We start from the raw sequence: 57671 nt of genomic DNA, 5'->3' as shown, positions 1-57671 counted from the left end.
ACATGCCCGATGCATTGGCAGGACTTGCCGCTTCAGCAGCACTTGCTGTATCAGATATTCCATTCAACGGACCGATTTCAGAAGTACGTGTAGCACGTATTGATGGTAAGTTCGTTATCAATCCTACTTTCGACCAGCTTGAACAAGCAGATATGGACCTCATGGTTGCCGCTACTTATGAAAACATCATGATGGTAGAAGGCGAAATGCACGAAGTATCAGAAGCTGAACTGCTGGAAGCAATGAAAGTAGCTCACGAAGCTATTAAGATTCATTGTAAAGCACAGATGGAACTAACTCAGGAAGTTGGTAAAACTGTAAAACGTGAATACTCACACGAAGAAAACGATGAAGAACTTCGTAAGGCTGTTCGCGAGGCTTGCTATGACAAATCATATGCTATTGCAGCTTCCGGAAACAGAAACAAGCACGAACGTCAGGAAGCTTTCGATGCTATCCGTGACGAATTCAAAGCTCAGTTTACTGAAGAAGAACTGGCTGAGAAAAGCGCATTGATCGACCGTTACTACCATGATGTAGAAAAAGAAGCTATGCGTCGTTGCATTCTGGACGAAGGTAAACGTCTGGACGGACGTAAGACAAACGAGATTCGCCCTATCTGGAGCGAAGTCAATCCATTGCCGGGACCTCACGGATCAGCTATCTTTACTCGTGGAGAAACTCAGTCACTGACATCTGTTACACTTGGAACCAAACTCGATGAAAAAACTATAGACGATGTACTGGTTCACGGAAAAGAGCGTTTCTTATTGCATTATAATTTCCCTCCTTTCTCTACAGGAGAAGCAAAAGCACAGCGTGGTGTAGGACGTCGTGAAATTGGTCACGGACACTTGGCATGGCGTGCATTAAAAGGTATGATCCCTACAGATTATCCTTACGTAGTTCGTGTCGTTTCTGATATCCTCGAATCCAACGGTTCTTCTTCCATGGCTACTGTTTGTGCCGGAACATTGGCACTGATGGACGCAGGTGTAAAGATCAAAAAACCGGTATCTGGTATCGCTATGGGATTAATCAAGAATGCAGGTGAAGACAAATATGCAGTACTTTCGGATATCCTTGGTGATGAAGACCACTTGGGAGATATGGACTTCAAAGTAACCGGAACTGAAAACGGTATCACTGCTACGCAGATGGATATTAAAGTAGACGGTTTGTCATTTGATATCCTTGAACGTGCATTGAATCAGGCAAAAGAAGGACGTATGCATATCCTCGGCAAAATGCTTGAGACTATTAACGAACCTCGCACTGAGCTGAAAGACCATGCTCCACGTATTGAAACAATGACTATTCCGAAAGAATTCATCGGAGCTATCATTGGCCCGGGCGGAAAGATCATTCAGGGTATGCAGGAAGATACAGGTGCTACTATCACCATCGAAGAAACAGACGGAGTAGGCCGTATCGAAATAGCCGGAACAAACAAGAAAAGCATTGACGACGCTATGCGTATCATCAAAGGCATCGTTGCTGTACCCGAAGTTGGTGAAGTATACAAAGGTAAAGTTCGTTCTATTATGCCTTATGGTGCATTCGTTGAATTCCTACCGGGTAAAGACGGATTGCTCCACATCTCTGAAATCGACTGGAAACGTCTGGAAACAGTAGAAGAAGCCGGAATCAAAGAAGGTGACGAGATTGAAGTGAAACTAATGGATGTTGATCCTAAAACTGGCAAATTTAAGCTGTCCAGAAAAGTATTACTTCCAAAACCGGAAAAGAAATAACAAAGCATTGCTTTTTATAAGATAAAAAATGGCTGAACTTATTGTAGTTCAGCCATTTTTTTATTAATAAGTTTGTTTTTCTCTAAAAACACTTCCCAAAGAATAATAACCGAAAATTCCGGCATTTCCATTAATAAATCATTCAGAAAAACTACTGGCTTACTTATCAAATCAACAATCAGAGCGTACATGAAATATTATAGAAAGTCCGATTCTCTCTGAAAAAGAGAATCGGAAAGTACCCCCATACTTTCCGATTCGAAACAGTCAAAAATCGACCTTAATCAATTTATTAACTTAACACATTACAAAGATATGAGAAAAATTTCTTTGAAAGGATATTTATGCCTAAAAAGTTTAGCATTCAAGCAAATATTACCTACTATAAAGATTACTCTTTTCCTTCTTTTGTTCATTATATTTCAAGTTTACAGCGAAAATAACTAATCACAACGTACAATGTTAGTATTCCTTGTTATAATCTGATAATGAGCCTATTATTCTCAGAAGTAGAATCACAGGCCGAATTCCTGTTTATTTATAATAAGAATACGTAAGTCTCAGACACACCATAACGGTTGATGCTAATAATAAAACAATATCGAAGCCTCCCAAAGCTATACTAATTAGCTTAAATTGAAAAAAGAAGATTACAGAGAGTAAAGCTGGGAATACTTTGCTCCTTATTCTATAATAAGTTAGAGTACTTCTCATAGGCTTAGCCTACAAGTTATACTACGGATCAATAGAACAAACCACGGTAATGCTTCTAATCATTACCGTACTTTCTTATTGTAGATAAAAGTACACTTTTACAACAAAAACATCCCCATGTTCTTATATAAAACATCCGGATGTTGTGATACACAACATCCGGATGTTTTCATAGCAAACTTCATATCTTAAGCAAAGTATTCTATACTATTATTACAATAAAATATCGCTGTTCTCTATACGCCCAACCTGTATCATTTATATTCAGCAATAGGCAATTCTCCTCGCAAAGCTCCTAATGCATTCTGCGCCAGAGCTTCCAGCTCATCTTCACCCGGATAGACATACACTGGAGCAAGAAAAGAGATACGTTCTTTCAAACGGGAAACGACATAATCGGAATGGGCAATCCCTCCCGTCAATAGTATTGCATCTACTTTACCATAAAGAGCTACGGCAGCCGCACCAATACTCTTGGCCACCTGATAAATCATTGCATTCAATATCAACTCCGCCTTCTTATCTCCATTCTCTATAGAAGCTACAATAGCAGGAACATCCGTCGTACCCAAATGTGCTGTCAGACCGGCACGACCAGAGATACGTTTTTTTAATTCATCTTTCGTAAAACGTCCACTATAACATAAGTCTATCAATTGCCCGGCCGGAAGAGTTCCTGCACGCTCAGGCGAAAACGGTCCTTCACCATCAAGCGCATTATTTACGTCTATAGCACGCCCATGATCGTGGGCACCAATAGAAATACCTCCGCCCAGATGACAAATAACAAGATTCAGATTTTCGTATCTCGTATCGTGTTCGCGGGCATAGCGACGGGCAATAGCACGCTGGTTCAATGCATGCCAGATCGTAACACGAGGCATAAGAGGCGATCCTGTGATATGAGGTATTTCATCCATTTCGTCCACCACACCGGGATCAGCAATGAAAGCACGACAACCGGGAAGCATAGAAGCCAACTCTGCCGCAATAAGACATCCCAGGTTGCAGGCATGCGTACGCATAGCATGAAGAGTATCAAGCCGCATAGCCTCATTAACTTCGTATACACCTCCGGGAATTGGTTTTACCAGTCCTCCACGGCCGATAATGGCATCAAACTGGAAAGGAATTCCTTCCTTCTCCAGTTCCGTAAGTACAAGAGATTTACGAAAATCAAACTGATCGGTCACCTGTGGAAAGGTAGCCAACTCGTCTACCGTATGACGAATGTTACGAACCAACAACGGAGTTTCATCCTCAAAAACGGCAATTTTCGTCGAAGTAGAACCGGGATTAATGGCGAGTATCTTCATAATACATCTTATTTACAAGTAAGGCATGCCATAGCCATGCTATAATATTTTGACAAACCGGAATCACTGCGTGAAGGCAATACCACCGGACAAACAGGACCTTGCAGCAAACCTGCCATATCTGCATTGGCAAAAAGAGACACTGACTTATAAAAAGTATTACCAGACTCGATGTTAGGGAATATCAAAACATCTGCCTGCCCGTTGATAGGTGAAACAATCCCCTTTATATTACCACTTGCCTGTTCACAGGAAGTACGGACATCCAACGGACCATCAATAATAACATTACCGAACTCACCGGCCTCTGCCAACTCCACAATATTCACATAATCTAACGAATGGGGAAACTTGGCACTGACTTTCTCCGTACAATGGATAAGAGAGATACGTGGCTGTTCAATCCCAAAAGAATGACAAGTATGAATGGCATACCAGATCATTTCAATACGTTGTTGCAAAGTAGGACGGGGAATAACGGCCGCATCAGAAAAAAACAGTAATTTATTATAGGTCGGAATCTGCATCACAGCAAGATGAGTCAATACTTTCCCTTTAGGCAACAGTCCTTTTTCCTTGTCGAGAATGGCATGAAGTAGGTTATCCGTATTAATAATCCCTTTCATCAGAATATCTGCTCCACCTTCACGAACAATACGTACAGCCTCACGGGCAGCCTCATCCGAATTTTCAACATGGATGGTTTTTACCAATTCGGGATATTTCTTTAAAGTAGGATACTTCTCAAGTATCGCCGAATCTCCGATCATCAGAAATTCAGCAATTCCTTCTTCAAGAGCACGGGCTATAGCATATTCTGTATTGGCATCATTGGCACAAACTACTGCAATCCTCTTCCGTCTATTCAACGTTTTCAAATGAGATGTCAGCTGATCGAAATTTCTAATAGGTTCCATAACGTTAGATTTTTAGCAAATATCAGAAAAATGATTGAAAAATACAGCATAGTAAAGTATAAAAATAACGTATACGCGTAACATTTTGTCACGCAGGGAATAAAATTCGTTAAACTTTATGCTACAATGTGTTGAATATGTACATTTGCAAAAAACAACAAATGCGTATGAATAGCCTGATTCTACCTCCTTATTTAAGTGAAGGTGACAAAGTCGCCATCGTATCTCCATCAAGTAAAATAGATAAGTCGTTCCTTAAAGGAGCCAAAAAACGGTTGGAATCCTGGGGATTAAAAGTTGTAACAGGTAAATATGCAGGGGCTTCGTCGGGTAGATACGCAGGAACCATCAAACAACGATTAAAAGATTTTCAGGAATCGATAGACAATCCGGAAATAAAAGCTATTTTTTGCAGTCGGGGTGGATACGGGGCTATACATCTCATTGAGAAACTCGACTTTACTCTTTTTCGTGAACATCCCAAATGGGTAATAGGGTTCAGTGACATTACTGCACTCCACAATCTTATACAATTCAATGGTTTTGCTTCTTTGCACGCGCCGATGGCACGTCATCTTACTGTAGAACCGGAGGATGATCCCTGCACATTACATCTGAAAAATATTCTTAGCGGCAAACTACCTGAATATTGCAACAGAAGGCATGTACTGAATAAGTTAGGAACAGCACGCGGTGTTCTCCGTGGGGGCAATATGGCTGTTTTTCATGGTTTACGGGGTACACCTTATGATATACCGGCAGAAGGAACAATTCTTTTTATTGAAGATGTCAGCGAACGTCCTCATGCCATAGAGCGTATGATGTACAATCTGAAGTTGGGCGGAGTGCTCGAAAAACTTTCCGGACTTATTATCGGACAATTCACCGAATATGAAGAAGACCGTTCACTGGGAAAAGTACTATATGCCGCGCTGGCCGATCTCGTACAGGAATATGACTACCCGGTCTGTTTCAATTTCCCGGTGGGGCATGTTACCAATAACCTGCCACTGATCAATGGGGCAGAAGTAGAGTTTACAGTAGGTAAAAAATCAGTTGAATTGAAGTTCATTTGTTAATAAACCATGGCTTCCGGAGCAAGCTATAGTGAAAATCATTACTTTTGCCTGTACAATAAAAACAGTTATCTAAAATGAAAAGGAATTATACCATGTTACTGGCCGGTCTATTACTCTTTTCCACTCTTTCTCTTTCTTCTTGCGGAAACAAGAATAAGGCAAGTGAAACGGTTGAGGAAGTTGCAGCAGTCCAGACGCCTCAGTTTGATGCAGACAGCGCCTATCAATACGTAAAATCACAGGTTGACTTCGGACCACGTGTGCCCAACAGTAAAGAACACGTTGCCTGCGGTAACTACCTTGCATCACAACTGGAAAAATTCGGAGCCAAAGTAACCAGCCAATATGCCGATCTTATCGCCTATGACGGTACATTGCTAAAAGCCCGTAATATCATTGGGGCCTACAAACCGGAAAGTAAAAAACGTATAGCTCTCTTTGCACATTGGGACAGCCGTCCCTGGGCTGACAATGACCCGGACCCCAAGAATCATCACACCCCCATTCTGGGAGCAAACGATGGTGCCAGCGGTGTAGGAGTATTACTCGAAATAGCCCGTCAGATGCAGAAACAACAGCCGGAACTGGGAGTCGACATTATCTTCCTTGATGCTGAAGACTACGGTACACATCAATCTTATACGGGCGCCCACAAAGAAGATGCCTGGTGCCTGGGTGCACAATATTGGGCACACAATCCTCACGTACAGGGTTACAACGCCCGTTTCGGAATTCTACTCGACATGGTAGGCGGACAACAACCCACTTTCTACCGCGAAGCTTATTCTGAAAAATACGCCAAAGACATTAATCAGAAAGTATGGAAAAAAGCCAATGCACTGGGATATGGAAAGTTTTTTATCAATGAAGTTAACGGTGGAGCAACGGACGATCATCTGTTTATCAATAAAATAGCAGGAATCAAAACAATTGACATCGTTCCCTGTGACCCGGAAGGAGAATACTCTTTTGACCCGACGTGGCACACATTGAAAGATGACATGGACAACATCAACCGTAACACTCTCAAAGCCGTAGGGCAAACAGTGATGGAAGTAATTTATAACGAAAAATAATATGTGCACAACGTGCCATGTAAATAGATATACTCATGTCAATTAATGAATTACAAGACGAAGTGATAGCTGAATTCAGCGACTTCGATGACTGGATGGATCGTTACCAGTTGCTTATCGATTTAGGAAATGAACAAGAACCGCTTGAAGAGAAATACAAAACGGAACAGAATCTGATTGAAGGTTGCCAAAGCCGCGTATGGCTACAAGCTGATGAAGTAAATGGTAAAATGATATTCAAAGCGGAAAGTGACGCGCTGATTGTAAAAGGTATCATTGCTCTGCTTATAAAAGTTCTTTCGGGACATACACCGGATGAAATTTTAAATGCAGACCTTTATTTTATCGATAAAATAGGCTTAAAAGAACATCTATCGCCCACTCGTAGCAACGGTTTACTCTCAATGGTAAAGCAAATGCGGCTTTATGCATTGGCATTTAAAGCCAAAGACGAGAGTAAAAAATAAGAATCAAAATGAAAATCTGCGGATTTAAATGCTTTCTACTTGCAAGCAGCTTGTGCCTTATGGCACAAACTTTGCTTGCAGGAAATCTTGATATCAAGAACGGAAAGTGGAGAATTACATTCAATAAACACACACAAACAGTAGATTATCTCTACCAGGAAACAACACTGCTAAAGGAGGCCTTCGTACAGGCAATCAATGCCAGTGGAGAGGTCTTGAAAAGTTCCGATTATCCCATTGCTACTTTGAAACGGGAGAATATCTCGGACACATTCGGTAAAGGCAAAAAATATACATATGTCTATTCCGGCCGGCCTGGTAAAGAAAACCTGGAACAAGTGTTCTACTTTTATCCCACACGCAATTATCTGTTGACAGAAGCCTATCTCACATCAGATCAACGAACAAGCTGTAACTGGATAGCTCCGATTATGAGTAATACCAGTAGCACATTCCTGCCTGCCGATGGTGACAATCGGCTGTTGGATGTCCCCTTCGACAATGATAGTTTCCGTGGTTACTCCGCCAATCCCTGGAACACCAGTTCTGTTTCTTGTGAAGTAACAGCCTTCTATGATGCCACCAGCCGCCAGGGACTCTGCCTGGGTTCGATAGAGCATGACAACTGGAAAACCGGCATAACCTACAGTAGTTCGGACAATAACCGCCTGCAAAGTCTCTCCGTATTTGGCGGACTGGCAGATGCCCGCACTAATGACATTCGCCCGGAAAAAGGACCTGCTATCCATAAACATGGAAAATTGTATGGTACACGCATCAAATCACCCAAAATCCTCGTTGGCTTTTTCAAAGACTGGCGTACCGGTATGGAGAGCATCGGTGAAGCTACAGCTCTTATCACTCCACCACTACCCTGGCAGGAAGGGACAATTTTTGCCTGGCAAAGTTGGGGAGGTATGGCCGATAAAGTGAATTATACCGGTGCTATTGATATCTCAGATTATTTCAGAAATAAATTGCAACCTGCCGGATTTCATAATGAAAACGGAGAGGTATATATGATACTCGATTCCTTTTGGGATAACTTTAATGAACAACAGCTCAAAGACTTCGTATCTCATTGCAAAGCCAACGGGCAGATTCCGGGTATTTACTGGACACCCTTCTCCTTTTGGGGAGGTGAGAAAGACAACTGGGATGTGGAAGGCACAAACGGTAAATACAAATATGGCGATATCATCATTACTGCCAGCGGCAAACGTCGCAAAATAGAATCTTATGCACTTGACCCCACGCATCCCGGTACGCTGGCCCGTATAGACTGGCAAATAAAACGTTTCAAAGACTGGGGTTACAAGTACGTAAAAATAGACTTTATCAACAACGCAGCATTGGAAGCCGATAAGTTTTATAATCCGGACATTACCACCGGCATACAAGCCTACAACTATGGTATGAATTACTTCGCCAAAGCTTGTGGTAATGATCTCTTTATTGATCTCTCTATTGCTCCCGTATTTCCGTCGCAATATGGTCACGCCCGCCGCATTTCATGCGATGCCTGGGGAAGTATAGACAACAGCCAGTATATGCTCAATAGCCTTTCGTTTGGTTGGTGGCTGGATCGTGTATATCCATACAATGACCCCGATCATTTGGTACTGAATGGTAATTCTGAAGGAGCCAGCCGTATTCGCGTCACTACAGGAGCTATGACAGGAACCATGTTATTAGGTGACAATTTTAGTTTGAAAGGCTCCTATCCAGGCAATCAGACGGTTCGTGACCAGGCGGAAAAGGTAGTGCTTAATGCCGGCATCAATGCATTAGCACAATTAGGACGTTCATTTCGTCCGGTAGAAGGTAATATGCCTGTTAACTTTAGTACGGGAAGCGGCACTTATGGTGTAGAGAAGTTCTTTATGCTTGACACAGAAAATGCGCTTTACCTTGCTGTATTCAATTATAATGCATCGAAAGAAGCCACAGAGACAATCAGCCTAACCAGACTGGGAGTCAATGTGGCCAACGTAAAACGCATCAAGGAATTATGGACCGACACTTCTGTAAGCCCCACAGGAAATGAATTGAAATGTGAGATTCCCGCCGGTGACGTAAGGGTATATTGCCTTGAGAAAAAGAAGAAATAAAAGATATTTCTATTTTTCACAGATAGCTACAACTTGTGTTTCCGGTTTTACCTCTAACGTAACGTATGAGTATACATTTCCTAATACATCTGTTTCCATAGTTGCCGGCCGCCTTTTTCCATTACAGGAAATGCTGGTATAAGATCCTGGGAAAACCGCCTTCCAAGTGACAGGTTGAGCAATATGGCTCTTAAATGTCGTTTTATTCGTATGATCATGCCGTACCGAGATGCTTCCTCCCAAAACAGGTAAATATTGCAGATGCATCCATTCTGTTTCAGTTGTCAACCGGGGCAATGTACGTATCTGCTGTTTACTTGCATCAGCCTGTATTCCTGCCATACCGGAAACGATACCCTCCATTACACCATAAGATACTTCCGGATAATCACTTCGTTCCATAGTCGGTAACGCGGTAATCTGGCTGTATGCTTCCTTGTTATAAGCATAAGAATAGAGTATTTTAGAAAAATAAGATAAATTCTCAACATTCCACTCTTTCGACAATAAATGTGTCAATGTAGCCCGAATACGTGCTGCATCTTTAGCAATATCAAACCATAAAATAAACGTCTCACCTTCACCTTTATGAAATTCTTTCAGCCCGGTAAAGAAGGTATTGTATAAATTGCAGGAATCGTCCCACCACTTATTTTCAAGCAATGTAACATAATCCTCAGCCATTATAGCATATCGTTTACTGGCTTTCACATCGCCTTTCAGTTTTAATAACTTCGAATACGAAACACATCCGCGATAAATTGCAGCCAGTAAATCAGCACTCACAGTCAACCCCTCAAAATTCTCCACATAAGATGCCAATCCTCTACATTTATGATAGTTATCTTCGGCATTAAACGGCACCGGAGAATTCATGAACCGGGGACGGTCCATAATTTTATCTGCCTGTAACTGCCATCTTTCCATGTAAGCAGTCATAGTTTTCTCATAAAATGTCAGGAATGCCTTATCATTAATATAACGCGAATCACCCGTCCATAAATAGGTACGATAACAAGCGTCCAGTACATCAAAATTAGCATTCAGGTTATACCAGAATTCTTCATCATTACGATAATCTATCGGGGCCGGTTTGTCATAACGATTAATTTCCCAATAGGTACACCAATCTTTTGATTCTGATATGTTTTGCGCAAATTTGGCCAGCATATTGAAGTTTTCTTTGGTTAATCCTAACACCTCAGCTCCACCACACTGATGTGATACATCACGCATACAAAATGCCTCACGCTGAGGTAATGATGCTTCATACCAGGGGCCCACAGGGTCGGTCGACGCTCCCACATAACCAAGAGCCATCTTTTTTGCCCAGTCAAATGTCTGTTGTAAACGGGAGTCAGAAGTCATAAAAGAGAGTTCTTGTTTCTGAGGCTGCCGGAAAGCACTAGCCGACAGAAGGATTATCGCCAGCATACCATACTTTGTCATTAATCGAATCATAATAAAAACATTTTAAGTTATCAAAGTTTCCGGCAAATATAGCATACCTCTAAGAAAAGACCGGTCGTAAATAAACCATTTACTAGTTCTAATGTCCATAGTTCCTAAAAAGTAGATAATATAACGCTTACACTCTTTTAATAAATCAGTTTTAAAAAGAATCTTTTATTCGGATTCATATAATCTCTGCCCATTTGAAATGAAAATCAGATCAAAAATAATTCAACAATTAAAGTAGTTATACATTACCTCATTCCAAAGCGACTCCCTACCACGCCTATTTTCTGAGTAATTTTATTGAGAGTCATGGTTTTATTAACAGGTATAGTTTATGAAAAATAAATATTCAAATGCATGATACCAAACAAATTTGTTGTATATTTGCAGTGACTCAACTGAAAAAGAATGATTCCAGAGTTTAATGAAGACGGTTATTTGCCACCAGGTATATATGAGGCCTCTTTTGAGGAGGTAAAGAACAGGTTTGGATTTAGTAGGAAGCGACAGAAATTGTTGCAGGGAATGTCTTTCTTACTGGAGCAATGTAGAATACTACATTGTGATATTCTGTATTTAGATGGAAGTTTTGTTACTAAAAAGTTAAATCCAAGCGATTACGATGCCTGCTGGGATACAACAGCAGAGAACCGGGAACAGGTTCTGAACAATGTCTTGGAGTCTTTGTTAGAAAGTAATTCGGAGGTACAGAAAGAGTATTTCGGCGGAGAAATATATTCAGCTTTCTCAAAAGCTATTTTATTGCCCGAATTAACTATTCTAGAATACTTCCAGAAAACAAAGCAATATGAAGATAAGGGTATTGTAATGATTAAATTGTAAGCATTATGATTAAAAACAAGAAGCAATACACAATGATGAAGAAGCAACTGGAAGAGTTGCTCACAAACATATGGGACATAAAAGAGATATTGCAAAAAGAGAATAACATACCACTTCGTCTGCAATTAGGCACTTTTGAAAGAGGATTAGTTAAATTACAAAAAGAACTGGAGGAGTATGAAAAGCTAACTTCTAAATCTTTGTCATGGCTGGAATTTGACTCTTTTAAGGATGACATGAACAAAGCTATCATAAGTTTTCGTATCGCCTCAGATATCAGTCAGAAAAAGTTAGCGTCAGAAATGTTTATCCAGGAGCAGCAAATACAGCGTTATGAACAATCAGACTACTTAAGCGCCAGTTTTGAGCGTATTCTACAGCTGCTGGAAGCACTGGAGATACGTATGATACTGCGAAAAGATTTTAAAAAGGACGCTTTTAAGACAACTCCTGCGAATGTGTGGGAACTAAGTGATGAGATACGGAAAAGAGGAAGTATATTGCAAATAGCAGGAGAAGAATAATTATGAAAACAATCGCGTTTTACTCGTATAAAGGAGGGGTTGGCAGAACATTAGCTCTTTCGAATATAGCAAGGAGGCTCGCCGATTTTGGAAAAAAAGTGATCATGCTTGACCTCGATCTTGAAGCTCCGGGGCTACATACCAAGTTCTCTAATTTTCAATGGGACAGAAAGGTTGAGAGTGGCATTGTAGATTATATCTACGAATATGCAGTTAATCACAAAATTCCGGCAAAAATAACACCGTATGCATATCACTTGGAAGATTTGTCTTCCTCGTTAGATTTAATTCCGGCTGGCAATCCCAAATCTTCGGAGTACTGGCGAAAACTATCTGCCATTAACTGGTATGAATTGCTTTATGGCGAGCATGCAACAGGTATCGCTTTCTTCCTGGATCTAAAGGTAAAAATAGAGAAAAAATATAGGCCAGACTACTTTTTGATTGATACACGTACAGGAATAACTGATATATCCAGCCTCACGATCTCTTTACTTGCTGACCGGTTAGTTATTCTATCTGCCAATAATCAAGAAAATCTCGAAGGTTGCCAACGAATTGTACGCAGCGTATTGAATCAAAAAAATAATATGTTGAAAAAGGAAAAAGAGATTATTTTGACTCTTACGAGAATACCTTATCCTTCTACTCCTACAGAATGCCTGCGGGAAGAGAGTTTAATCGCCAACTTTAAAAAACACTTTGAGGGATTGACTTACGCTTCCGGCAAGGAACTGAACAGTACTCCGGTAGTGATTCATTCAGACAGAGATCTGGAGTGTAGCGAAACTTTTAAAATTGGTTTTGAAAAAGAGACAAAAGGCCCATCAGAAATCATTGCAAACGAATATCTGGATTTATTTGCCCGAATTACAGCAGGTGATTTAACAAAAGAGGAAATAGAGAAGTTTGATAATGAGAAAGAAATAGCCCGACTTTATAATAAAATAAGTCAGACAGAAAATGCCATAGAAGGCGTACAACTGACAGAAGAAGCAATAAAAAAATATCCGAAAGCAGATCAGTTTTATTATTTACTTGCTCTTAAATGCTTGAAAGCCGAGATGGAAGAGAAAGGGATTAGAGCTATAAATCAAGCTATCAAACTACTTCCTTTACCCTATTATCTGATACTAAAAGCAGGGTTACTCTACAATAAAGGAGAGCAAGAAGAGGCTTATAAAGTAATATTGCCAATAAGACATATTTCACCTCAAGCTTTTTATCAATATTGTTTAGCGAAAGTTACTATAGGCGGTTTTTCAGAAAATGAAGTTTTACAGGATTTGAATGAATTGAAAGAGATGAACTATTTATCTCCGGAAGTGGATAACCTGATTGCTTGTTATCAAAACGAAATTGGAAATTATAAAGAAGCTGAAAAAGCAATATACAGTGCCATCGAACAAGACAAAAACAGGCCTGTGTTTTATACTACTTTAGCCGAAATAAAAGCAAATCAGAACGATATTCCTCTATTTTATATGAATATAGATATGGCATTAAGTAAAGGGGCTGATATAAAGAATGCAATATCGACTGTACCTCGTGTTTATTCAAAATTCAAGAATGACGAGAAGTTTATCTCTCTTTTGAAACGCTATGGAAAAGAGGAAGAAATTGAATTATTGAAAACATTGTAGAAACAGGAACATCTGTTTTTTCCCTTAAATATTTCGGTAAAAAGAGATAGAACAAACATCCGGATAATCCCCAAAGGCCTCTAAAACTATCACAAATGAAGCCAAAAACAGTAGAAATGTATACGAAACCACTCAAAAAGTACTCTATGCCGTAAATGTTTCATTTTTTGGTTTGTTTGTCTACTATTAATAGTCTGCCTTTGCCTACTTTTGAGCAAACGATTAAAACTCAAAGTAGAGATGAACAAATATAAACTGATTTTATTGGCCTTGAGCATGACTGTTTTTGCACAAGCAAAAGTTACATTACCAGCATTCTTCACCGACAATATGGTGGTACAGCAAAACAGCACATTAACGCTTCCAGGTAAAGCCAAAGCGGGCAAGAATGTTACAGTAAAAGCCAGCTGGAATGACAATAAGTTCACGACAAAAGCAACTACTGACGGTTCTTTCAGAATAGAAATACCCACTCCTGCTGCAGGAGGACCTTATACCATAACAATCTCTGACGGAGAAACCCTGACATTAAAAAATGTACTGGCGGGAGAAGTGTGGTTCTGTTCAGGACAATCTAACATGGAAATGCCTGTAGCCGGATGGGGAAAGGTGATGAACTATGAACAGGAAGTAGCAGAAGCAAAATACCCTTCTATCCGTTTACTGCAAGTTAAAAAAACAACTTCAGTGACTCCTGCAGAAAATGTAGAGATGAACATGGGAGGTTGGCAGGAATGCAATTCTTCTACCGTTCCGGAATTCTCGGCCATAGCATATTTCTATGCACGCGAACTATGGAAAGAACTGAATGTACCCATTGGTGTGATTGATTGTACCTGGGGGGGAACTCCCGCCGAAGCATGGACAAGTATCGGTTCCCTAAAACAAGTGCCAGGTTTCGAGATACAAGCAAGTAAAATAGAAAAGTCAGAGGCCATCGCAGCTTATCAGCAAGAGATAAAAGAGTGGCAGGAGCTATTAGTAACCAAGGATGCCGGCCTCAATAAAGGAATTCCAATGTGGATCTCCTCTCTTCAGACCGATCCGGCATGGAAGACTATGGAACTTCCGGGATATTGGGAACAGAAAGGACTAGACGGAGTAGACGGCATAGTATGGTTCCAACGGGAAATAGAGATTCCTTCAAGCTGGGAAGGCAAGGAAATAACATTAAATCTCGGCATGATAGACGACGAAGACGTCACTTATTATAATGGAAAAGAAATAGCCAAAGGATATGGATACTCAACTCCTCGCCACTATACCGTCCCGGCAGAACTGGTTAAAGCAGGAAAAGGAGTCATCACTATACGAGTGTCCGACTCTGGCGGAGAAGGCGGTATACACGGAGAAGGAAAAGATATGTTTGCAGAAGCCAACGGGCAGAAAATCAAGCTGGAAGGAATATGGAATTACCGGATAGGTATAGCTCTGGGAGATCTCCCTCCGGCACCGATGTCATTAGAAAGTTCAAGTTATCCTTCTGTCTTGTACAATGCTATGGTACACCCGTTTACTATATTCCCAATCAAAGGAGTTATCTGGTATCAGGGAGAAGCTAATGTAGGAAGAGATAAACAATATACTCCCCTATTCCAGTCACTGATTGCCGATTGGAGAAAACAATGGAATACGGACTTTCCATTCTACTTTGTTCAACTGGCAAACTTTCTGAAACCACAAGAAGTTCAGCCAGACTCTCAATGGGCCGCTCTCCGGGAAGCACAGGCAGAAGCCCTGCATGTAGATAATACGGGAATGGTAGTAGCCATAGATCTGGGGGTGTCCTACGACATTCACCCTAAAAACAAACAAGAAGTGGCTAAACGCTTTGCTACTTTAGCACTGGCAAATACTTACCATCAAGGAGAATACAAAATGCCAGCCTGCCAGTCTTATAACATCTCCGGAAAGAAATTAACACTAACATTCAACACAGAAATACAAGCACAAGAAAAAATAATAAAAGGATTTATCCTGGCCGGACCGGATGGAGTGTTCCATCCGGCAACGGCAACCTTAACAGGAAAAACAAACATCGTACTTGAATCTCCGGATGTGGCAATCCCTATAGCTGCCCGCTATAACTGGGCCGATTGTCCGGATGGTAATCTTTACAGTGCCAACTCCAACCTCCCGGTTCCACCCTTCCGAACGGACAAAGGAACATGCGAAAAAGCACAAAAGTAAGATTATCCATATTCTAAGTAATTTTATCTATTCCTTAACAGGATAAATCCGGGTTACTTTGCAGACGAGACTAATTCGTAATTCATTCATAAATTTAAAGACTACTTAGTACCATGAATTTAAAAACGACCCTATTGGCAGGTTTATTATGTCTTGCAGGCATAGCCCACGCCATCGAAAAACCGGTAATAAAAATTGAGACCGGAAACACCAGCCTCATCTACCGTGTAGGTGACAATGGACGTCTTTACCAGTCATATTTGGGCAAACGGCTCAACCATGAAGCAGACATTAACCATCTGCCGCAAGGAACCGAAGCCTATCTCACCCACGGTATGGAAGACTACTTTGAACCAGCACTACACATTGTACACAATGACGGCAATCCTTCTACCTTATTAAAATATGTATCACACGACAGTCGGAACCTCTCAGATAGTGTAAACGAAACTGTCATTACATTAGCTGACGACCAATATCCGGTAACTGTGAAGTTACACTACGTAGCTTATGCTAATGAAGACATTATCAAAACATTTACCGAAATCAGTCACCGTGAAAAGAAGCCGGTAATGCTTCATAAGTATGCTTCTTCACTGTTGCACCTCAATCATGACAAATACTTCCTCACAGAGTTTGCCGGAGATTGGTCACACGAAGCTAACGTCATGGAACGAGAACTGGCTTTCGGAAAAAAAGTCATTGATACCAAATTGGGAGCACGTGCCAATATGTTTGTTTCTCCTTTCTTCCAGTTGGCCATAGACCAACCCTCCGAAGAGAATGCAGGCGAAGTATTAGTAGGTACATTGGGATGGACAGGCAATTTCAACTTCACCTTTGAAGTAGACAACAAGAACCAGTTGCGCATCATCAGCGGTATCAATCCTTACGCGTCAGAGTATAGCCTTCCTTCCGGCGAGATATTCCGTACACCGGATTTCTACTTCACATATAGTATGAACGGAAAAGGACAAGCCAGCCGCAATTTCCATGATTGGGCACGTCGCTATCAGGTAAAAGACGGTGACCAAACCCGCATGACCCTACTAAACAACTGGGAAGCTACTTATTTTGATTTCGACGAAGAGAAACTGATCGGTTTGATGGACGAAGCCAAGAAATTAGGTGTGGACATGTTCCTGCTGGACGACGGCTGGTTTGCTAACAAGTACCCCCGCAGCAGTGACCATCAAGGACTGGGTGACTGGATAGAAACAGCTGATAAATTGCCTAATGGCATAGGACGTCTGACAGCAGAAGCAAAAAAACACGGTATTAAGTTTGGTATCTGGATCGAACCTGAAATGGTAAATCCCAAAAGTGAACTTTACGAGAAACACAAAGATTGGGTAATTCATCTGCCTAACCGTGAAGAATATTATTTCCGTAACCAAATGGTATTAGATCTTAGTAATCCGGCCGTACAGGATCATGTATTCGGTGTTGTGGATCAGTTAATGACTAAATACCCGGATCTTGCTTTCTTCAAATGGGATTGTAACAGCCCTATCACTAATATCTATTCGCCATACTTGAAAGGAAAACAAACACATCTATATATTGACTACGTAAAAGGCTTATACAAAGTGCTCGACCGCATAAAAGCCAAATACCCGAATCTGCCTATGATGTTATGCGCCGGTGGCAGCGGACGCTCTGATTATGAAGCATTGAAATACTTCACTGAATTCTGGCCCAGCGATAACACAGATCCTATCGAACGTCTGTTTATCCAATGGGGATTCTCACAAGTATTCCCCAGTAAGACTTTGTGTGCCCACGTTACTACCTGGAACAAAGATGCCAGCATCAAGTTCCGTACGGATGTAGCAATGATGTGCAAACTGGGATTTGATATCAAGATGAGTGATCTTACCCCAAACGAACAAGTGTATTGTCGTCAGGCTGTAACAGAATACAACCGCTTGAAACCGGTTATACTGGAAGGTGATCTCTATCGTCTTGTTTCGCCTTACGGAAGTAACCATACTTCAAGTATGTATGTGAACAAGGATAAGAATCAAGCCATCGTATTCGCATTTGATGTTTACCCACGCTACGGCGAACATATCCTGCCTGTACGTTTACAAGGATTGGAAGCCAACAAAATGTATCAGGTGAAAGAAATTAATCTGATGCCAGGTGCTTCTTCTTCAGTAAACGGAAACGGACAGACTTTCTCGGGTGAATATCTGATGAATGTAGGCCTTGACCTCTTCACTGGTTATAAATTAAACAGCCGCATTATTGAAATCATAGCACAGTAAGAACAGAATCACGAGGAGATGGAAAGAGATTCCATCTCCTCTTTATACCATAACACAATGAATCGAATACTATTAAGCAGCATCTTTACATTTATGCTGATTACCGGTACTATAAAAGCCGGTGAACACACACAATACGTAAACCCTTTTATCGGAACAGGAGCCGTGCACGGCAGCTTATCCGGTAACAACTACCCGGGTGCCACTGTTCCTTTCGGAATGATACAGTTAAGTCCCGATACCCGCGAAGCTCCCGACTGGGCACAAGCATCGGGATATGATTACAATGACCAGACCATCTATGGATTCAGTCACACCCGCCTCAGCGGAACAGGAGCGTCAGACTTGATAGACCTCTTACTTTTACCGACAAGCGAGGGGCGTACTTCTTCGAATTTCTCCCACACAGCAGAAAAGGCTCAGCCCGGATACTACCAAGTGATGTTGGCAGACGAAGGAATCAATGCTGAATTGACGGCAACCACACGAACAGGAATCCACCGGTATAGCTACCCTAACGGAAAAGAAGCACAACTCATCATTGACTTAGATCATTCAGCCAATAAAGGAAGCTGGAACCGCCGTATTATAAATTCTCAGATCCGTATCGTTAATGATCATGCTATCGAAGGATACCGCATCATTACAGGTTGGGCCAAACTACGAAAAGTATATTTCTACATAGAGTTTTCCAACCCTATTCTCTCCTCGTCGTTGAGAGACGGTGACCGCCGATATGAAAACACACCCGTCATCAATGGCAGTAATCTGCATGCCATGTTGCGTTTTGGAAAACTTAATGAAAAACCGTTGATTTGCAAAGTAGCTTTATCTCCGGTATCTACGGATAATGCCCGGTTAAATCTAAAGCAGGAAGCCTCACACTGGGACTTTAACCAGTACACCACTGATGCCGACCGATTATGGGAGAAAGAACTGGAAAAAATCAATATCCAAGGTACCGATTTGCAAAAAACAATATTCTATACGGCCTTATACCACACCCTGATACAACCCAATACAATAAGTGATGTAAACGGAGAATATATGGCAGCCGATTACACCACCCGGCAGCTGTCTGCAAACGAAACACACTACACTACGTTCTCTCTTTGGGATACATTCAGAGGTGCTCATCCGCTTTATACATTACTCAACGCGGATCGTGTCACAGATTTCGTAAAAAGCATGATACGGCAATATGAGTATTATGGCTATCTGCCTGTCTGGCAATTATGGGGACAAGACAATTACTGTATGATAGGTAACCACTCTATTCCCGTCATTGTAGATGCTATCCTAAAAGGAATACCCGGAATCGATATAGAAAAAGCTTATGAAGCCGTATACAACAGTTCGGTAGTTTCTCATCCCAACTCACCTTTTGAGGTATGGGAAAAATATGGATATATGCCCGAAAATATACAGACTCAATCAGTCTCCATTACTCTGGAGCAAGCTTTTGATGACTGGTGTGTAGCACAGTTAGCAAAAAAATTAGGAAAGAACGATGACTACGAACGTTTTATGAAACGCTCGGCTTTCTATCGTAATTTATTCAATCCGGAGACCGGATTCTTTCAATCGAAAAATGATAAGGGCGAATGGATAGAACCATTTGATCCTTATAAATACGGAGCCAATGGTGGTTATCCTTTCACAGAAGGAAATGCCTGGCAATACTTTTGGTATGTACCGCAAAACATACCCGACCTCATTACATTGACAGGAGGAAATAAAGCTTTCACAGCAAAACTGGATACTTTCTTCACCGTCAATCATCAAAGCGGTGAACTAAACGATAATGCCTCCGGCTTTGTTGGCCAATATGCCCATGGAAATGAACCCAGCCATCACGTAGCTTACCTGTATACCTGTGCAGGAGAACCCTGGAAAACACAGAAGTATGTAGCGCACATCATGAATAACCTGTACAATGATACTTCTTCGGGATATGCCGGAAACGATGATTGTGGTGAGATGTCTGCCTGGTACATTTTCGGAGCACTTGGTTTCTACCCGGTCAACCCGGCGAGTGGTGAATATATAATCGGTACTCCGATGCTGGAAGAAGCTACTATACATCTGCCCGACGGAAAGACTTTTGCAATAAAAGCTCCCCGCAAAAAAGGAAATGAGATTTATATCCGCTCCATAAAGCTAAATAGTAAGAAGCATACAAAAAATTATATCACACATCAGGATATATTAAATGGCGGTACCCTGGAATTTGTTATGAGTGCTACACCACAAAAGAAATAATCCGGATGTTCATGAAAAGACTGTTATTCATATTTCTGCTATTTCTGAGTCCAAATGTTATAAACACTTGGGCTCAGAAAGCAGTAACAATTGATAAGGCCGGTAAATCCGAGCATAAACAGGGAAAGGTTATCCTTGTAACCCCACCGGAGAAAGGATATTGTAATTCTGTAATTCTCAGGGCATTTGAAGAGGCAGCCAAAGCGAAAGGACGCCCTACTACGATTCAACTACAGTTGGGGCGCTATGTTTTCGGACGTGACGAGTCCATCCATCAAAGGTACTTAATCTCCAATACCGCTTCTGAAAGCGAAGATCCGGATCAGATAAAGCATATCGCCCTGCTACTAAAAGGATTGAAAAATATTACCATAGATGGCGGTGGATCAACTCTACTGATGGATGGAGAAATGACCTCCTTCATTATAGACTCCTGTCGTAATATTACGTTAAAAAATTTCCATCTTGATTTTGTAGCTCCCACCCAGACTGAAATTGAAATAATAGAACAAGGAAAGAATCATCTTCTGGCAAAAGTACATCCGACCTCTCATTATAAAATAGAAAATGAAAAGCTGATATGGCAAGGTAATGGATGGTCCTTTTCTGAGGGAATAGCACAGACTTATGACCGTAAAGAGGATGTCACCTGGAGAAGCTGGTGTCCACTGGACGGATTAAAGAGTACTGTAGAGTTACAACCCGGTTTGCTTTGGATGAATTATCAGGAAAAGCCGGATACACCTCCGGGAATGGTATTTCAAATGAGGGATGCCATTCGTGATGAGGTATGCGGACTAATACAATATAGCCGCGATATTCGTTTGGAGAATATTCGTATTTATTATGCCGGTAACTTTGGTATTGTCAGCCAATATAGTGAAAACCTGGCATTTGAACAATTGTATTTTGAACCCGAACCGGGTAGTGGAAGAACCAATACCGGTTTTGCCGATTTTCTACAAGTTTCGGGGTGCAAAGGAAAAGTACAGATTCAGAATTGCCGTTTTACCGGTGCACATGATGATCCGATCAACGTGCACGGTACTCACCTGCAAGTCGTAGAGTATCTTTCTGACAGAAAAGTCAAACTGGGCTTTATGCATCCTCAGACTTTCGGTTTTCACGCTTTCTTTCCCGGTGATGAAGTAGCTTTTATTAATTCAAATACACTTTTACCGGTTGTTGAAGCAAAAGTAAAAAAGGTGACACGCGTAGATGACCGCCATGTTATTGTAGAAATTGACCGTCAACTCCCTGAAACAGTCAGAAGTACAGAACTGGTAGCAGTAGAAAATTTAACCTGGACCCCTGAAGTCGTTATTCGTAATAATTATTTCTCCAGAATACCAACACGAGGAATATTAGTCACTACGCGAAAAAAGGTCGTCATCGAAGACAATACCTTCTACCGTATGCAAATGAGTGCAATACTGATAGCTGATGATGCCCGCAGCTGGTTCGAATCCGGTCCGGTGACTGATGTAACTATCCGTAGAAACAAATTTATAGAATGCGGAGAACCCGTAATCAATGTAGCACCCGAGAACAATGTATATGCAGGTGCAGTACATCACAATATATCTGTTACCGAGAATCATTTCCAATTAAAAGGAGAAACAGCCGTCAAAGCACGTTGTACTGATGGAGTAACAATTGCCGGCAACCTGATTGGACTGCCGGACGAAAACAAGAAGAAATCTGTTGTTATCATTGAGCAATGCGAAAAGGTAAACGTTCGGGATAATCAATTTTACCAACGTTCCTCAGGATTTTAATTAAGTAGTACTATTAATCATGAAAAATATGACACATTTAAAAACTTATTTAGCAGTAGTAACCTTGGCGCTTACAGGATGTCAAAGTGCAAATAATGCTGGTGAAACCGCAGAGTTGTGGTATGCCCAACCAGCAAAAGAATGGATGGAATCCCTACCTATCGGTAATGGGCGGTTGGGTGCCATGACTTATGGTGGAATCGAAGAAGAAACACTGGCCTTGAATGAATCTTCCATGTGGTCGGGGCAGTTCAATGAGAATCAGAATAAGCCTTTTGGTCGTGCTAAGCTCGATAATTTAAGAAAGTTATTTTTCGAAGGAAAATTGTGGGAAGGAAATCATATAGCCGGTGATAACCTGAATGGTGTGCAAACGTCTTTTGGCACCCATCTTCCTATAGGCGATCTGAAAATGAAGTTTACTTATCCCGAAGGAGATATTACAAATTATCGCCGTTCACTAAGTTTAAACGAAGCGATCAGCAGTGTTTCTTTTAGTGCAGGTGGGGTAAATTATAAACGTGAATATTTTGCTACGAATCCCGATAATGTACTTGTCCTTCGCTTATCAGCAGATAAGCCAAAGTCTGTTACCATGGATATGGCTCTGGATCTAATGCGTCAGTCAGAATTTACCGTCGAAGATAATCAGTTGATCTTTACTGGTAAAGTAGACTTTCCGTTACACGGTCCGGGTGGTGTGAATTTTGAAGGAAGAATAGCCGTATTGGCCGATAATGGCGAAGTAAAAATGGATAAAGCGGGTATCAGTGTAAGCAATGCTGATGCGGTGACAATGATCGTAGACGTACGTACCGATTATAAAAATCCGGATTATAAAGCTTTGTGCGCAACAACAGTTGAGGAGGCCGGTATGAAACCCTACGAAGCACTGAAACTGACGCATATAAAAGATTATTCAGATTTATTCAACCGGGTAGAACTGAGCTTAGGTAAAGATTCCAACGACACCATACCTACAGATATCCGCTGGAAACAAATACGATCAGGAAAAACAGATACAAGTTTCGATGCTTTGTACTTTCAGTACGGACGCTACCTGACAATTGCCAGCTCACGTGAGAATTCCCCGTTGCCAATTGCTTTACAAGGTTTCTTTAATGATAATCAGGCTTGTAACATGGGATGGACAAACGACTATCATCTTGATATAAACACGCAACAAAACTACTGGATATCCAATGTCGGAAATTTGGCAGAGTGTAATACTCCGCTCTTCAATTACATCAAAGATTTATCCGTACATGGAGCCAAAACTGCTGAAGTTGTATATGGCTGCAAAGGTTGGACAGCCAATACAACTGCCAATATCTGGGGGTATACCCCGGCATCCGGAAGTGTCATCTGGGGACTATTTCCCCTTGCCGGTTCATGGATAGCTACGCATTTATGGACGCAGTATGAATATACACAGGATAAAAAGTATCTGGCAGAAGTAGCTTATCCTTTGCTGAAAGGTAATGCCGAATTCATACTTGACTACATGGCAGAAAATCCTGCTAATGGTTATTTGATGACAGGTCCAAGTATCTCACCGGAAAACTGGTTCAAAACAGCAGACGGACAGGAAATGGTAGCTTCTATGATGCCTACCTGCGACCGTGAACTGGTTTGCGAGATCTTTACTTCTTGTATCCAGGCTGCTGATATTTTAGGCATTGACAAAGCATTCAGTGATAATCTGCAAACGGCTTTAAGCAAACTTCCTCCTATACAACTGCGTGTGAACGGAGCCATCCGCGAGTGGTTTGAAGATTATGAAGAAGCACACCCGAACCATCGTCATACCTCGCACTTATTGGCTTTATATCCTTTCTCACAAATCACTTTAGAGAAAACACCCGAACTCGCAGCAGCAGCCCGTAAAACGATAGAAGCACGTCTTGCTGCAGAAAACTGGGAAGATACCGAATGGAGTCGTGCCAACATGATCTGCTTTTATGCCCGCCTGAAGGATGCGGAAGAAGCTTATAAAAGCGTAAAGACCCTCCAGGGAATGTTATCACGCGAAAACCTGTTAACCGTTTCACCAGGCGGCATAGCCGGAGCCCCGAATGACATTTATTCATTCGACGGAAATCCCGCAGGAGCTGCCGGAATGGCGGAGATGTTAATACAAAACCACGAAGGGTATGTTGAATTCTTGCCTTGCTTACCAGCAGCATGGAAGGATGGTCAATTCAAAGGTTTATGTATTCGTGGAGGAGCTGAGGTTTCGGCACAATGGGAAAATGCTGTGATCCAACATGCATCGCTAAAAGCTACAGCCGACAACACATTTACTGTAAAACTTCCTACCGAAAAGAAGTATACGGTAACCTTGAACGGAAAAGAAGTCTCGGCCAAAACCGATAGCAAGGGATTAATCACTGTTGAAATGAAAGCTCAGGATTTGCTGGAAATCAAATAAGATTCATACCATATGAAAAGAGAGGGTGTGTCAAAAGCAGATAAAGCTATCAATATGTAACTTTAGAAACGCAGATTAACGCAAATTAGCGCAAATATTAAATTGTATTTGCGCTAATTTGCGTTAATCTGCGTTTTAATAATGGCTGATTTTACTTTTACCCCCCTTTTTTTATAAAGCCGGGACATCTGCATCTAAGTCATCCCCCTTTAACTGTGACGGTGCCATATGATACTTCTCCTTAAACTTCCGGGAGAAGTGTGCCAGAGTTTCAAACCCCAACTCCCAGTAAATATCCGAAGACCTCTGACGCTCTTCTGCTATCTTATGATAAGCAACCTCCAGACGTTTGTCAATCAACCACTTATTAGGCGTCGTGCCAAATAGTCGGATAAACTCCCGGCGAAACGTAGAAAGGCTCCTGCCCGAAAACTCTGCAAAATGCTCCAAAGGGGCATTAAACATATAGTTGGCATTCATAAACTCAACCAGATCCTTCTGAACCAATGGGTTACTAAACAAAGAAGCAACAATTTCCTTATCTGTTAAAGTCAGCAAATGAAGGCATTCTTCCAATTTAAGTTCAATCAATCTTCTATCCGGATAAGCTCCCTCATCCGAATAAACAGCAAGCGAAGCAAACAAAGCTTTCAAAAATGTATTCTCGTTTATCTTCTTAAAATAGAATGAAGTATAGCTCGTACACACCGGTACCAGATTATTCTGTGCATAAGACTTTAAAAACTTCTCCGTAAGGTTCAGACAAAGTAAACGGCAATATCCATTCTTACCAGGTGTTATCTTTATCTTCGAGAACCCACCACGGTTGACAAAGAAGTAATCACCTGATCTCGCTGTAATATGTTCTCCGGAACTAGACAACGCAATCATTCCCTCCGCCACTTTTATCAGTTTATAATTACGCTCATACAATTCCTTCTGTGCCGGTTTATCATAGCACACAAAATAAAAAGGCTCTTCGGATTTCCGAAACTCACGTTGATGATTCATAGCGGCAAAGATAATCAACATGACTCTTACAGACAACTAATTTTGCAACTTAGCGACAAGTCCGATAAGATTAAACCGCTTAATTTTGCAATCTGAAATAAAACAAAGAAGTATGTCAAAAAAAGAAACGACAAGAAGATACATTTTATTTATCAACGGTTTATTTATCAACGCAATAGGAATCAGTCTGATTATCAAGGCAGGACTTGGTTCATCCCCTATATCCAGCCTTCCTTACACTATCAGTCTCGGATTTCCTGTCACTTTGGGGACACTGACTTTTATTTTGAACCTTCTTCTCATAGCAGGACAGATTGTGTTACTAAAAAAGGATTTTAAGAAGATCCAATGGTTACAACTCCCCGTCTCCATCCTTTTCGGTTTTTTCATAGACCTCTCCATGTTGATGCTAGCTTGGGTAATGCCGGAATTCTACCCCTGGAAAATTGTTACTTTACTCCTGGGTTGCATGATTCTCGGGCTGGGAGTCAGCCTGGAAGTAATAGCCAATGTAGTTATGCTATCGGGAGAAGCATTCGTACATGCCATCTCACAAAAGAAGAAAAAAGAGTTTGGCTGGGTGAAAATAGGCTTTGATTGTACATTGATGATTTTGGCCTGTACCTTATCTCTGATACTATTCGGAGAGATTGCAGGCGTACGCGAAGGAACTATTATTGCGGCATTACTTGTCGGGGTATTCGCACGCTTTTTCAATCATCGGTTGATTTTCCTGAATACAATGCTCAGTGACCGGACAGTTCCTGTCACTGTCGAAGTTCCTCGTAGAACACAATTCGTCATCACCATAGCACGTGAGTTTGGTAGTGGTGGACGAGAAATAGGACGAAAAATAGCCAGTGACTTAGGTATTGCATTTTATGATGAGGAACTGATTAATATGGTAGCAACCGAAAATAATCTCACGCCAGGATATGTGGAACAACATGAACAGAATATTTCAAACCAACTACTCTACGAATTCATCATGCAGGATTTCACTGTACCCATTGAGAAAAGTCTCTCTTCTGACGATGCTCTGTTTGTTGCCCAAAGTAAAGTAATCCGCAAGGTAGCAAGCCAGCATTCTTGTGTAATAGTAGGTCGGTGCGCTAATTACGTCTTACAGGATTATGAACGATGCTTTAATATATTTCTACATGCAGATTGGGACAGTAAACTCAAAAGAATTATTAATGAATACGGAGAGCCTGCAGACAAGGCAGAAAGTAAACTGAGACGAATAAACAAAGCAAGAGCCAACCACTACAAAGCCTACACCGGCCGTACGTGGAATGACTCTAAAAATTACGATTTGTGTCTCAACACCAGCATTTTGGGTATAGACGAGGCATGCAGAATCATTGAGAAGACTGCAAAAATATACCTGGAAAGAAAGGATAAAGCTCCCATAACAGTCTCATAGCAACTACTCCTCTCCTTCTCTATATTCCAGAATATCTCCCGGCTGGCAATCCAGCTCTTTACAAATCGCTTCAAGTGTTGAGAACCGGATTGCTTTTGCCTTTCCGGTTTTCAATATAGACAGATTGGCCGGTGTAATATCTATTTTTTCCGCCAATTCTCCCAGAGATATTTTTCTCCGGGCCATCATTATATCAAGGTTTACTATTATAGCCATAATTTCTCTTTTTTCAGTTTAGGTCAAATGGTAAGTTCCTGTTCTTCTTTTAATTTCACTCCTACTGCAAAAATTTCAATAAACAAAGCAAGAATAGAGAACATCATCCACGGATATTTTATGGAGTAACTTTCCACCTCATACCCTTCCAAAAGTATTTGCGAAGTCCAGTCGCTATACAAGAAGTAATTTCCGCCCTCCATACAAACTCCCAACAGAATGACAGAGTAAATAAAGTAACGCATACGCTTTACATTTTTCCGTGTAAATACATCACCACGAATAGCAGAAAAAACAACCCGGACCAGACAATAAATACCGTATATACATAAAATAATAAACGGTACAGTACAACACTGATACATCGTATACCAGGAAGGAGTTTTCACAACGGTGTGTATACAAGCAACGGAGTAAGGCACCTTTTTATCAAAAGTTTTATTCAACAACGAGTCTTCAGCAACCGACTTTGCCTTCACAGAGAAATCGGTAGTATATGTACCTTTCTCACCAATATACTCTCTCGAATCACCTGCTTCATTCCAGCCATCTATAAAACCTGGCACAGCATCTTTCAATGCAGTTACCATAAACATAACAAAAACCAATATCCCCAATATTTTTACAGCTTTCATCTTTCCCATAAATATCCTTTCAGACACAAATTATTAAATAGTGAGTTCCTGCTCCTCTTTCATACGGACACCAATCTTGAATACACATCCGATAAATAAAATAAATACTCCAAGCAAAATATAAATCAGATAAGTCTGCCGGAGATTGCTCACAGAGACAAAAGTTCCGAAAAAGCCTTGCAGTAACCCATTCAGTTCGACAATTCCTCCAATAGCCACAATCAGAGTAGAGTTCTCCTTCGTAAATACCTCTTTACGTTTCACATTACGAAGCAGGCAGAAGATAAGAATACTACATACAGCCATTGCCAATAGAGTAACACTTTGAGGAAGCATAATCCACAAGAAATCGTCGGTGTCATCTTTCCCTAAATCAAAACACAACATCGCATTTTGAATAAAGCTAATCAGCAAGCAGCAGAAACAGATAAACATCAAGCATGTCATCACCACTTCCAACTCTTGTTTCGGATCTTTGCTAAACAAACTTTTCATACTTGTTTCCTTTCTTAAATAGTTAAATCCTGCTCTTCTTTCATTCTTAATCCGATGGCAAAAATCTCACCTACAATCAAGGCTACCAACCCTAAGGTTAAAGTCAACTTGGATACAAGACCAGATAAATTCAAAGAATATCCCGGTATTGAGAATGCATCCGATAGTTCATAAGCCGAGATATAAGCGGGAAGAGCATCGCAAATAAAATTAAGAATCAGAATAGCTCCCAACCAGCGAAGGCGACGGACATTCTTCCAACTGAAAATATTCGATTTATTAATAGCTACTATCAATTTAAAGAAGAAGACCACAGAGAAAATCATGGTGAAAATACCAATAAAATTGCACAACATTGAGGTAAACTTAAACCACAGATTAATCGGTGTATTCACACTCACTATCAATTTGCCATAAATAGCCGGAACAAATTTTCCCGATTTCTCATTATACACCGAGTCTTTCAGATCAACAAAATCATCCGGAAACAAAGAGATGGATTTCATATTGTGTGTTCGCTTCAATTGTTCTTTATCATGCTCTGCATTCATTCCCACCCGGAAACCGGCCATAAATGCATTACTAAAATAGTAAGCAGACTCAAACACCGAGTAACAAAATACCAGCATTACCAATAAACAAAGTATATTCAATCTCCTTTTCATGACAATCAATTGTTTTCAGTCAATATTTCTATGTTATTATCTTTTTTCCAGGGATAAGCTACTGTCGTTCGTTTCATCAACCAATAACACCCTACCAGCAATACAGCTGCCACACAAGTGATTATCAGATTGGCCGTACCACCAACAAGAGCATCCATATCCTCCACACCAGGATATTTTATATTAATATAAACCGATATGCTATTATTTAATATGTGCATCAGAATACAAGGTATCAGACTCGCTGTTTTGTAATAAACCCATGCTAAAAGAAGGCCGATAAGAAATGCGGGCACCACCTGCACCGGATTAATATGGAATATCCCAAATATCAAAGCCGAAATAAAAATAGCTTTTGCAGGATTATATTGTTTCAACAAAGCCTTGGTGATAGCGCCACGGAATAACAACTCTTCAAGGATAGGCCCCACAACAGCTATGGCAACAATTCCTCCCCAACCGGATTGCAAAATATCGAAAGCCTGTTCCATTATATTGGGTAACCACTTCATGTGAGATATCAATGTAGAAGCCAGCCACGAACAAGAGAGAAGACTAACCACACTCAGCACCAGATAAGAAGGGGATACTGTAGACCAGGTTACTTTTTCATTACTGATATAACCTGCTTTCCAAAGGTAGAAAAGCATTAACAGAATACCGGTCATCTGTGCCGGAATCATTATCATCTGCATCAGCGCCTCTTTGTCTATCCCACCGGTAGTGGCAAACAAATAAATAGCACAGGGAACTGTTATCAGAATAGGTGACAGAATCTGTAAAATTGCAAAGTAAATAAGAACCAGTTTTATCGCAGTTTTCATTTCATTTTTATATTAAAGGGATGCAAAGATAATTGTTTTAATTCAGACTATCGGCCTCCATTGCGAGATAATCCCCGCACAGTAGATACTGGTTTGCTTCCCAACTTTCTTCGTTCTGATTCCATTTATAAAGCACGTATGACAGAATTTCATTTTCAAGTCCTTTGCTATAAACAGCCTTTTGCGGATTCAGCGAGAAGTCTTGCGTTTTGCTATCCCATGCAGCATACTCTACTATTGAATTATTTCCGGATTCGGACATGCTGATCAAATAATAAGGTACCCATTTCTGTTCTCCCGCGCTCCAACGATAGGCTTTCTTTACTCCGCCCTTCCCCTGAGCGTCTTTGCTATATTCATATTTCAGTTTCGGAGTAAGATACTTTCCGCTTTTATCAAGAGAGTATACCGTTTCAGCATTCTCGCTCTTATTATAAACGAATTTAGAAGAAGTCTGTGCACTAACTGCAGAACTACACAAAAATAAGGCTAACATTGAGATAGATACAACCAGCATCGAGATACTCATAAATGACTTTTTCATAAGACTATGTATTTTTAATTGTTATTCAATGATTATTTATCGTTTTTCGATATGCAAAGGAAAACATTATTTTTCATCTACCAAAGAAAAACGATAAAAATTTATCGATAAACAATAAAAAAAGTTTTTTTTGCGGCTTATTTACTCAATTACTGAGTATGATCTATTTCTTCTTTTCTACCTCTATATAATTCCAATCAACATTTAATGCTCCCAATAGTGTCAACAAAAAAACTACATACTATCATTTTTAGAAGCACAAACTAAAGCTCATAGATAAACAGAATAGGATTATTTTCACCATCCATGGCATTCAATTTATTTATAAATTCCATTTTGAGCTTATTTTGGGAGGAATGCTCTAAAGATACATCTATCATATTTTTTAAACGAGCAACCGGCCAGGCAACAACTATCTTATTCGTATTCCCAATTACCTGTACATTGCTACTTCCCACATCCACTGTTGAGTCTAAAAGAAAAAGATGCCGTGTCATCTCCCCACTTTGTTTATCGCATACAAAAAGGCCAATATTAGTCGTAAATAATACAAGTCTGGAATTCTCTATCACTTCTTCTAAAGATACTACATAATGTTTCTCCCTACAAAGATCCAGGAATTCAAAAGGTTTCATCTTGCTTTCTAATAAGCTTTCAGGCAATGTGCATTCTTTGAAATCCAATTGATATTTGGGATAAACCTTCCCATATTTAGCTTCATATATAGTATTATCAAATCCTCTCACAATATGGATAGAAGAGTCTTCTGTCATAGAATTCCCATGACCAAAAAGGGTTACAGTGCCCAATTCATTATTTTCAAATACCTTTCCATGCTCCAATACGTCTGCTTTGTGATTCAATTGCCGATCATAAACAGCTACTTCCTTCTTTTTATTCACATTTGTGTTGTCATGAAAATAAATATATCGCCCATCTGTACCTAAATGACTATAGTACCGTTCGCCTAAAGACTCCTCCCTAAGAAACTTGCCTTGGTAGGAATAGAACTGTACTTTAGAGGGATGCGCACATAATACTACAAGTTCTTTATTCAGATTATCCACACTGATATCACCTATATTAATATATTCCTTCGGACCTTTCCCCACGTTCCTTATTCTATTTATATACTTCCCGTCTTTATCGTAAACAATAACACTGTTAGATTGCTGATCAAGAACAAAAAGAGTATCTTCTGCCATACAAATACGATCTATTTGCCCAATTAATGCCAGATCATTTGTTTCCAGAGGTATTATTTTCTTCGATTTAAAAAAAACAGTATCTTCTAATACTCCTCCAGCTTCTTTAAAAGTGAATGTTTTTACATCTGGTATATTATGATCTCTCGCATTTGAGTTTTTGCAACAGGTAAATAATATAAAACACAGTACGAAAATGGTTGGCTTCATAGGCATTAATTGTATTTTTTAGAATTTATATAAGTATTACTACAAAGATAAAAGGAGTTATAAACACACACATGTCTATCTCTGCCAAATAGGTATTCAAACCTGTTATATAATTGAAAAGATACAAATTAGGCAAGAATAAACACATACATTTTAACCAGACTTTGAGCGCACCTTGCCATTTTGTAATTATTCAGAAAAGAAAAGAAACTACAGAAAGGAAAAATTGAACGCTTTTTGCATTAAAATATTCGTACAAATAAATCAAAACACAAGTGCTTCATTATCAAGGTATTAAATATTACATTTTTTGTTCGTAGAGAAACAAGATGAAACTCGTAGAGAAACATCCCGTTTCTCTACGACCAACAAGCAGAAAATTCATAAGACATTACAAAAAATAAAAGAAGAAGAAATAATCAGTTTCCATATTGTAATAAAATAATCATCATCAATCATATGATCATTTAATTGATAACCGTACCAGAAAATATTAATTTTACTGGCGGAAATACAATATACATACCGTAAATAAATATTTCCATTTACAACCTTTGCTATCCGGAATATTTTCTATAAATTGCGACCGTTTACCAGTCAAACTGATAAGACAGACAAAATGATCTATTCTCCCGCTATAATCCCGATGAATAATAAAATAGTTGTTTACCTATGATTTGTATCCGGCAGTTCTTTATTTGTTAGTGGAATAAGCTTAATCTATTACATTATGTGGAAAAAAGTAGTTTTATATTCTTGTTTTTTGGTGTTTTCATCCTACGCTCAGGCAGATGGCCTGATCACTGTTGATTATAACATCCAGCCTGTTTACGGATACAGGGCAGATGGAACGCCCGGACGTATTGTAGAAATCAAATTGAAAGGCGAGAAGTTGCAAGGTGACTGCCTGATTGACGTAGTAGCAAAAGGCTGCAAAGAAAAAAACAGTTTTGCACTGAACGCGAAAGACTCCACGCATATAGAACTTCTGTTACCTTCAACACTTCCTGTCGGGAAAAAATCAGAAGTAACTGTAACTCTTACTTATGCAGGAGAAAAGTATAAGAAAAAGCTAAGTATAAGCCCTATGCGACACTGGAATGTTTATTTATACAACCACTCCCATGTAGATATAGGTTATACGAATACCCATAAAAACATAGAGCAACTTCATAAGAACAACATAATAGAAGGTATCAAGTTGGCGGAAGAGACAAAAGATTTCCGGGAAGGAGCACAATATGTATGGAACCCGGAGGTTAGCTGGCCATTGGAACGCCTGTGGCAATCTAATCCGGAAAAAAGAGAAGACCTTATCAATGCCATAAAAAAAGGACAGCTAAGTGTGGATGCCAGTTACCTGAATCTGAATACAAGTATTTGTTCTGATGAAGAATTATTTCATGTGTTCAAATTCACACGAAACATACAAAAACTGAGCGGACAACCGTCTGATGTTTTTCAGCAATTCGATATACCGGGCATTTCCTGGGGGCTTATTCCAGTCATGGCACAAGAAGGCATTAAGTATGTAATGTCATGGCCCAATACAGACCGTGCCGGAAACGCACATACACATGGTATGGACGGTAAGCCTTTCTGGTGGATTGGTCCGGATGGAAAGTCCAAAGTATTATTCTTGCAGCCCGGATGCTATGCCAATAGTGGGAGTATGCAGAAGGGAGCCACTACGGGACGTCCCTGGTTCGGACAACGTGATCCGAAAAAAGTTCCTTTGGAAATCAGAACCGGAAGCGCAAATGTAGATTTTACAAATAAACTGATTGAATTGGAAAACAATAATTATCCCTATGACTTTACCGTTCTTTCCTGGACTTTGTGGGATAATAGCCCGTTAGATGCCGACATACCCTTCGCTGTGAAAGCCTGGAATGAAAAGTATGCTTATCCTAAAATCATTATCAGCGGAGGACACGAGATCATGTCAATGATTGAAGAGAAATACGGTAAACAACTGCCTGTAGTAACCGGAGATTATACGGAATACTGGACAGATGGTATAGGAACAGCAGCAGGATTAACATCGAAAAACCGAAATGCCAAAGAGAGGTTAGTGCAGGCGGAAACCATCTGGTCACTGTTAGGAGAAGGAAAGAAAGCTCCCCGGACAGATTTCGACGAAGGATGGAGATATATTCTTTTAGGATCGGAACACACCTGGTGCTTTGAGAATCCTACTGAGCCTTATTTTCAGGATGCCATATGGAAAGTCAAACAATCTTATTTTCATGAAGCCGAGAACCGGTCAATAGACATGTTGGCCGAGTCTCTGGCTCCGATTACAGATAAATCCAATGGAGCGTTAGGCCCCAAAGAAGGTCCCTCTAATGGTGGCATTGCTGTTATTAATACACACACATGGCCCCATACCGGCATCATCACTTTGTCAGAAGCAGAAAGCCTGAAAGGAAATAAAGTTATAGGTCCCGATGGAAAAGAGGTTCTTTCCCAACGGCTATCTACCGGTGAGTTATTATTTGTTGCGGCAGAGGTTCCGGCTCTAAGTTCCTGCCACTATCGGGTGGTTGAAGGTAATTGCACCTTGGACGGAGGATGCAAGACGGACGGAACAAACCTGGAGAATGACTTTTTAAAGCTTCGGATAGATCCTGCAACCGGTAATATAGTCCGTTTTATCAATAAGAAATCCGGCTATGATTATGTAAAAAATGAGGGAGCCAATACTTTCGCCTGGCTTCCTGCAAATGAAAATCGCCCTTTGGCAGATACGGTGACTTCTATTACTGTCACAGAAAAAGGACCATTGGCTGTCGAGATATGCATAACATCCCAAGCAAAAGGATGCCGCAGCATATCCCGCTCCATCCGTTTATTGGCCGACCAGCCCTGGGCAGAAATAACGAATGTGGTCGATAAGTTACCATTAACGGAGAAAGACGGTATACATTTTGGATTCAATTTCAATATCCCCGATTCTAAAACCCGTGTCGATATTCCTTGGGGGATTATGGAAGTAGAAAAAGACCAATGGCCACAGGGAAACCGGAATTGGCTTGCATTGCAAAGATGGCTGGATGTTTCCAACGAGACACATGGCATCACCTGGTGTTCTCTGGATGCTCCTCTGTTTGAATATGGTGACAGATATGCCAACATTTCAATGGGATGGGGAGGAAGAGGCAATTGGGTCACTAAGCTGGAACCCAGTTCTACAATCTTTTCGTGGGTGATGAACAATCATTGGCATACAAATTTCCCATTAACACAGGATGGACCTGTTACATTCCGGTACCGCATTCTGCCCCACGGCAAATATGATGTAGTCGAAGCAAACCGATTTGGATTGGAACAGTCTCAGCCATTGGTTTATGTAACGGCAGATAAAGATCCGGAAGTGAAACCACTGATTGCAATTGACAATCCAAAAATCTATCCGACCATCCTCAAGTCTTTAGATAAAGATCAGATGATGGTTGTCCGCCTTCGTTCTTTATCGGATAAAGAAGAGAGTGTGAAATTATCATTCCCTCAGAAAAGTCCTAAACGAGTTTCTCTTTGCGATCTGGAAGAGATAGCCAGTGAAGAGGTTAGCGGAGATCTGGTTATGAAACCTTATGGGCAGGTTACATTGAAATTAGAGTTATAAATAGTTCTGAATTAATTCACCACAGAGGGCACAGAGAGCACAGAGTAGTTATTTAATTGACTTTAAATAATTAAAACTCTGTGCTCTCTGTGGTGAAATATATTCATCAAACTCCCCTTACACATGTGAAAAGGGATAAACCAAGAGAAATAAAAGGTAAAGGGGGAAAAATACAGACAATTATTTTTATCAAGGAAAACTACCGGATTGTCAAATTATTCCTATCTTTGCAATGCAACCAAGAAATGGGTGCACCGTTTTTTTGTTAAACGACGGAGAAATCTTATTGTTATCTGCTATTGAAATCTGGTAAATTTTATTCTCGCAGATAATAGGTGAGGTTCTCCACGTCCAAGGTACATATAACTTTGTTATATATCATCTGGGCGTGGAGCTATTGCTTATTATTCGGGAACGGCCTTACCAGAGCCTCAATAGGATAATTATAGTATATAGCTTCCACGCCTTTTTATACATGCACGGAAGCCTTTCAATCGGTTAAAACACACAAATATATGAACGATTATTCCTGCCCTTGTCTTATGAAAACCGATCTGGAGCAATCGGTTGATAAGATCTCCTTTCTTAAAGAGTATTACCCCGGTATTGAATCTCCCGGATACATTGAAGCGCTGCCCAAACAAGAATTACTATGCTGCCTGTGTCTACTCGACAGTATTCTATTTTCTATCGAACAAAAGCATTATATATGTACCGTTACAGAACTGATCCGCCTATATCGATGCAGAGAAAGAGTAGTGAAACGTTTCCTTTAAGAGAATATTTATTCAAGAAAATGAATACGATAATAAAGAATTGCAAGAGTGTACACTTCTCCATAACAAGAATGTACATTCTTATGTATCAAAAATGTACACTCTTACAATGCAAAAGTGTACATTCTTTTAAGCACTGATTATCAATAAGTTTACAGCAACAGAGTTTCTACTGCTACTGCATCTTTATGAAGTTGTGCAATAAGTCCCTCTATCCCGTCAAACTTCATCTCAGGACGGATGTATTGCACAAAAGAGATACGAATAAATTTATCATAGATATCTGAATGGAAATGAAGGATATGCACTTCAATACTTCGATTCATCCCATTATTAAGTGTAGGGCGATGACCAATATTCAACATACCGGCATAGGTACATCCATCAAAACTGACTCGCACGGCATATACTCCATCCGCAGGGACAAGCTTATCAGGATCGTCTACACTGAGATTAGCTGTTGGAAAGCCTATTTTGCGTCCAACCTGATAACCACTAACTACCGTCCCATCCAGAAAATAATCATACCCAAGGCAATGTGCAGCCATCTTAACATCTCCCTGATGAAGATAGTCACGAATCACGGAAGAACTGATATGGATCTCCTTATATATATACGCGCGCGCAAGAACTATCTGCATACCGATTTCTTCACCATAACGGCAATAATCTTCAAAGCTCTCACTACGATTATGACCAAAGCGGTGATCGTAACCAATTACAAGCGATTGTACCTGGTAACGTTCCTGCAAAATGGTAGTCATAAAATCCCGGGCAGTAAACCAGGATATCTCCGGAGTAAAATCGAGCATAATGCAATAATCTACTCCGGTTTCAGCCAGTAATGCAATCTTTTCGTCCTGCGTAGTGAGTAACTCCGGATGATAATCGGCTTTCATCACCTTACGGGGATGAACAGGAAAAGTAATCAAAACCGAACGTAACCCACGGGTAGCAGCTACCTCCTTCACTTGTTCAATGAGGAAACGGTGACCAGTATGTACCCCATCGAAAAAACCAATGGTAGCCACACATGGCTCGAGTAATGTACCCGGTATATTACGAATAATCTGCATCAGTCAGTAAAATCGGTTTAGTTAAAAATATGACTCCAGTCTTCCTTTGCCTGCGGTGTATAAGTAGAAATACCCAATACCTGCGCTGCCAGACAGTTCGCCTCCGAATCATCAATAAAAAAAGTCTCTTTCGGGTCGATATTGGCATCTGCAAGTACTGTTTCAAATATCTCGGCATCGGGCTTCACCATCTTCATCTCAAACGAAAGATATATCTTTTCAAAATAATCTTCCACCTGGAAACCACGATAAGGAAAAACATTCTCACAGGACCACTTCCAATGAATATCGTTGGTATTACTCAACAGATAAACCACATACTTTTCGCGAAGTTTCAGCAATAAATCAAGTTTGTAAGTAGGGATATCCACCAGGAAAGAATTCCAGGCATCATCTATCTGCTGATCCGTTAATGGCTTCCCTACCATTTCACGGATACCATCACGGAATTCAGCAGGAGTTATCAACCCCTTCTCCTGCTGCATAAAGATACCTTGCTGATGATAAACATTCAACAGTTCATCTACATTTTGCAATCCTAACTTTTTAAAATTCTCAATACAACGCGGGCGGTCGAGGTTTATCAGAATGCCCCCAAAATCAATAAGAAGGTTTTTTATTCCTTTTCTTTTCATCTTTTATTTATGTATTAAACGCTGAACGAAGCGGATTAGTTCTCCCACCCACAGAACGAGCGATGAGGTACCTATTAGTATCAGCCACGTCTGCCAGTCAAGCGGTTCAGTACGAAATACAGCCCCACCGAACTGTACAATCAGAATCTGTCCGCCAAGAATAGCAATCACAATCAACTCCATGCCATAAGATTTGGAAAGCCCCTTAAATGCCGAATCGTTTGTTCCAAACACACGGGCATTGAACAGGTTCCAGAATTGTAGCATAACAAAGAAAGTGAAGAAGATTGTAAGACGGTGCACGGTCATTCCACCTTCAGCATTCGTATAATAGTAAATCATACCCAGCAACACTATCAGGAAAACGGCACCGACACCGAATATATTGTATTGCATTGCTTTACTGATAATAAAATCAGTGCTGCGACGGGGCTTTTCATTCATCACAGTTTCACTTGGCGGAATAGAGGCCAATGCTAAGGCAGCAAATGTATCCATAATCAAGTTTACCCACAACATCTGAGTCACGGTCAGAGGCAAATCTGTGCCCATAAATGAACCAAGCAATACGATAAGCAGTGCTACAAAGTTGATTGTAAGCTGGAATACGATAAATCGCTGGATATTTTTATAAAGCGAACGTCCCCACATCACAGCCGTACCGATACTGTTGAACGAATCGTCAAGCAAAGTAATATCACTGGCTTCCTTGGCTACGGAAGTTCCCGTACCCATTGAAAGTCCTACTTGTGCATGGTTCAATGCGGGAGCATCATTGGTTCCGTCACCGGTTACAGCAACTACAGCCCCTTTCTGTTGCAACAACTGCACCAGACGTTGTTTATCAGTAGGACGGGCGCGAGACATTATCTTCAAATCCATTACCCTGTCCAAAGCCTCCTCATCGGTCAACTCGGCAAAGGCAGTACCAGTAATCCGGTTACGTTCCGTATCTTCGGAATTCCAAAGTCCTATCTGACGGGCTATTTCAGTAGCCGTACCCGGAGTATCGCCCGTTACAATTTTAATGCCAATACCTGCTGACTGGCATTTTTCCACAGCAGCCGGAACATCAGGACGAATCGGATCGGAGATAGCAACAACGCCTAAGAAGTTAAGATCATTGGCAGCAACCAACTCTACACAATCATCAGGTGCATTATCATCTACTATTTTAAAGGCAAATCCTAACGTACGCATTGCCATATTCTGATAACCTAACAACTGCTCTTCTACCGTAGAACGATATTCAACCGTATCCACCCGCTTGCCGTCGAGGATTACCTCCTTACATTTTCCAAGTACAATTTCGGGAGCACCTTTTATATATAGCACTTTTTTACCGATAAGGGGAGACTGTACCAAAGTAGCCATAAACTTACGCTCGGTAGAAAAAGTCAGCTGATCCAGTACATTAGCCTGTTCACGAAACTCCAGATAGTTCTGATGTTGAGCGTTGAGCCACAAAAGCAATGCTACTTCCGTAGGATTTCCCACACCTTTTGGCTTTTCACCGTCACCGGTTTCTTCAAGAAAAGCGGTAGAATTAGCACTGATACCTTCTATCACCAATTTGCTGATATCATCACCGGCAAGTACGCCTCCTTCTTTTAATCCGTAGAAATTCGGTTCGTGTACCTGCATCAGGTTCTGAGTCAGCGTACCAGTCTTATCCGTACAGATAACGGTAATAGCTCCCATCGTTTCACAAGCATGCATTTTACGCACAAGGTTGTTGGTAGAAAGCATGCGACGCATATTCAGAGCCAGACTGAGCGTCACACTCATCGGCAAGCCTTCGGGTACCGCAACTACAATCAATGTAACAGCCATCATGAAGTACTTCAGCACTATCTGGGCAATGGCCATATAGTTGTGCCAGCCTACGATTTCATTTGCCGAAATATAGTGATATAAGTCTTTTGAAACAAAGATGATAAAAGTAGCTCCTGCTACAGTAAAGCCAATCTTACCTATCAGTTTGGCCAATTTGGTAAGCTGTATGTTCAGCGGAGTAGGTTCACCACTCTGTTCCGTACTTTGACGGGCTACCTTTCCGATTTCCGTAGCATCACCGACACGAAGCACCTTCATCATACCGTGACCGTCGACTACCGTTGTACCCCGCATCACCATGTTGGAAGCATAGGTCGCTTCGTCGTCAAAATCGGCCTCAACAGTTGTCTTATTGATAACCGGCTCGCCTGTCAGATTGGATTCATTAACCTGAAGAGAGATAGCTTCGACCAACTCACCGTCGGCAGGAATCTCCTCACCAGTCTCAAGCACTACGATATCTCCTACTACAATGTCTTTCCGGGGGATTTCCTGAATTCGTCCGTTCCGAATCACTTTTACAAGTGTTTCTTCGTTGACAGCATTTAGCAAATCAAATTTTTTGCTTGCATCATACTCAAAAAAGAAACCGATACCAGTAGCCAGCAAAATAGCAACTATGATACCGATAGTCTCAGCATACTCATTCTCTATAATTGAAATAATCAGAGAGAAAACAGCAGCAACGAGCAGTACGCGTACAACAGGGTCTTCAAACTTTTCCAAATAAAGTTTCCAAAGAGAAGGACGTTTAGGAGGTGTTAATAGATTTACACCATTTTTTTCCCGACTTTCCAGGACCTCACTATCTGTAAGGCCTAAATGATAATAGTCATTGTTTTTTGCAGTCATTCAGATACATGCGTTAAATTTAGGTTGCAAAAATACAACATTAAATTGGCATAGAATGTTTATTAATTTTTTTTAAGGAGTAACATTTCCAGGCATTTTAGTCTCTGCTAATGCACGCTCTGCTTGCTTTTGTCGAGTGATATCATGAACTGTGATCACCATCCGGTCTTCACCGTTTAATAAAAGATAGGTTCCGGAAATAACAGCATCGCATTCTACGGACTCATAACCAGAGGTGCACACATTCAGGGTAGCTTCCAAATCCGTAAAACTCTTCTTTTCATCAAAAGCCTCCTGTATAGCACGACGTACCGGACAAGAGCCACAAAGCTCGTGTGTGCCACACCCACCCGATGCAGACATAGCATTACGGCACTGCAACAGATCTCCGACTTTCTTTTCTGATGCTCCCTTTTTAATGCCTGTACGTCTGTAATAATTCGTTTTCAACACAATGAAACCTGAATCTATCAGTAAAACAAAAGCATGTACACTCTGTAATATCGCCCCTGCAATATAACTTGTCTTTCTCAGTTCATCCGCCTCTTTTTTTAATGCCCGGCGCACCTGTATTACTTTTTTTCTTTCCCAAAGAAAGGCAACTAAAAGAACTGAACATAAAATAATTAGACCTATTTCCATTCTCATATTTCTTTTATTAACCGGTTACTTATTATCCAAATAGATACCACAAAGATACCTCTTTTCTATGGTAAAAAAAGAAAGAACAATGAACAATCCGTATATTTTTTATGTTATATTTGTAGTAAACTTTAAAAAAGGAATATGAAGAAGTATATTTGCACAGTATGTGATTACATTTACGACCCGGAAATGGGTGACCCGGAGAGTGGTATTGAACCAGGTACAGCTTTTGAAGACATCCCGGATGATTGGGTATGTCCTCTTTGCGGAGTGGGGAAAGAAGACTTTGAAGAGTACAATGAATAGTGATGAACGGGTTAGTGATTAGTGATTAGTTCACTGCGTTGTAACCGCATGGCACTAATCACTAATCACTAACCCGTTTATCACTAATCACTAATCCGCTTATCACTCCTATGTCAGTTTCTTCTCTTTTACATCACTACTCGCTTCCACTACATTGACTACATAATCGCCCAACTTCTCACATTCGGCAATAATATCCATATAGTAAACTCCCATCTGATAATCATATTCTTTATTGTTCACGTCCAGAATATTCTGATTTTTCAGTTGGTTACGGTAGTTATTAATCTCGTTCTCAATATTAAATGACTTGTTTACATCAATACTATGATGTTCGGGTTTCTCCACCACTACAATCATTTGCTCCAGAGCATCATTGGTGAGCTTCATCATAAAGTGGATGTGCTCATACTGTTTCTCCGTGAAGTCCTGATTGGTCTGACGTTTACGGTTAATGGTCCGTGCCAGATTATAACAGCTATCTCCGATACTCTCAATCTCTGTCACTTCGCGTAGCATAGCACGTATCTGTAACTTACTTTCCGAACTTAAACGACCTTCGGAAACCTGATTCAGATAGTTAGCGATTTCCAGTTCCATGTTATCACTAATGTTCTCATATTTTTCTACGCGGCTGAATACTTTATTAAAATCATCGTCTTTGTCTGTATGCAATAAGTCTTGCACCATACCAAACATACGGTGCGTACGCTCAGCAAACAAATGGATTTCTTTACGAGCCTGAAGAATAGAAAGTTCTGCCGTAGACAACATACCGCCAGTAATAAATCTCAAACGAGGCTCTTCGTCTTCTTCTTTCGGATGAATGATTGCACAAACAGTACGCTCTATCAGTTTCACACCCCATATCAATAAACACACATTACATATATTAAAGATAGAGTGGAAAGCGGATAATTTATAAGAAACGGCAACTGCGGCATCTCCCGGATGGAAATAGTTATCCACAATCCAGGATACAAATGTAGTAAACGGATGGAAAATAATTAATACCCAGATAACGCCAAACACATTGAATACAAAGTGTGCCAATGCCGCCCGCTTTGCCTGTGTATTGGCCGTAAGTGCAGCCAGGTTGGCGGTAATAGTAGTTCCGATATTTTCACCTAACACCAATGCTGCTCCCAACTCAAAACCAATCCAGCCATTAGCACACATAATAAGTGTAATGGCCATTGTAGCAGCGGAAGCCTGCACAATCATAGTCAGAATAGTACCAATCAAGAGAAACAACAGGACGGAAAAGAATCCCATATCCGTATAGTTCTGTACAAAAGCCAGCATATCGGGGTTCCTACCCAGGTCGGGCGCGTTTTGTTGCAGAAAAGCCAACCCCATAAATAAAAAAGAAAAGCCAAAAATAAATTCACCGACAGACTTACGGTTGCTTTTACCAGAGAAGATAAACGGTAAAGCGACGGCCAGCAAAGGAAGAGCATACGCTGACATATCGACCTTAAACCCGAAAATAGATATAATCCATGCAGTGACCGTTGTACCAATATTAGCCCCCATAATAACACTAATAGATTCTGTCAATGTCAGCAATCCGGCATTAACGAAACTAACCACCATCACTGTTGTTGCCGAAGAGGACTGAATAAGGGCAGTTATCAACACTCCTGTTAAAACCCCTGTTACCCGATTGGTGGTCATTGCTGTCAGAATGCTTCGCAATCTGTCACCTGCGACTTTTTGTAAGCCCTCGCTCATTATCTTCATCCCATACAGGAAAAGTCCTAATGAACCGATGAGCTTTAAAAAATCATAAAAAGAATATTCCATCTATAATTATTTTAATAGTTGTTTGTTCTCTAATTGATTATATCATATATTTATCCGATTCTATTTACTTCTTTAAAAGCCAAAATGAAACAGATGTTACAAATATGTTGCAAAAATAATAATATTTATAAAGAATTCCCTATTGGTAGTTCACTTTTGGATATTTATTACGGTTTTAATCTTAATTTTCCCTATCAAGTAGTTAGCGCCAAGGTAAATAATCGTTCCGAAGGTCTTAATTTCAGAGTATATAATAATAAAGATGTAGAATTTCTGGACGTAAGAGATTCCTCCGGAATGCGTACGTATGTGCGTTCACTTTGCTTTGTGCTATATAAAGCTGTCAGCGAATTATTCCCGGAAGGAAAACTTTTCGTAGAACACCCCGTATCAAAAGGTTATTTCTGTAATCTGCGCATCGGACGTCCTATTACATTAGAAGATGTATCACTCATCAAAAAAAGAATGCAGGAGATTATAGCTGAAAACGTTCCTTATCACAGAATTGAATGTCATACAACGGAAGCTGTACGTATTTTCAATGAACACGGAATGAACGATAAAGTAAAGCTACTGGAAACCTCCGGCTCACTTTATACCTATTATTATACGCTGGGAGATACCATTGACTATTATTATGGTAATCTGTTACCCAGCACCGGATTCATCAAACTATTTGATCTGGTGAAGTACTACGACGGATTATTGTTGCGTATCCCCAATAAAGAAAATCCGGATGTACTTGAAGAAGTGGTGAAACAAGAGAAAATGCTCGATGTATTCAAAGAATACCTGAACTGGAGCAATATCATGGGAATAACTAATGCAGGCGATTTTAACCTGGCCTGTGAAGAGGGACATGCCACCGATCTGATTAATGTAGCCGAAGCATTGCAGGAAAAGAAAATAGCCCAGATAGCCGACACGATCTTTCATCGCGGAGAAAATGGAAACCGCGTAAAACTGGTATTAATATCCGGTCCGTCTTCATCGGGAAAAACGACCTTCAGTAAACGCCTTTCTATTCAGTTGATGACAAACGGATTAAAGCCCTATCCCATCTCATTGGATAACTACTTCGTGGACCGTGAAGAAACTCCTCTTGATGAGAATGGTAACTATGATTATGAATCATTATATGCTTTGGATCTGGACTTGTTTAATCAACAGCTTCAAGCCTTGCTTCGCGGAGAGGAAGTAGAACTTCCCCGCTTTAATTTTAGTATCGGTAAGAAAGAATATAAAGGAGACAAACTAAAAATAGATAAACACACCATCTTAATATTGGAAGGTATTCATGCTCTGAATCCTGAGTTGACTCCACATATCCCGGAAGAGAACAAGTTCAAAATCTACGTTTCGGCACTAACTACCATCTCACTGGACGATCATAACTGGATTCCTACCACAGACAACCGTTTGCTTCGCCGCATTATTCGTGACTTTAACTACCGCGGATATTCGGCACAAGAAACCATTTCAAGATGGCCCAGCGTACGTGCCGGAGAGGATAAATGGATATTCCCTTATCAGGAAAATGCAGATGTGATGTTTAACTCCGCCCTGCTCTTTGAATTTGCAGTATTGCGCCTTCACGCCGAACCGATTCTAACGGGAGTGCCCCGCAATTGCCCGGAATATTGTGAAGCATACCGCCTGTTGAAGTTTATCAAATACTTTATCCCTGTTCAGGACAAAGAAATTCCACCGACCTCACTGTTAAGAGAGTTTCTGGGAGGAAGTAGTTTTAAGTATTAACCATATCACAGGATTATCTGCCATTGCAGATAATCCTGCCTTTTTATACCTATTTTTTGTTTTAAGTCCCGAATTTATTTTAAATTTGTGTCAATTAAACAAGCAATAAAGATGAAAACACCCGTAGCTATCATTGTGATCATGCTCTGTTTTAGTACATTAAGTCATGCACAGAATACAAAAAACAGAGCACAGGAATTAAAGGAACAAGCTCAAAACAGTCTGAGCCAAAAAGATTATATCAAGGCACGTTATCTTTTTAAGAAAGCGTACGAAGCATTCGCTACCCGCGAAGACTATCCGCAGGCTGTTGAATGCGGCATTCAGGCCAATGGGCTTTATGTACGTGAAAACTTTTATAAAGAAGGTTTCGAACTTTGCCGTGACATGGATCAACTGGTGTGGGCAGGTGAACAGAAAACCAAGAAAACTCTTCACGATCTACGGTTTCTAATTACCAAAGAACGCCTGCAAATGTATATTGCACTAAAAAATGCAGCACAAGCTAAATTACAATTGGACAAACTGGAAGAAACAGCTAATCTTGCTAAAAACGACTCAATAAGTGAGAATTTACTCTATACCAAGGCCAATTATTATTACACCTTCGGCCTCAATGCACAAGGAGATGCTTGCTTCCGCAAACTCATCAATCAATACAAAGAAAAAAAGAATTACGAGAAAGTAGAAGAGTGCTACAAAAATCTGATATCCATTGCCCGCAAAGCGAATAATGCCGCACTGATGGGACGTACTTATGAAAATTATATCGTATGGACCGACTCTGTAAAAGCACTCACCGCACAGGATGAATTGAATGTATTGAAAAGGAAATATGACGAAAGTCAGTTGACGATACAAGAAAAAGACGACACACTTTCCGCCAAACAGTATATTATCATCGGACTTTGCACACTGGTTGTTATTCTTATTGCAGCATTGGTGCTTCTTGCAATCGTATTACTACGTTTTATGGCAGGAAACCGTAAGCTCAAGAAAAGCATACAAATAGCCAACGAACACAATGAATTGAAAACCAAATTCATTCAAAATATATCTTCACAGATGGAACCGACTCTGGACACATTGGCGGCCTCAGCAAGTGAACTCTCAGACAAAGCGCCGCAACAATCACAACAGATGCAGACGCAAGTAGGTGCATTGAAAAAGTTTAGCGATGATATACAGGAACTCTCTTCGCTGGAAAATTCGTTGACCACTCCCTACGAAATGAGCGATATCAACGCCAGTATTTTTTGCGAAGAAGTAATGGAGAAAGTGAAAAGTAATATAAAAGCCGAAGTTACTACTTCTGTAAATGCTCCCAAACTACAAGTGAAAACCAATAAAGAACAATTGGAGCGTATACTTCTTCATTTACTGCAAAATGCTGCTTATTACACACAAGAAGGACGCATCAGCCTTGACTTCAAAAAACGTGGAGCGCATACTCATCAGTTTATTGTAACTGATACCGGTACTGGTATTCCCACTGAACAACAGGAAACGATCTTTAAACCTTTTACCGAAGTGAAAGACCTCACACAAGGAGATGGCCTGGGATTGCCTATATGTTCACTTATTGCCACAAAAATGAATGGGAGCCTGACTTTGGATACAAGCTATACGAAGGGGAGCCGGTTTATATTAGAGCTACACGCTTAATAGAATGGAGAGGGGAGAATGGAGAAGGGAGAAGTACTATGCAGCATGATAGCGCAGCTTACTTCTCCCTTCTCCATTCTCCCCTCTCCATTCTATCTAATCTCTTCCACCTCTTCAGGAGTCAACGGAATTTTCTTACCTAAACGACGGGCACCGGTCTCAGTTATCAGATAATCCTCTTCATTACGAATCCCTCCAAAGTTCTTATAAGTCTCTACTTTATCATAATTGATAAAATCAGTAAACTTTTTATCGGCTTTCCACATATCGATAAGCTCGGGGATAAAGTAAATACCCGGCTCTACAGTATGTACAAAGCCCGGTTCCAAAGGAATAGCCAAACGTTGCGATTTACGACCGAACTGAGTACTCTTCGGTTCACCATTATATCCTACCCAAAGTTCACCCAGATTCTCCATATCGTGTACATCCAGTCCCATCATATGTCCTAACCCATGTGGATAAAACAAAGCATGTGCTCCCTCACGTACAGCATCTTCGGCATTACCTTTCATCAAACCAAGTCCTTTCAGCCCCTCTACCATCACACGGGCTGACAAGTCGTACACATCCATGTAAGGAATACCCGGACGAAGCGCTTTTACTGATTCCAGATGCATTGCATTTTGAATCTCATAGACTTCGCGCTGGCGGGTAGTAAATTTCTTATCAGCAGGTATAGTAGACGACATATCTCCGGCATATCCCATTTCTGTTTCAGCTCCTGCATCAATCAGAAACAAGTCTCCGGGCTTTACGGTATTACCATGATAATGGTTGTGTAAAGTCTGCCCATTGATGGTGGCAATGGTTGCAAAAGAAAGTTCACAGCCTGCAGCGGCAGCAACTGCCTCCATAGCAGCTACTACTTCAAACTCTTTCATACCCGGCCGAAGTACCTTCATTGCAGTAATATGCATATCTGCGGTCACATCGCAAGCCTTCTCTATTTCTACAATTTCTTCAGCTGATTTATGGTTACGTTGTTCAACTACCGCACGAATAAAAGGCACCGAACCTTCCTGACGCACAGGAGGGATACCCAGCCAATCCATCAGTTTCAGTTTATGTTCGGCACGATAAGGGGGAAGATAATGAATTGATTTTCCCTTCTGTACACACTGATGCAGATAGTTTACAATTTCAGCGGATGGTAAAGTACGTGTCACCCCTACACGTTCGCTTTTTTCTTTCAAGGTAGGCTGGATCCCCATCCATACAATATCATCAATCGTCAGTTCATCACCGAATATAATTTCTTTTTCATCGTCAATATCAATAATGGCAGAAAGTCCTGCAAACGGAAGACCGAAATAATAAAGAAAAGTAGAATCCTGACGATAACGGAAGGTATTACTCTCATAATTCAGTCCACACTCGTCGTTCCCCAAAAACAACAACACTCCGGAGCCTAATTTCTTTTTCAGCAGGGCCCGGCGCTGCACATACGTTTCTTTACCAAACATAATGTTCTATTTTTTAAGTTAGTGCAACAAAGATAGAGAATTTAGCGTTATAGAAAGAAAAATAATCCCTCTAATCTGTGTAATCTGTGGTGAAAAAGTTACTTTTGTAGCGAGATATAACCGAATGTAGAAAATAAAATATTTATGGCACAAGGTTCCCGTCAAATACAATCCCAGGCGCAGCAGCAGATACAAACGCTCTCTCCGCAGCAGATTCTGGTAGTAAAGCTATTGGAGCTTCCCGCCGTAGAACTGGAAGACCGAGTACATGCCGAATTATTGGAAAACCCAGCTCTTGAAGAAGGTAGAGAAGAAGCGGCTACTGATGATCCGGATGAAAGCAATAGTAACGATCCGGAAGCAGAAAGTGATGCCAATGAATATGACTCCCTGGGCGACTATCTAAACGAAGATGACATCCCTGATTATAAATTACAGGAAAACAACCGTTCCAAAAGCGAACAGGTAGAGGAAATTCCTTTTTCTGACGCTACTTCCTTCTATGAAATATTGAGAGAACAGTTGAGTGAGCGTAACCTCACAGAACATCAGCGTGAATTGGCAGAATACCTTATCGGGTCACTGGATGATGACGGCCTGCTCCGTAAATCACTTGAAAGTATCAGCGATGAGCTGGCTATCTATGCAGGCATTAACGCCACCGAAGAGGAATTGGAAGAGGCTTTATGCATCATACAGGACTTCGACCCGGCCGGACTTGGTGCACGCAACCTCCAGGAATGTCTGCTTATACAACTCCAACGGAAACTTGAAAAAGGTAAACCGGATAAAGCACTTATACTGGAACAGAGAATCATCAACGAATGTTACGAAGAGTTCACACGTAAACATTGGGATAAGATAATAAAGAAATTGGGCTGCGAAGAAGAGCTTTTCAACACTGCTATTTCTGAAATCACAAAGTTAAATCCTCGTCCGGGAGCTTCATTAGGAGAAGCCATCGGGCGTAACATGCAGCAAATTGTTCCCGACTTCATTGTAGACACCTATGATGATGGCTCTATCAGTGTCAACCTTAACAACCGGAATATACCGGAACTTCGTATGAGTCGCGACTTCACCGAAATGGTAGAAGAACATACGAAGAACAGAGCCAATCAATCCAAAGAATCCAAAGAAGCAATGATGTTCCTGAAACAGAAAATGGATGCAGCTCAGGGATTTATCGATGCAGTAAAGCAGCGTCAGAATACATTAATGACTACCATGCAGGCTATTATCGATCTGCAACGTCCTTTCTTTCTTGAAGGAGACGAATCATTGCTTCGCCCTATGATCCTGAAAGACGTAGCCGAACGTACGGGCCTGGATATTTCGACCATATCACGTGTTAGCAATAGTAAGTATGTGCAAACAAACTTTGGAATCTATCCGCTGAAGTTCTTCTTCAGTGACGGATATACCACCGAAGACGGTGAAGAAATGTCAGTACGTGAAATACGTAAAATACTAAAAGAATGTATTGACAACGAAGATAAAAAGAAACCACTGACTGACGATGAACTGGCTGAGATCCTAAAAGAAAAAGGATATCCTATTGCACGGCGCACCGTAGCCAAATATCGTCAGCAACTGAATATACCAGTGGCCAGATTAAGAAAGTAATTAAAGTGATCAATAATAAATAACAAAAGGGCTCCATTATGGGAGAAGCAAACGTAGAGCAACATATCATTGCAGATAAAACGCTTATCAGAACGGCACAGATTACATCGTGGATACTAACTCCGTTTTCTATCCCTTTTCTGGCTTTTCTGGTATTGTTCTTATTCTCTTACCTTCGTATCATGCCCTTGCAGTACAAACTCATTGTATTGGGAATAGTGTATTGTTTCACTATACTGATGCCAACCATCACCATTTTCCTGTTTCGCAAAATCAATGGTTTTGCCCTGCAGGAATTGAGTGAACGAAAAAAACGATATATTCCTTTTACACTTACCATTATCTCTTATGTATTTTGTCTGCTCATGATGCACAAGCTGAATATTCCCTGGTATATGACCGGTATTATACTGTCTGCACTGGTGGTTCAGATCATCTGTATCATTGTAAATCTGAAATGGAAACTCAGTGAACACATGGCTGGCATAGGAGGTATTATCGGCGGTTTGATTTCATTCAGTGAATTGTTTGGCTATAATCCTGTCTGGTGGCTATGCCTGTTTATTCTGGTAGCCGGTGTATTAGGTTCGGCACGAATTATTCTGAGACATCATTCTCTGGGTGAAGTGCTTTCCGGTTTTGGTGTAGGTTTCATCTGTGCACTATTGGTACTACATCCATTAAGTAATGTATTATTCCGTATATTTTTATTTTAACATGAATATAAACCCCTAAAAACTAATTATTATGAACTTCCCACAAAATTTGAAGTACACCAATGAGCACGAATGGATTCGTGTAGAAGGAGATATGGCTTATGTAGGTATCACTGATTATGCTCAGGAACAATTGGGTGATATTGTATTTGTCGATATCCCCACAGTAGGTGAATCACTGGAAGCAAATGAAACTTTCGGAACGATTGAAGTGGTGAAAACCATCTCTGACCTCTTTCTGCCGGTAGCAGGTGAAGTAATAGAACAGAATGAGAGCCTTGAAGAAAATCCTGAACTGGTCAATAAAGATCCATATGGTGAAGGATGGCTTATCAAGATGAAACCTGCCAATCTAAAAGATATTGAAAACCTGCTCGATGCTGAAGCATATAAAGCAGTGATTAACGATTAGTGAATAGTGATTAGTGATCATCGTACCACTAAATAGTAAATAGTAAATTGTAAATAAAATCATGACCCCAATTGTAAGTATCATCATGGGTAGCACTTCTGACCTTCCTGTAATGGAAAAGGCAGCACAGTTACTCAATGATTTGCACGTACCATTCGAAATAAACGCTCTTTCTGCTCACCGCACTCCGGAAGCAGTAGAGGAGTTTGCTAAAAATGCCCGTTCACGCGGTATTAAAGTTATTATTGCTGCTGCCGGTATGGCTGCTGCCCTACCAGGTGTAATCGCTGCCAACACTACCCTACCTGTAATCGGAGTACCCATTAAAGGTTCTGTTCTGGACGGTGTTGATGCCTTGTATTCTATCATCCAGATGCCTCCCGGGATACCTGTAGCTACAGTAGCTATCAACGGAGCAATGAATGCCGCTATCCTGGCAATACAAATGCTGGCATTGAGCAATACTGAACTGGCTGATACATTTGCAGCTTACAAAGAAGGTTTGAAGAAAAAAATTGTAAAAGCTAACGAGGAGCTTAAAGAGGTTAAGTTTGAATATAAAACCAATTAGATTTACGATTGGACGATTTACGATTTACGATTGAAGATGCTAACAAGATGATTAACGCTTCGTCTAATCAGCAGAAGTATCTTCAATCGTAAATTGTAAATCGTCTAATCGTAAATCGTCTAATCGTAAATAAAATCGTGGATTTATTCAATTACTCCCGGAGAGAAACATCAGAAGTAAATATTGGGGCTGTTCCATTGGGCGGCCTTAACCCTATCCGTATCCAGTCGATGACTAATACATCAACTCAGGATACAGAAGCTTGTGTAGAACAGGCAAAACGTATTGTAGATGCAGGTGGCGAGTATGTACGCCTTACAACACAGGGTATCAAGGAGGCTGAGAACCTGATGAATATCAACATCGGCCTACGTAGCCAGGGATATATGGTACCACTTGTTGCCGATGTACACTTCAATCCCAAAGTGGCTGATGTGGCAGCACAATATGCCGAAAAAGTACGTATTAATCCGGGAAACTATGTAGATCCGGGACGTACCTTCAAGCAATTGGAATATACGGATGAGGAATACGCGCAAGAATTACAAAAAATTCGTGACCGCTTCATTCCTTTTCTGAATATCTGCAAAGAGAACCACACTGCAATCCGTATCGGAGTAAATCACGGTTCATTATCCGACCGTATCATGTCTCGCTACGGTGACACTCCCGAAGGGATGGTGGAATCATGTATGGAGTTCCTGCGTATCTGCATAGACGAAAAATTTAAGGATGTAGTAATTTCAATCAAAGCCTCCAACACGGTTGTAATGGTAAAAACAGTTCGTCTGTTGGTAGCCGTAATGGAAAAGGAAGGGATGGAATTTCCTCTGCATCTGGGAGTTACGGAAGCCGGAGACGGAGAAGACGGACGTATCAAATCGGCATTGGGAATAGGAGCATTGCTGGCAGATGGATTGGGAGATACCATCCGTGTCTCTTTAAGTGAAGAACCAGAAGCAGAAATTCCTGTAGCACGTAAGTTAGTAGATTACATCCTTACCCGCCAAGACCATCCTTATATCCCCGGAATAGAAACACCTGAATTCAATTACCTCTCTCCTACCCGCCGGAAAACGAATGCCATCCGAAATATTGGTGGAAACAATCTTCCTGTTGTCCTTGCCGACCGCATGGACGGAAAGACAGAGGTCAATCCGCAATTTATACCCGATTATATTTATGCAGGAAGAGAACTTCCCGCCATACGGGAAGCCAATGTTGAATATATCCTTGATGCCGATGTATGGGCAGGAGAAAAAGGCACATGGCCGGCATTCAATTACTCTCAGCTTCCACTGATGGGCATGTGCCAGGCAGAACTAAAATTCTTATTCATGCCGTATATGGCACAGACAGATGAGGTGATTGCCTGTCTCAAAACACACCCGGAAGTGGTTATTATTTCTCAAAGCAATCATCCGAATCGTATTGGAGAGCACCGTGCTTTGGTACACCAGTTGATGTCTGAAGGATTGAAGAACCCGGTTATCTTCTTTCAGCATTACCAGGAAGAGGATGCGGAAGATTTGCAAATCAAAGCTGCTGCTGATATGGGGGCATTGATATTTGATGGCTTGTGTGATGGTATCTTTCTGTTCAATCAGGGATTACTTTCTCATGCCATCGTAGATGCTACCGCTTTCGGCATTCTGCAAGCCGGACGTATCCGTACCTCCAAAACCGAATATATTTCTTGTCCGGGTTGTGGACGAACGTTGTTCAACCTACAAAGCACTATTGCCCGTATCAAAGAAGCGACTTCTCACTTGAAAGGATTGAAAATAGGTATTATGGGATGCATTGTGAATGGCCCCGGAGAAATGGCAGATGCTGACTATGGATATGTAGGTGCCGGACGTGGCAAAGTCAGCCTCTACAAACAGAAGGAATGTATAGAAAAAAATATTCCGGAAGAAGAAGCTGTAGAGAAGTTGATTGAGCTAATTAAGGCGAACGGAAATTATACTGAGCAAAAATAAATCTATTTACGATTAGACGATTTACGATGTACGATGTACGATTGAAGTTACTCTTTAAAAGCCTGTTTCAGCAATGTTAGAGACAGAGTGGTCCCAATCATACATCGTAAATCGTCTAATCGTAAATAGATTCATTATTCATTCCATCGATATATTATCTTTTTTTCTTCTGCCTAAATAACCAGTCCATAAATCCCGGATAATTGAATGCCGGATTCCAACTACCGTGATCACAGCCGGGAAACTCAATGTATTCTACATCAACCCCTGCCGCTTTCAATGCCCTATAGGCCACACGTGATCCTTCTACCGTCACTACATTATCCGCATCTCCATGAAAAATACGAAACTTTACTCCCTTGACATCTGCTAACCGGGATGGATTCACAGTTCCACAAATAGGAATTGCTGCTGCAAAAAGTTCCGGAAAACGGATAATCATATCATAGGTACCCATTCCCCCCATTGAAAGGCCAATAATATAAACACGATTCGTATCTATCTGTGGCATACCAAGATAGACATCCAACAGTTCCTTTAACGAGCTAAAAACAGGAGATATCTCTTGTCCGACAGACATATCCGACGGAACGAACGAGACAGGACGAGAAGTATATGCCCAGTAAGCATCTATCGGACACTGAGGGATTAACACAAAAGCCGGATACTTCTCACGATTTACCGGATTAAGAAACATCTGGCCTCCATGAACCAATTGCTTTTCATTATCACCGCCCCGTTCTCCTGCACCATGTAAAAAAAGAACAAGTGGATACTTCTTTCCTGTTTTCTCTTTTTCCGGACGAAGTAAACGGTATTTTAATGAATCACCCCGGGAAGAGATAAACACTTCTTTCTGATAAACCTCCTGCGCAGAAACAGAAATAGTCAATAGAAACAATAAACAAAAGCTAATAATCTTTTTCATATCCTATTTACACCATTATTCTTTAAAATATAAAGATACATTCTATTTATCAAACAATCTCATTTATAAGCACCACTCTCTACAAAAAAGGGAACACATGACCTGCGTTCCCCTCTCAATATGATAAAATATAAATCTACTTATTCTCAGTCGTTGTCACACTCAATATCTGTTGATAACGCTCCGGATTCGTTAAAATCTTCACAGCCTCATCCAATTCATTATCGCCTTTCAACTGCTGGATAATCGCACCACGCTGATAATAATAACGCTTAATAATTTCCTCAGCAATCATTGCCTTAATGTCTTTAGAGAAATAATCAAGATCACGATCCAGGTTATGAGTCAACTTATTTTCCAATGCTTTAAATTCATCGGAAGCCTCTTTCATGTATCCTTCAAACTCGGCAGCCTCTTTCAGAGTCTTTAATATCTTCTCACTCTGTTGGTCATACTTGAAATCTGCACCCTTCACTTTATTCTTGAAATCTGTATAGTCAGCATCTGTCAATTCAAACTTTTCTGCCGAAGCAACAACAGGGTGTTTCAAACAGTAGTCTGTTGCATAATCAAATATCAAATTATCACGAACCAAATAGTATAGAATATTGGGCAACCGTTCCTGCTTTACTTCGATATCGGGAGAAACACCACCCCCATCACGAACTTCACGTCCGGCGGCGGTATGGAAAACAGTTGTCAAACTATCAGGAATACGTGCCACACTACCATCTTCATTACGATGCGCATAATCAATAGCCTGTACACAACGTCCACTTGGAATGTAGTATTTAGAGGTAGTAATCTTCAAATTACCTCCATAAGGTAAAGAACGGGGTACTTGCACCAAGCCTTTTCCATAAGTACGGTTACCTACAATCACAGCCCGATCAAGATCTTGCAATGACCCGGAAAGAATCTCCGACGAAGAAGCCGTACCACTATTTACCAACACAGCAATCGGAATATCCGTATCCAATGGTTCACGCAGGGTTTTGTAAGTATTACTGGCCTGCTTTATCTTACCTTTCGTTGTTACAATCGTCTTGCCCCGTGGCACAAAGAAGTTCACTATTTCCACAGCTTGGTCAAGTAGTCCACCACCATTATTGCGCAAGTCTATTACCAGCGACGTAGCACCTTGTTTTTTCAAATCCAGGAAAGCCTTTTTAAAATCTTTGGAAGGACTTCCCGAAAAGCTACTAAGGTTTATATAACCAACCTGGCCCTCCATTATTCCATAATAAGGAATGGTAGGCATCTGAATAGAACGGCGTACAATTGTAAATTCCAACGGCTCTTTCACACCGGGGCGTTGTATCTTCAGTTTGAAACTGGTACCCACCTGCCCCCGAAGTAATGTACTCACATCCGAATTGTTCTTCAAATCTTTTCCATCAATTTCCAACAATATATCACCGGCTTTCAAACCGCTTTCTGCTGCCGGCATTCCTTCGTAAGGTTCAGCAATGACAGTATACTGGAGTTTCGGATTATATCTGATCAAAGAACCAATACCTCCATAAGAGCCCTTGACCATCATCTCCAGTTCGTCCTGATCGTTTTCCGGATAATATACTGTATAAGGATCAAGTGAATACAGCATATTGTCAATCCCCTCACGAATCGTTTTATTCGGATCAATGGTATCCACATAAAACATATCCAGCTCTTTTACAATCGCATTGAATATGTCGAGATTCTTAGCGATCTGGAAATTGCGGTCGTCTCCTTTTTTGAAACCAAAGAATGCTACAGCAATCAGCACAATCACTGCAATGATACCATTCTGCCTATTTAGAAACTTTTTCATACACTTTTAGTTAAAATGAGTCGTAAATGTAACTCATTACCTGCTTATTCAGACAGAACTTCGTTAATATTTAACTTTATTTCATCCCAACGTTCTTTTGAGATAGTGGTTCCGATAACCTGGATAACATTTCCAGAAAGAATGGAACCTATCTTAGCACACTTTTCCAATGAATAACCGCAAGTAAGCCCATATAAGAATCCTGCTGCAAAATAATCACCGGCGCCTGTGGTGTCTATCACTTTATTTACCGGAATAGCCGATACTCTGACTTCTTCCGTACCTTTACGAATTAGCGAACCTTTACATCCTATTTTCACAATAGCAATACTGCATAGCTTACCGATGATTTCCAAAGCCTCTTCAGGTTCTTTACCTGTAAATGCCTTGGCCTCTTCCTCATTAGCAAATACAATGTCTACATATTTACTTATCAATAAAGAAAAGAATTCCTTATCACCCTCCACGATATTATAACTGGCCATATCGAGACAAATTTGTAATCCGGCTTCCTTTGCCAATTTAATGGCACGGAGAATCATATCATGGTCTTGCACCAGGTATCCTTCAATATATAGATAAGCATATCCCTTAAACATATCCAATGATAAATCTTCGGCTCTCAACGTAGAAGCAGCTCCCAAATATGTCCCGAAAGTACGTTCGCCATCCGAAGAAATAAAAGTAGATGCTACTCCCGAAGGTAATTCAGAAAGGAGCAAATTGTCTTCAATATTGTTTTTCTGGAGATTTTCACGGAAAAAGTTTCCATAATTATCATTTCCCACTTTTCCTATAAAACCGGTAGCAGCTCCAAGGCAAGAGAGTCCAAGAATAGTATTTCCAGCCGATCCTCCGGTTGCAAGAAGGGTCTTCATGTTACTAAATTTCTCGTTAATCTGTTGTAACTTAGCGTCATCGATGAGTTGCATGCTCCCCTTTGGTAAACCCATTTCATCAAGAATAGTGTCATCTTTCAGAGTTGCAAGTACGTCTACAAGGGCGTTGCCCAAACCAATTATTTTGTCCATTTTGATATTTTTTTTGCAAAGATATTGCATATTTCAAAATATCCTATTACTTTTGCATCGCAATTGAGAAAAACATTCT

Annotated in this window: 44 protein-coding genes (1 of these 44 only partly in view); 24 read left to right on the top strand and 20 right to left on the bottom strand. The window is 40.6% G+C overall.

Going from position 1 to position 57671, the window contains the following annotated elements; genetic code table 11:
- A protein-coding gene (gene pnp, locus HCG69_RS05380) for a polyribonucleotide nucleotidyltransferase (RefSeq protein ID WP_221649187.1) crosses the window boundary here: on the top strand, positions 1-1754 show its 3' portion. The gene continues 373 nt to the left of window position 1, outside the view; the window shows 1754 of its 2127 coding nt (coding positions 374-2127); the start codon falls outside the window, past its left edge; its stop codon occupies positions 1752-1754.
- A gap of 968 nt (positions 1755-2722) precedes the next feature.
- On the opposite strand, the gene buk is transcribed toward pnp, so the two are convergent.
- Positions 2723-3784, bottom strand: a complete 1062-nt coding sequence (gene buk / locus HCG69_RS05375; protein ID WP_221649186.1) for a butyrate kinase — start codon at positions 3782-3784, stop codon at positions 2723-2725.
- Positions 3785-3792: 8 nt separating this feature from the next.
- Positions 3793-4701, bottom strand: a complete 909-nt coding sequence (locus tag HCG69_RS05370) for a phosphate acyltransferase (protein ID WP_221649185.1) — start codon at positions 4699-4701, stop codon at positions 3793-3795.
- 167 nt (positions 4702-4868) lie between these two features.
- On the opposite strand from HCG69_RS05370, the gene HCG69_RS05365 reads away from it, so the two are divergent.
- From HCG69_RS05365 to HCG69_RS05350, 4 genes are all read left to right on the top strand, one after another.
- Positions 4869-5780, top strand: coding sequence for an LD-carboxypeptidase (locus HCG69_RS05365; protein ID WP_221649184.1), 912 nt, complete (start codon positions 4869-4871; stop codon positions 5778-5780).
- Positions 5781-5854: 74 nt separating this feature from the next.
- Positions 5855-6856 carry a M28 family peptidase gene (locus HCG69_RS05360; protein WP_221649183.1) on the top strand — a complete coding sequence of 334 codons (1002 nt, stop codon included), beginning with the start codon at positions 5855-5857 and terminating at the stop codon, positions 6854-6856.
- Positions 6857-6891: 35 nt separating this feature from the next.
- Positions 6892-7323, top strand: coding sequence for a SufE family protein (locus HCG69_RS05355; RefSeq protein ID WP_221649182.1), 432 nt, complete (start codon positions 6892-6894; stop codon positions 7321-7323).
- Positions 7324-7382: 59 nt separating this feature from the next.
- Positions 7383-9434: a hypothetical protein gene (locus HCG69_RS05350; RefSeq protein ID WP_255585449.1), complete on the top strand. Its 2052-nt coding sequence runs from the start codon at positions 7383-7385 to the stop codon at positions 9432-9434.
- Between the two features lie 9 nt (positions 9435-9443).
- On the opposite strand, the gene HCG69_RS05345 is transcribed toward HCG69_RS05350, so the two are convergent.
- Positions 9444-10895: a hypothetical protein gene (locus HCG69_RS05345; RefSeq protein WP_221649180.1), complete on the bottom strand. Its 1452-nt coding sequence runs from the start codon at positions 10893-10895 to the stop codon at positions 9444-9446.
- A gap of 405 nt (positions 10896-11300) precedes the next feature.
- Here HCG69_RS05345 and HCG69_RS05340 point away from each other — a divergent pair, with 405 nt between their 5' ends.
- From HCG69_RS05340 to HCG69_RS05305, 8 genes are all read left to right on the top strand, one after another.
- On the top strand, positions 11301-11735 hold the full coding sequence (locus HCG69_RS05340) for a hypothetical protein (RefSeq protein ID WP_122201767.1): 435 nt from the start codon (positions 11301-11303) through the stop codon (positions 11733-11735).
- Positions 11736-11740: 5 nt separating this feature from the next.
- Positions 11741-12259: a helix-turn-helix transcriptional regulator gene (locus HCG69_RS05335; RefSeq protein ID WP_221649179.1), complete on the top strand. Its 519-nt coding sequence runs from the start codon at positions 11741-11743 to the stop codon at positions 12257-12259.
- Between the two features lie 2 nt (positions 12260-12261).
- The gene (locus tag HCG69_RS05330) at positions 12262-13902 is read left to right on the top strand and encodes a KGGVGR-motif variant AAA ATPase (RefSeq protein ID WP_221649178.1); all 1641 of its coding nucleotides are present in this window, start codon (positions 12262-12264) and stop codon (positions 13900-13902) included.
- Positions 13903-14142: 240 nt separating this feature from the next.
- Positions 14143-16092, top strand: a complete 1950-nt coding sequence (locus HCG69_RS05325; protein ID WP_221649177.1) for a sialate O-acetylesterase — start codon at positions 14143-14145, stop codon at positions 16090-16092.
- Between the two features lie 113 nt (positions 16093-16205).
- Positions 16206-18362 (top strand): alpha-galactosidase, encoded by a 2157-nt coding sequence (locus HCG69_RS05320; RefSeq protein ID WP_221649176.1) that lies wholly within the window; start codon positions 16206-16208, stop codon positions 18360-18362.
- A gap of 57 nt (positions 18363-18419) precedes the next feature.
- On the top strand, positions 18420-20624 hold the full coding sequence (locus tag HCG69_RS05315) for a GH92 family glycosyl hydrolase (RefSeq protein ID WP_221649175.1): 2205 nt from the start codon (positions 18420-18422) through the stop codon (positions 20622-20624).
- Positions 20625-20635: 11 nt separating this feature from the next.
- Positions 20636-22402, top strand: a complete 1767-nt coding sequence (locus HCG69_RS05310) for a right-handed parallel beta-helix repeat-containing protein (protein WP_221649174.1) — start codon at positions 20636-20638, stop codon at positions 22400-22402.
- A gap of 28 nt (positions 22403-22430) precedes the next feature.
- Positions 22431-24833 (top strand): glycoside hydrolase N-terminal domain-containing protein, encoded by a 2403-nt coding sequence (locus tag HCG69_RS05305; protein WP_221649173.1) that lies wholly within the window; start codon positions 22431-22433, stop codon positions 24831-24833.
- Between the two features lie 171 nt (positions 24834-25004).
- Here the strand turns inward: HCG69_RS05305 and HCG69_RS05300 are convergent, their stop codons facing one another.
- Positions 25005-25865, bottom strand: a complete 861-nt coding sequence (locus tag HCG69_RS05300; protein WP_255585448.1) for a helix-turn-helix domain-containing protein — start codon at positions 25863-25865, stop codon at positions 25005-25007.
- 91 nt (positions 25866-25956) lie between these two features.
- Here HCG69_RS05300 and HCG69_RS05295 point away from each other — a divergent pair, with 91 nt between their 5' ends.
- Positions 25957-27270, top strand: a complete 1314-nt coding sequence (locus HCG69_RS05295; protein ID WP_221649172.1) for a cytidylate kinase family protein — start codon at positions 25957-25959, stop codon at positions 27268-27270.
- Between the two features lie 3 nt (positions 27271-27273).
- On the opposite strand, the gene HCG69_RS05290 is transcribed toward HCG69_RS05295, so the two are convergent.
- From HCG69_RS05290 to HCG69_RS05260, 7 genes are all read right to left on the bottom strand, one after another.
- On the bottom strand, positions 27274-27486 hold the full coding sequence (locus tag HCG69_RS05290) for a helix-turn-helix transcriptional regulator (RefSeq protein WP_002558173.1): 213 nt from the start codon (positions 27484-27486) through the stop codon (positions 27274-27276).
- 23 nt (positions 27487-27509) lie between these two features.
- The gene (locus tag HCG69_RS05285; protein WP_221649171.1) at positions 27510-28130 is read right to left on the bottom strand and encodes a DUF2975 domain-containing protein; all 621 of its coding nucleotides are present in this window, start codon (positions 28128-28130) and stop codon (positions 27510-27512) included.
- Between the two features lie 24 nt (positions 28131-28154).
- Entirely contained in the window at positions 28155-28616 is a 462-nt protein-coding gene (locus HCG69_RS05280; protein WP_002558175.1) for a DUF2975 domain-containing protein, read from the bottom strand.
- Positions 28617-28630: 14 nt separating this feature from the next.
- On the bottom strand, positions 28631-29281 hold the full coding sequence (locus HCG69_RS05275; RefSeq protein ID WP_122201775.1) for a DUF2975 domain-containing protein: 651 nt from the start codon (positions 29279-29281) through the stop codon (positions 28631-28633).
- Between the two features lie 5 nt (positions 29282-29286).
- Positions 29287-30105 (bottom strand): CPBP family intramembrane glutamic endopeptidase, encoded by an 819-nt coding sequence (locus HCG69_RS05270; protein WP_002558177.1) that lies wholly within the window; start codon positions 30103-30105, stop codon positions 29287-29289.
- Between the two features lie 37 nt (positions 30106-30142).
- The gene (locus HCG69_RS05265) at positions 30143-30649 is read right to left on the bottom strand and encodes a DUF3836 domain-containing protein (protein WP_221649170.1); all 507 of its coding nucleotides are present in this window, start codon (positions 30647-30649) and stop codon (positions 30143-30145) included.
- 263 nt (positions 30650-30912) lie between these two features.
- Positions 30913-32064, bottom strand: coding sequence for a 6-bladed beta-propeller (locus HCG69_RS05260; RefSeq protein WP_221649169.1), 1152 nt, complete (start codon positions 32062-32064; stop codon positions 30913-30915).
- A gap of 730 nt (positions 32065-32794) precedes the next feature.
- Here HCG69_RS05260 and HCG69_RS05255 point away from each other — a divergent pair.
- Positions 32795-35692, top strand: coding sequence for a glycoside hydrolase family 38 C-terminal domain-containing protein (locus HCG69_RS05255; RefSeq protein ID WP_221649168.1), 2898 nt, complete (start codon positions 32795-32797; stop codon positions 35690-35692).
- A 515-nt stretch (positions 35693-36207) separates the two neighbouring features.
- Positions 36208-36468, top strand: a complete 261-nt coding sequence (locus tag HCG69_RS05250; protein WP_221649167.1) for a hypothetical protein — start codon at positions 36208-36210, stop codon at positions 36466-36468.
- A gap of 152 nt (positions 36469-36620) precedes the next feature.
- Here HCG69_RS05250 and HCG69_RS05245 read toward each other — a convergent pair whose 3' ends face one another.
- From HCG69_RS05245 to HCG69_RS05230, 4 genes are all read right to left on the bottom strand, one after another.
- Positions 36621-37544: a bifunctional riboflavin kinase/FAD synthetase gene (locus HCG69_RS05245; RefSeq protein ID WP_221649166.1), complete on the bottom strand. Its 924-nt coding sequence runs from the start codon at positions 37542-37544 to the stop codon at positions 36621-36623.
- A 17-nt stretch (positions 37545-37561) separates the two neighbouring features.
- A complete protein-coding gene (locus HCG69_RS05240; RefSeq protein WP_221649165.1) occupies positions 37562-38179 on the bottom strand; it encodes an HAD family phosphatase in 618 nt (205 codons plus the stop codon).
- 3 nt (positions 38180-38182) lie between these two features.
- Positions 38183-40867 (bottom strand): calcium-translocating P-type ATPase, PMCA-type, encoded by a 2685-nt coding sequence (locus tag HCG69_RS05235; protein WP_221649164.1) that lies wholly within the window; start codon positions 40865-40867, stop codon positions 38183-38185.
- Between the two features lie 72 nt (positions 40868-40939).
- Positions 40940-41509 carry a hypothetical protein gene (locus HCG69_RS05230; RefSeq protein WP_221649163.1) on the bottom strand — a complete coding sequence of 190 codons (570 nt, stop codon included), beginning with the start codon at positions 41507-41509 and terminating at the stop codon, positions 40940-40942.
- Positions 41510-41653: 144 nt separating this feature from the next.
- On the opposite strand from HCG69_RS05230, the gene rd reads away from it, so the two are divergent.
- Complete coding sequence (gene rd / locus HCG69_RS05225; RefSeq protein WP_221649162.1) at positions 41654-41818, top strand: rubredoxin; 165 nt, start codon at positions 41654-41656, stop codon at positions 41816-41818.
- A gap of 108 nt (positions 41819-41926) precedes the next feature.
- Here the strand turns inward: rd and HCG69_RS05220 are convergent, their stop codons facing one another.
- Positions 41927-43624, bottom strand: coding sequence for a Na/Pi cotransporter family protein (locus HCG69_RS05220; protein WP_221649161.1), 1698 nt, complete (start codon positions 43622-43624; stop codon positions 41927-41929).
- Positions 43625-43708: 84 nt separating this feature from the next.
- Here HCG69_RS05220 and HCG69_RS05215 point away from each other — a divergent pair, with 84 nt between their 5' ends.
- Both HCG69_RS05215 and HCG69_RS05210 read left to right on the top strand, forming a co-directional pair.
- On the top strand, positions 43709-45382 hold the full coding sequence (locus HCG69_RS05215; RefSeq protein ID WP_221649160.1) for a nucleoside kinase: 1674 nt from the start codon (positions 43709-43711) through the stop codon (positions 45380-45382).
- A gap of 141 nt (positions 45383-45523) precedes the next feature.
- Positions 45524-47047, top strand: a complete 1524-nt coding sequence (locus tag HCG69_RS05210; RefSeq protein ID WP_370634122.1) for a sensor histidine kinase — start codon at positions 45524-45526, stop codon at positions 47045-47047.
- Positions 47048-47139: 92 nt separating this feature from the next.
- Here the strand turns inward: HCG69_RS05210 and HCG69_RS05205 are convergent, their stop codons facing one another.
- Positions 47140-48513 (bottom strand): aminopeptidase P family protein, encoded by a 1374-nt coding sequence (locus HCG69_RS05205; RefSeq protein ID WP_221649158.1) that lies wholly within the window; start codon positions 48511-48513, stop codon positions 47140-47142.
- Between the two features lie 144 nt (positions 48514-48657).
- Between HCG69_RS05205 and rpoN the strand changes: the two genes are divergently transcribed.
- The 5 genes from rpoN (at position 48658) to HCG69_RS05180 (ending at position 53820) form a co-directional block, all read left to right on the top strand.
- The gene (rpoN, locus tag HCG69_RS05200) at positions 48658-50139 is read left to right on the top strand and encodes an RNA polymerase factor sigma-54 (RefSeq protein ID WP_221649157.1); all 1482 of its coding nucleotides are present in this window, start codon (positions 48658-48660) and stop codon (positions 50137-50139) included.
- A gap of 38 nt (positions 50140-50177) precedes the next feature.
- Complete coding sequence (locus HCG69_RS05195; RefSeq protein WP_221649156.1) at positions 50178-50855, top strand: hypothetical protein; 678 nt, start codon at positions 50178-50180, stop codon at positions 50853-50855.
- A 31-nt stretch (positions 50856-50886) separates the two neighbouring features.
- A complete protein-coding gene (gene gcvH / locus HCG69_RS05190) occupies positions 50887-51267 on the top strand; it encodes a glycine cleavage system protein GcvH (RefSeq protein WP_221649155.1) in 381 nt (126 codons plus the stop codon).
- Positions 51268-51328: 61 nt separating this feature from the next.
- The gene (purE, locus tag HCG69_RS05185; RefSeq protein ID WP_221649154.1) at positions 51329-51838 is read left to right on the top strand and encodes a 5-(carboxyamino)imidazole ribonucleotide mutase; all 510 of its coding nucleotides are present in this window, start codon (positions 51329-51331) and stop codon (positions 51836-51838) included.
- 137 nt (positions 51839-51975) lie between these two features.
- Positions 51976-53820, top strand: a complete 1845-nt coding sequence (locus HCG69_RS05180) for a 4-hydroxy-3-methylbut-2-en-1-yl diphosphate synthase (RefSeq protein ID WP_221649153.1) — start codon at positions 51976-51978, stop codon at positions 53818-53820.
- A gap of 154 nt (positions 53821-53974) precedes the next feature.
- Here the strand turns inward: HCG69_RS05180 and HCG69_RS05175 are convergent, their stop codons facing one another.
- From HCG69_RS05175 to HCG69_RS05165, 3 genes are all read right to left on the bottom strand, one after another.
- The gene (locus HCG69_RS05175; protein WP_221649152.1) at positions 53975-54748 is read right to left on the bottom strand and encodes a dienelactone hydrolase family protein; all 774 of its coding nucleotides are present in this window, start codon (positions 54746-54748) and stop codon (positions 53975-53977) included.
- Positions 54749-54884: 136 nt separating this feature from the next.
- Positions 54885-56561 carry a S41 family peptidase gene (locus HCG69_RS05170; protein WP_221649151.1) on the bottom strand — a complete coding sequence of 559 codons (1677 nt, stop codon included), beginning with the start codon at positions 56559-56561 and terminating at the stop codon, positions 54885-54887.
- A gap of 44 nt (positions 56562-56605) precedes the next feature.
- The gene (locus HCG69_RS05165; protein WP_221649150.1) at positions 56606-57592 is read right to left on the bottom strand and encodes an adenosine kinase; all 987 of its coding nucleotides are present in this window, start codon (positions 57590-57592) and stop codon (positions 56606-56608) included.
- Positions 57593-57671: the final 79 nt, after the last annotated feature.

Origin of the sequence: Bacteroides sp. K03, from assembly GCF_019734355.1 — a bacterium.
Classification (GTDB): Bacteria; Bacteroidota; Bacteroidia; order Bacteroidales; family Bacteroidaceae; genus Bacteroides; species Bacteroides nordii.
Note: the sequence above shows the minus strand (reverse complement) of the source record. Positions and strands in the feature narration are given on the sequence as shown.

Excerpts from the sequence above, each read along its gene's own strand:
- buk (WP_221649186.1), bottom strand. The coding sequence starts at position 3,784 with ATGAAGATACTCGCCATTAATCCCGGTTCTACTTCGACGAAAATTGCC.
- HCG69_RS05370 (WP_221649185.1), bottom strand. The coding sequence starts at position 4,701 with ATGGAACCTATTAGAAATTTCGATCAGCTGACATCTCATTTGAAAACG.
- HCG69_RS05365 (WP_221649184.1), top strand. The coding sequence starts at position 4,869 with ATGAATAGCCTGATTCTACCTCCTTATTTAAGTGAAGGTGACAAAGTC.
- HCG69_RS05360 (WP_221649183.1), top strand. The coding sequence starts at position 5,855 with ATGAAAAGGAATTATACCATGTTACTGGCCGGTCTATTACTCTTTTCC.
- HCG69_RS05355 (WP_221649182.1), top strand. The coding sequence starts at position 6,892 with ATGTCAATTAATGAATTACAAGACGAAGTGATAGCTGAATTCAGCGAC.
- HCG69_RS05350 (WP_255585449.1), top strand. The coding sequence starts at position 7,383 with ATGGCACAAACTTTGCTTGCAGGAAATCTTGATATCAAGAACGGAAAG.
- HCG69_RS05345 (WP_221649180.1), bottom strand. The coding sequence starts at position 10,895 with ATGATTCGATTAATGACAAAGTATGGTATGCTGGCGATAATCCTTCTG.
- HCG69_RS05340 (WP_122201767.1), top strand. The coding sequence starts at position 11,301 with ATGATTCCAGAGTTTAATGAAGACGGTTATTTGCCACCAGGTATATAT.
- HCG69_RS05335 (WP_221649179.1), top strand. The coding sequence starts at position 11,741 with ATGATTAAAAACAAGAAGCAATACACAATGATGAAGAAGCAACTGGAA.
- HCG69_RS05330 (WP_221649178.1), top strand. The coding sequence starts at position 12,262 with ATGAAAACAATCGCGTTTTACTCGTATAAAGGAGGGGTTGGCAGAACA.
- HCG69_RS05325 (WP_221649177.1), top strand. The coding sequence starts at position 14,143 with ATGAACAAATATAAACTGATTTTATTGGCCTTGAGCATGACTGTTTTT.
- HCG69_RS05320 (WP_221649176.1), top strand. The coding sequence starts at position 16,206 with ATGAATTTAAAAACGACCCTATTGGCAGGTTTATTATGTCTTGCAGGC.
- HCG69_RS05315 (WP_221649175.1), top strand. The coding sequence starts at position 18,420 with ATGAATCGAATACTATTAAGCAGCATCTTTACATTTATGCTGATTACC.
- HCG69_RS05310 (WP_221649174.1), top strand. The coding sequence starts at position 20,636 with ATGAAAAGACTGTTATTCATATTTCTGCTATTTCTGAGTCCAAATGTT.
- HCG69_RS05305 (WP_221649173.1), top strand. The coding sequence starts at position 22,431 with ATGACACATTTAAAAACTTATTTAGCAGTAGTAACCTTGGCGCTTACA.
- HCG69_RS05300 (WP_255585448.1), bottom strand. The coding sequence starts at position 25,865 with ATGTTGATTATCTTTGCCGCTATGAATCATCAACGTGAGTTTCGGAAA.
- HCG69_RS05295 (WP_221649172.1), top strand. The coding sequence starts at position 25,957 with ATGTCAAAAAAAGAAACGACAAGAAGATACATTTTATTTATCAACGGT.
- HCG69_RS05290 (WP_002558173.1), bottom strand. The coding sequence starts at position 27,486 with ATGGCTATAATAGTAAACCTTGATATAATGATGGCCCGGAGAAAAATA.
- HCG69_RS05285 (WP_221649171.1), bottom strand. The coding sequence starts at position 28,130 with ATGGGAAAGATGAAAGCTGTAAAAATATTGGGGATATTGGTTTTTGTT.
- HCG69_RS05280 (WP_002558175.1), bottom strand. The coding sequence starts at position 28,616 with ATGAAAAGTTTGTTTAGCAAAGATCCGAAACAAGAGTTGGAAGTGGTG.
- HCG69_RS05275 (WP_122201775.1), bottom strand. The coding sequence starts at position 29,281 with ATGAAAAGGAGATTGAATATACTTTGTTTATTGGTAATGCTGGTATTT.
- HCG69_RS05270 (WP_002558177.1), bottom strand. The coding sequence starts at position 30,105 with ATGAAAACTGCGATAAAACTGGTTCTTATTTACTTTGCAATTTTACAG.
- HCG69_RS05265 (WP_221649170.1), bottom strand. The coding sequence starts at position 30,649 with ATGAAAAAGTCATTTATGAGTATCTCGATGCTGGTTGTATCTATCTCA.
- HCG69_RS05260 (WP_221649169.1), bottom strand. The coding sequence starts at position 32,064 with ATGAAGCCAACCATTTTCGTACTGTGTTTTATATTATTTACCTGTTGC.
- HCG69_RS05255 (WP_221649168.1), top strand. The coding sequence starts at position 32,795 with ATGTGGAAAAAAGTAGTTTTATATTCTTGTTTTTTGGTGTTTTCATCC.
- HCG69_RS05250 (WP_221649167.1), top strand. The coding sequence starts at position 36,208 with ATGAACGATTATTCCTGCCCTTGTCTTATGAAAACCGATCTGGAGCAA.
- HCG69_RS05245 (WP_221649166.1), bottom strand. The coding sequence starts at position 37,544 with ATGCAGATTATTCGTAATATACCGGGTACATTACTCGAGCCATGTGTG.
- HCG69_RS05240 (WP_221649165.1), bottom strand. The coding sequence starts at position 38,179 with ATGAAAAGAAAAGGAATAAAAAACCTTCTTATTGATTTTGGGGGCATT.
- HCG69_RS05235 (WP_221649164.1), bottom strand. The coding sequence starts at position 40,867 with ATGACTGCAAAAAACAATGACTATTATCATTTAGGCCTTACAGATAGT.
- HCG69_RS05230 (WP_221649163.1), bottom strand. The coding sequence starts at position 41,509 with ATGGAAATAGGTCTAATTATTTTATGTTCAGTTCTTTTAGTTGCCTTT.
- rd (WP_221649162.1), top strand. The coding sequence starts at position 41,654 with ATGAAGAAGTATATTTGCACAGTATGTGATTACATTTACGACCCGGAA.
- HCG69_RS05220 (WP_221649161.1), bottom strand. The coding sequence starts at position 43,624 with ATGGAATATTCTTTTTATGATTTTTTAAAGCTCATCGGTTCATTAGGA.
- HCG69_RS05215 (WP_221649160.1), top strand. The coding sequence starts at position 43,709 with ATGAAACAGATGTTACAAATATGTTGCAAAAATAATAATATTTATAAA.
- HCG69_RS05210 (WP_370634122.1), top strand. The coding sequence starts at position 45,524 with ATGCTCTGTTTTAGTACATTAAGTCATGCACAGAATACAAAAAACAGA.
- HCG69_RS05205 (WP_221649158.1), bottom strand. The coding sequence starts at position 48,513 with ATGTTTGGTAAAGAAACGTATGTGCAGCGCCGGGCCCTGCTGAAAAAG.
- rpoN (WP_221649157.1), top strand. The coding sequence starts at position 48,658 with ATGGCACAAGGTTCCCGTCAAATACAATCCCAGGCGCAGCAGCAGATA.
- HCG69_RS05195 (WP_221649156.1), top strand. The coding sequence starts at position 50,178 with ATGGGAGAAGCAAACGTAGAGCAACATATCATTGCAGATAAAACGCTT.
- gcvH (WP_221649155.1), top strand. The coding sequence starts at position 50,887 with ATGAACTTCCCACAAAATTTGAAGTACACCAATGAGCACGAATGGATT.
- purE (WP_221649154.1), top strand. The coding sequence starts at position 51,329 with ATGACCCCAATTGTAAGTATCATCATGGGTAGCACTTCTGACCTTCCT.
- HCG69_RS05175 (WP_221649152.1), bottom strand. The coding sequence starts at position 54,748 with ATGAAAAAGATTATTAGCTTTTGTTTATTGTTTCTATTGACTATTTCT.
- HCG69_RS05170 (WP_221649151.1), bottom strand. The coding sequence starts at position 56,561 with ATGAAAAAGTTTCTAAATAGGCAGAATGGTATCATTGCAGTGATTGTG.
- HCG69_RS05165 (WP_221649150.1), bottom strand. The coding sequence starts at position 57,592 with ATGGACAAAATAATTGGTTTGGGCAACGCCCTTGTAGACGTACTTGCA.